General features: G+C 71.3%; 51 protein-coding genes (1 of these 51 cut by a window edge). 32 read left to right on the forward strand and 19 right to left on the reverse strand.

The window, feature by feature from the left end; all coding sequences use genetic code 11:
- Positions 1 to 215: 215 nt before the first annotated feature.
- Positions 216 to 890, reverse strand: a complete 675-nt coding sequence (locus ACIBM5_RS06785) for a maleylpyruvate isomerase family mycothiol-dependent enzyme (RefSeq protein WP_396005744.1) — start codon at positions 888 to 890, stop codon at positions 216 to 218.
- Between the two features lie 71 nt (positions 891 to 961).
- Between ACIBM5_RS06785 and ACIBM5_RS06790 the strand changes: the two genes are divergently transcribed.
- Positions 962 to 1,924 carry a LysR family transcriptional regulator gene (locus tag ACIBM5_RS06790; RefSeq protein ID WP_396005745.1) on the forward strand — a complete coding sequence of 321 codons (963 nt, stop codon included), beginning with the start codon at positions 962 to 964 and terminating at the stop codon, positions 1,922 to 1,924.
- A 177-nt stretch (positions 1,925 to 2,101) separates the two neighbouring features.
- Here ACIBM5_RS06790 and ACIBM5_RS06795 read toward each other — a convergent pair whose 3' ends face one another.
- Together ACIBM5_RS06795 and ACIBM5_RS06800 are read right to left on the reverse strand one after the other, a co-directional pair.
- Positions 2,102 to 2,872, reverse strand: coding sequence for an SDR family NAD(P)-dependent oxidoreductase (locus ACIBM5_RS06795; RefSeq protein WP_396005746.1), 771 nt, complete (start codon positions 2,870 to 2,872; stop codon positions 2,102 to 2,104).
- A gap of 230 nt (positions 2,873 to 3,102) precedes the next feature.
- Entirely contained in the window at positions 3,103 to 6,345 is a 3,243-nt protein-coding gene (locus tag ACIBM5_RS06800) for a hypothetical protein (RefSeq protein WP_396005748.1), read from the reverse strand.
- Positions 6,346 to 6,518: 173 nt separating this feature from the next.
- On the opposite strand from ACIBM5_RS06800, the gene ACIBM5_RS06805 reads away from it, so the two are divergent.
- On the forward strand, positions 6,519 to 6,701 hold the full coding sequence (locus tag ACIBM5_RS06805) for a hypothetical protein (RefSeq protein ID WP_396005749.1): 183 nt from the start codon (positions 6,519 to 6,521) through the stop codon (positions 6,699 to 6,701).
- A gap of 485 nt (positions 6,702 to 7,186) precedes the next feature.
- Here the strand turns inward: ACIBM5_RS06805 and ACIBM5_RS06810 are convergent, their stop codons facing one another.
- Both ACIBM5_RS06810 and ACIBM5_RS06815 read right to left on the reverse strand, forming a co-directional pair.
- Positions 7,187 to 8,059, reverse strand: coding sequence for a hypothetical protein (locus ACIBM5_RS06810; RefSeq protein WP_396005750.1), 873 nt, complete (start codon positions 8,057 to 8,059; stop codon positions 7,187 to 7,189).
- The gene (locus tag ACIBM5_RS06815; protein WP_391585811.1) at positions 8,059 to 8,817 is read right to left on the reverse strand and encodes a ParA family protein; all 759 of its coding nucleotides are present in this window, start codon (positions 8,815 to 8,817) and stop codon (positions 8,059 to 8,061) included. The genes ACIBM5_RS06810 and ACIBM5_RS06815 overlap by 1 nt, the downstream gene beginning before the upstream one ends.
- 379 nt (positions 8,818 to 9,196) lie before the next feature.
- Here ACIBM5_RS06815 and ACIBM5_RS06820 point away from each other — a divergent pair, with 379 nt between their 5' ends.
- Positions 9,197 to 10,834, forward strand: a complete 1,638-nt coding sequence (locus ACIBM5_RS06820) for an MFS transporter (protein ID WP_396005751.1) — start codon at positions 9,197 to 9,199, stop codon at positions 10,832 to 10,834.
- 158 nt (positions 10,835 to 10,992) lie between these two features.
- On the opposite strand, the gene ACIBM5_RS06825 is transcribed toward ACIBM5_RS06820, so the two are convergent.
- Positions 10,993 to 11,541, reverse strand: coding sequence for a DUF1062 domain-containing protein (locus ACIBM5_RS06825; protein ID WP_396005752.1), 549 nt, complete (start codon positions 11,539 to 11,541; stop codon positions 10,993 to 10,995).
- 344 nt (positions 11,542 to 11,885) lie between these two features.
- On the opposite strand from ACIBM5_RS06825, the gene ACIBM5_RS06830 reads away from it, so the two are divergent.
- Entirely contained in the window at positions 11,886 to 12,320 is a 435-nt protein-coding gene (locus ACIBM5_RS06830) for a VOC family protein (RefSeq protein WP_396005753.1), read from the forward strand.
- A 72-nt stretch (positions 12,321 to 12,392) separates the two neighbouring features.
- A complete protein-coding gene (locus ACIBM5_RS06835; RefSeq protein ID WP_396005754.1) occupies positions 12,393 to 13,100 on the forward strand; it encodes a 2-phosphosulfolactate phosphatase in 708 nt (235 codons plus the stop codon).
- 70 nt (positions 13,101 to 13,170) lie between these two features.
- On the opposite strand, the gene ACIBM5_RS06840 is transcribed toward ACIBM5_RS06835, so the two are convergent.
- Both ACIBM5_RS06840 and ACIBM5_RS06845 read right to left on the reverse strand, forming a co-directional pair.
- Complete coding sequence (locus tag ACIBM5_RS06840) at positions 13,171 to 14,130, reverse strand: alpha/beta hydrolase (protein WP_396005755.1); 960 nt, start codon at positions 14,128 to 14,130, stop codon at positions 13,171 to 13,173.
- A gap of 65 nt (positions 14,131 to 14,195) precedes the next feature.
- Entirely contained in the window at positions 14,196 to 14,687 is a 492-nt protein-coding gene (locus tag ACIBM5_RS06845; RefSeq protein ID WP_396005756.1) for a DinB family protein, read from the reverse strand.
- A gap of 276 nt (positions 14,688 to 14,963) precedes the next feature.
- On the opposite strand from ACIBM5_RS06845, the gene ACIBM5_RS06850 reads away from it, so the two are divergent.
- From ACIBM5_RS06850 to ACIBM5_RS06885, 8 genes are all read left to right on the forward strand, one after another.
- A complete protein-coding gene (locus tag ACIBM5_RS06850) occupies positions 14,964 to 15,548 on the forward strand; it encodes a chloramphenicol phosphotransferase CPT family protein (protein ID WP_396005757.1) in 585 nt (194 codons plus the stop codon).
- A 639-nt stretch (positions 15,549 to 16,187) separates the two neighbouring features.
- Positions 16,188 to 17,309 carry a flavodoxin-dependent (E)-4-hydroxy-3-methylbut-2-enyl-diphosphate synthase gene (gene ispG / locus ACIBM5_RS06855; protein ID WP_396005758.1) on the forward strand — a complete coding sequence of 374 codons (1,122 nt, stop codon included), beginning with the start codon at positions 16,188 to 16,190 and terminating at the stop codon, positions 17,307 to 17,309.
- 111 nt (positions 17,310 to 17,420) lie between these two features.
- Positions 17,421 to 17,810 carry a DUF1801 domain-containing protein gene (locus tag ACIBM5_RS06860; RefSeq protein ID WP_391585820.1) on the forward strand — a complete coding sequence of 130 codons (390 nt, stop codon included), beginning with the start codon at positions 17,421 to 17,423 and terminating at the stop codon, positions 17,808 to 17,810.
- A 169-nt stretch (positions 17,811 to 17,979) separates the two neighbouring features.
- The gene (locus ACIBM5_RS06865; protein WP_396005760.1) at positions 17,980 to 19,020 is read left to right on the forward strand and encodes a LacI family DNA-binding transcriptional regulator; all 1,041 of its coding nucleotides are present in this window, start codon (positions 17,980 to 17,982) and stop codon (positions 19,018 to 19,020) included.
- Positions 19,021 to 19,327: 307 nt separating this feature from the next.
- The gene (locus ACIBM5_RS06870) at positions 19,328 to 20,749 is read left to right on the forward strand and encodes an ABC transporter substrate-binding protein (protein ID WP_396005761.1); all 1,422 of its coding nucleotides are present in this window, start codon (positions 19,328 to 19,330) and stop codon (positions 20,747 to 20,749) included.
- A gap of 145 nt (positions 20,750 to 20,894) precedes the next feature.
- A complete protein-coding gene (locus ACIBM5_RS06875) occupies positions 20,895 to 21,887 on the forward strand; it encodes a carbohydrate ABC transporter permease (RefSeq protein WP_396005762.1) in 993 nt (330 codons plus the stop codon).
- A 10-nt stretch (positions 21,888 to 21,897) separates the two neighbouring features.
- Positions 21,898 to 22,857 carry a carbohydrate ABC transporter permease gene (locus tag ACIBM5_RS06880; RefSeq protein ID WP_396005763.1) on the forward strand — a complete coding sequence of 320 codons (960 nt, stop codon included), beginning with the start codon at positions 21,898 to 21,900 and terminating at the stop codon, positions 22,855 to 22,857.
- A 192-nt stretch (positions 22,858 to 23,049) separates the two neighbouring features.
- Complete coding sequence (locus ACIBM5_RS06885; protein WP_396005764.1) at positions 23,050 to 24,699, forward strand: glycoside hydrolase family 13 protein; 1,650 nt, start codon at positions 23,050 to 23,052, stop codon at positions 24,697 to 24,699.
- 79 nt (positions 24,700 to 24,778) lie between these two features.
- Here the strand turns inward: ACIBM5_RS06885 and ACIBM5_RS06890 are convergent, their stop codons facing one another.
- The gene (locus ACIBM5_RS06890; RefSeq protein WP_396005765.1) at positions 24,779 to 25,732 is read right to left on the reverse strand and encodes a sigma-70 family RNA polymerase sigma factor; all 954 of its coding nucleotides are present in this window, start codon (positions 25,730 to 25,732) and stop codon (positions 24,779 to 24,781) included.
- Positions 25,729 to 27,186, reverse strand: a complete 1,458-nt coding sequence (locus tag ACIBM5_RS06895; protein ID WP_396005766.1) for a DHA2 family efflux MFS transporter permease subunit — start codon at positions 27,184 to 27,186, stop codon at positions 25,729 to 25,731. Before ACIBM5_RS06895 ends, ACIBM5_RS06890 begins: the two co-directional genes overlap by 4 nt.
- A 273-nt stretch (positions 27,187 to 27,459) precedes the next feature.
- On the opposite strand from ACIBM5_RS06895, the gene ACIBM5_RS06900 reads away from it, so the two are divergent.
- Positions 27,460 to 27,762: a hypothetical protein gene (locus tag ACIBM5_RS06900; RefSeq protein WP_396005767.1), complete on the forward strand. Its 303-nt coding sequence runs from the start codon at positions 27,460 to 27,462 to the stop codon at positions 27,760 to 27,762.
- Positions 27,763 to 27,909: 147 nt separating this feature from the next.
- Here ACIBM5_RS06900 and ACIBM5_RS06905 read toward each other — a convergent pair whose 3' ends face one another.
- From ACIBM5_RS06905 to ACIBM5_RS06915, 3 genes are all read right to left on the reverse strand, one after another.
- The gene (locus tag ACIBM5_RS06905) at positions 27,910 to 29,055 is read right to left on the reverse strand and encodes an RNA polymerase sigma factor (RefSeq protein ID WP_396006359.1); all 1,146 of its coding nucleotides are present in this window, start codon (positions 29,053 to 29,055) and stop codon (positions 27,910 to 27,912) included.
- A gap of 6 nt (positions 29,056 to 29,061) precedes the next feature.
- Entirely contained in the window at positions 29,062 to 29,469 is a 408-nt protein-coding gene (locus tag ACIBM5_RS06910; protein WP_396006360.1) for a YciI family protein, read from the reverse strand.
- A 182-nt stretch (positions 29,470 to 29,651) separates the two neighbouring features.
- A complete protein-coding gene (locus ACIBM5_RS06915) occupies positions 29,652 to 30,149 on the reverse strand; it encodes a pyridoxamine 5'-phosphate oxidase family protein (RefSeq protein WP_396005768.1) in 498 nt (165 codons plus the stop codon).
- Positions 30,150 to 30,705: 556 nt separating this feature from the next.
- Here ACIBM5_RS06915 and ACIBM5_RS06920 point away from each other — a divergent pair.
- The 5 genes from ACIBM5_RS06920 to ACIBM5_RS06940 all read left to right on the forward strand — a co-directional run bounded on the left by ACIBM5_RS06920 (position 30,706) and on the right by ACIBM5_RS06940 (position 35,307).
- Positions 30,706 to 31,374, forward strand: coding sequence for a methyltransferase domain-containing protein (locus ACIBM5_RS06920; protein WP_396005769.1), 669 nt, complete (start codon positions 30,706 to 30,708; stop codon positions 31,372 to 31,374).
- 576 nt (positions 31,375 to 31,950) lie between these two features.
- Positions 31,951 to 32,481, forward strand: coding sequence for a hypothetical protein (locus tag ACIBM5_RS06925; protein ID WP_396005770.1), 531 nt, complete (start codon positions 31,951 to 31,953; stop codon positions 32,479 to 32,481).
- Positions 32,482 to 32,934: 453 nt separating this feature from the next.
- Complete coding sequence (locus tag ACIBM5_RS06930; protein WP_396005771.1) at positions 32,935 to 34,158, forward strand: helix-turn-helix domain-containing protein; 1,224 nt, start codon at positions 32,935 to 32,937, stop codon at positions 34,156 to 34,158.
- Between the two features lie 248 nt (positions 34,159 to 34,406).
- Positions 34,407 to 34,664 (forward strand): hypothetical protein, encoded by a 258-nt coding sequence (locus ACIBM5_RS06935; RefSeq protein WP_396005772.1) that lies wholly within the window; start codon positions 34,407 to 34,409, stop codon positions 34,662 to 34,664.
- Between the two features lie 79 nt (positions 34,665 to 34,743).
- A complete protein-coding gene (locus tag ACIBM5_RS06940) occupies positions 34,744 to 35,307 on the forward strand; it encodes a hypothetical protein (RefSeq protein ID WP_396005773.1) in 564 nt (187 codons plus the stop codon).
- A gap of 73 nt (positions 35,308 to 35,380) precedes the next feature.
- Here ACIBM5_RS06940 and ACIBM5_RS06945 read toward each other — a convergent pair whose 3' ends face one another.
- On the reverse strand, positions 35,381 to 36,250 hold the full coding sequence (locus ACIBM5_RS06945) for an alpha/beta fold hydrolase (RefSeq protein ID WP_396005775.1): 870 nt from the start codon (positions 36,248 to 36,250) through the stop codon (positions 35,381 to 35,383).
- 77 nt (positions 36,251 to 36,327) lie between these two features.
- Here ACIBM5_RS06945 and ACIBM5_RS06950 point away from each other — a divergent pair, with 77 nt between their 5' ends.
- The gene (locus ACIBM5_RS06950; RefSeq protein WP_396005777.1) at positions 36,328 to 37,218 is read left to right on the forward strand and encodes a helix-turn-helix domain-containing protein; all 891 of its coding nucleotides are present in this window, start codon (positions 36,328 to 36,330) and stop codon (positions 37,216 to 37,218) included.
- 358 nt (positions 37,219 to 37,576) lie between these two features.
- On the opposite strand, the gene ACIBM5_RS06955 is transcribed toward ACIBM5_RS06950, so the two are convergent.
- Positions 37,577 to 38,416 (reverse strand): NAD(P)H-binding protein, encoded by an 840-nt coding sequence (locus tag ACIBM5_RS06955; protein ID WP_396005778.1) that lies wholly within the window; start codon positions 38,414 to 38,416, stop codon positions 37,577 to 37,579.
- Between the two features lie 120 nt (positions 38,417 to 38,536).
- Between ACIBM5_RS06955 and ACIBM5_RS06960 the strand changes: the two genes are divergently transcribed.
- Positions 38,537 to 39,463 carry a LysR family transcriptional regulator gene (locus ACIBM5_RS06960; protein ID WP_396005779.1) on the forward strand — a complete coding sequence of 309 codons (927 nt, stop codon included), beginning with the start codon at positions 38,537 to 38,539 and terminating at the stop codon, positions 39,461 to 39,463.
- Positions 39,464 to 39,489: 26 nt separating this feature from the next.
- Here the strand turns inward: ACIBM5_RS06960 and ACIBM5_RS06965 are convergent, their stop codons facing one another.
- On the reverse strand, positions 39,490 to 40,137 hold the full coding sequence (locus ACIBM5_RS06965; protein ID WP_396005780.1) for a TetR/AcrR family transcriptional regulator: 648 nt from the start codon (positions 40,135 to 40,137) through the stop codon (positions 39,490 to 39,492).
- 196 nt (positions 40,138 to 40,333) lie between these two features.
- Here ACIBM5_RS06965 and ACIBM5_RS06970 point away from each other — a divergent pair, with 196 nt between their 5' ends.
- From ACIBM5_RS06970 to ACIBM5_RS07005, 8 genes are all read left to right on the forward strand, one after another.
- Positions 40,334 to 40,903 (forward strand): 2-oxoacid:acceptor oxidoreductase family protein, encoded by a 570-nt coding sequence (locus tag ACIBM5_RS06970; protein WP_396005781.1) that lies wholly within the window; start codon positions 40,334 to 40,336, stop codon positions 40,901 to 40,903.
- Entirely contained in the window at positions 40,900 to 41,265 is a 366-nt protein-coding gene (locus ACIBM5_RS06975; protein WP_396005782.1) for a ferredoxin family protein, read from the forward strand. The genes ACIBM5_RS06970 and ACIBM5_RS06975 overlap by 4 nt, the downstream gene beginning before the upstream one ends.
- Positions 41,262 to 42,443 (forward strand): hypothetical protein, encoded by a 1,182-nt coding sequence (locus ACIBM5_RS06980; RefSeq protein ID WP_396005783.1) that lies wholly within the window; start codon positions 41,262 to 41,264, stop codon positions 42,441 to 42,443. The genes ACIBM5_RS06975 and ACIBM5_RS06980 overlap by 4 nt, the downstream gene beginning before the upstream one ends.
- Positions 42,440 to 43,366, forward strand: a complete 927-nt coding sequence (locus tag ACIBM5_RS06985) for a thiamine pyrophosphate-dependent enzyme (protein ID WP_396005784.1) — start codon at positions 42,440 to 42,442, stop codon at positions 43,364 to 43,366. Before ACIBM5_RS06980 ends, ACIBM5_RS06985 begins: the two co-directional genes overlap by 4 nt.
- Positions 43,363 to 44,475: a D-2-hydroxyacid dehydrogenase gene (locus ACIBM5_RS06990; protein ID WP_396005785.1), complete on the forward strand. Its 1,113-nt coding sequence runs from the start codon at positions 43,363 to 43,365 to the stop codon at positions 44,473 to 44,475. The genes ACIBM5_RS06985 and ACIBM5_RS06990 overlap by 4 nt, the downstream gene beginning before the upstream one ends.
- 119 nt (positions 44,476 to 44,594) lie before the next feature.
- On the forward strand, positions 44,595 to 44,951 hold the full coding sequence (locus tag ACIBM5_RS06995; protein ID WP_391585848.1) for a hypothetical protein: 357 nt from the start codon (positions 44,595 to 44,597) through the stop codon (positions 44,949 to 44,951).
- A 97-nt stretch (positions 44,952 to 45,048) separates the two neighbouring features.
- The gene (locus tag ACIBM5_RS07000; protein ID WP_396005786.1) at positions 45,049 to 46,752 is read left to right on the forward strand and encodes a class I adenylate-forming enzyme family protein; all 1,704 of its coding nucleotides are present in this window, start codon (positions 45,049 to 45,051) and stop codon (positions 46,750 to 46,752) included.
- Between the two features lie 131 nt (positions 46,753 to 46,883).
- On the forward strand, positions 46,884 to 47,564 hold the full coding sequence (locus ACIBM5_RS07005) for a hypothetical protein (RefSeq protein WP_391585850.1): 681 nt from the start codon (positions 46,884 to 46,886) through the stop codon (positions 47,562 to 47,564).
- Between the two features lie 73 nt (positions 47,565 to 47,637).
- Here ACIBM5_RS07005 and rph read toward each other — a convergent pair whose 3' ends face one another.
- Positions 47,638 to 50,241, reverse strand: coding sequence for a rifamycin-inactivating phosphotransferase (rph, locus tag ACIBM5_RS07010; protein ID WP_396005787.1), 2,604 nt, complete (start codon positions 50,239 to 50,241; stop codon positions 47,638 to 47,640).
- A gap of 465 nt (positions 50,242 to 50,706) precedes the next feature.
- Here rph and ACIBM5_RS07015 point away from each other — a divergent pair, with 465 nt between their 5' ends.
- From ACIBM5_RS07015 to ACIBM5_RS07025, 3 genes are all read left to right on the forward strand, one after another.
- Positions 50,707 to 51,294, forward strand: a complete 588-nt coding sequence (locus tag ACIBM5_RS07015; RefSeq protein WP_396005788.1) for a class IV adenylate cyclase — start codon at positions 50,707 to 50,709, stop codon at positions 51,292 to 51,294.
- Between the two features lie 104 nt (positions 51,295 to 51,398).
- The gene (locus ACIBM5_RS07020; protein ID WP_396005789.1) at positions 51,399 to 52,922 is read left to right on the forward strand and encodes a hypothetical protein; all 1,524 of its coding nucleotides are present in this window, start codon (positions 51,399 to 51,401) and stop codon (positions 52,920 to 52,922) included.
- A gap of 778 nt (positions 52,923 to 53,700) precedes the next feature.
- Complete coding sequence (locus ACIBM5_RS07025) at positions 53,701 to 55,821, forward strand: phosphocholine-specific phospholipase C (protein ID WP_396005790.1); 2,121 nt, start codon at positions 53,701 to 53,703, stop codon at positions 55,819 to 55,821.
- A 248-nt stretch (positions 55,822 to 56,069) separates the two neighbouring features.
- Here ACIBM5_RS07025 and ACIBM5_RS07030 read toward each other — a convergent pair whose 3' ends face one another.
- Entirely contained in the window at positions 56,070 to 56,459 is a 390-nt protein-coding gene (locus ACIBM5_RS07030) for a hypothetical protein (protein WP_396005792.1), read from the reverse strand.
- Positions 56,443 to 56,632 carry the final stretch of an RNA polymerase sigma factor gene (locus ACIBM5_RS07035; protein ID WP_396005793.1) on the reverse strand. It continues 380 nt past the right edge of the window, so the window shows 190 of its 570 coding nt (coding positions 381-570); its start codon lies beyond the right edge, outside the window; its stop codon occupies positions 56,443 to 56,445. The genes ACIBM5_RS07030 and ACIBM5_RS07035 overlap by 17 nt, the downstream gene beginning before the upstream one ends.

Genomic DNA, 56,632 nt, shown 5'->3' on the forward strand with positions numbered 1-56,632 from the left:
TTGGGTTAACCTGTGGGGGGGGGCCTGAAACTTGTTGTTATTGTGCGCCCCCCCCCCCCACCGGGGGGGGGGGGGGGGGGGTGGGTGGGGGGGGGGGTGGGGGGGGGGGGGGGGGCGGGGCCGGGGTTCGGCGCGTGGGCGGCCGTCGGCGGTGCGGGCCCGACGTGGCCGGCCATGCGCCTCACCCGCCGGGTCCGGTCGTTCGATGCGTCCGCTCACCCGGCGACGAAGCGATCCCGGGGCTCGCCGTGCAGCCGGCCCGGGGGCAACCTGCGGCCGAACGCGACCAGGAGGAGGTCCTGGCCCGTGCCGGTCAGCGGGGTGCCGCTGCCGTAGGACCAGTCGAGGTCGTCGGCCCGCAGTTCGACGCCGGTCAGGTCGACCCCGAAGAACCTGACGCCGCGCGGGGTGATCGCGTCCAGCAGGATGCGCAGCCGGTCCTCGGGCACCCGGCGATCGAGGCCGAGCGCGACCGTGATGTCCAGGCCGTGCACCACGTCGTGTCCGAGTCCGGCCGTCCTGCCGCCCGGTGGCTTCCACGGATTCTCCGCGTTGTCGGCGAGCACCGCGACGATCTCGTCCGGTGACAGGGTGGCGGCGTCCGCGCGGTCGAGGTGGTCGGCCATGCGATGGAGGTTGCCGCGGGCCTTGATCAGTTCGAGGGCGATCCGCGGCAGCGAGTAGCGAAAGCCCATCGACATGTGGGCGGCCACCTCGCGCACCCGCCACCCGGCGCACAGCGAGGGCGCATCCCACTGCTCGGCCCGCAGATCGGCGAACAGGGCGGCCAGTTCGCGGCGTTCGGCGGCGATCTCGGACCCGAGCGACGGTGTCGACGGGTGCTGCGGGTGGTGGGGTTCCGGCGCGGGGTGCGGCGTGTTGCCAGTCATGTGATCAAGCGTGGCGACCGGCCTTCGATAAGTCCAAGACGCTTCCTTTCTCGGAACTAGAATCGATGGTTATGGAGCTGAGGCAGTTGCAATACTTCGTCGCCGTGGTGGAGGAGGCCAACTTCACCCGCGCGGCCGCCCGTCTGCACCTGGCGCAGCCGGGGGTGAGTGCCCAGATCCGGCAGTTGGAACGCGAGCTCGGCCAACAACTGCTCGACCGCTCCGGCCGTACGGTGACCCCGACCCCGGTCGGCGCGGCGGTACTTCCCTTCGCGCGGGCCGCGCTCGCGGCGGTCGAGAGAGTCCGGCACACGGTGGACGAGTTCACCGGGCTGCTGCGCGGCCGGGTCACCCTGGGGCTGGTCTCCGGCGCGGCCACGCACGAGTTCGACGTGGCATCGGTGCTCGCCGGCTTCCACGACGACCATCCCGGGGTCGAGATCACCCTCACCGAGGACACCTCGGAACACATGCTCGCCGCCCTGCACCACGGCGAACTCGACGTCGCGATGGTCGGGATCGTGGATCCGGAGCCACCGCCGGGGCTCACCTTCCGGATGATGGTCGACGAACCCGTCGTCGCCGCCATGGCACCGACCGATCCGCTGCTGACGCCGGGCCGGACCACCGTCCCGCTGGCCGCCCTGCGGGACCGCCCGTTGATCGGCCTGCCGCGCGGCACCGGGCTGCGCGGGGTGCTCGATCGCGCGTGCGCCGAGGCGGGATTTCGGCCACGGATCGCCTTCGAGGCCGCCGCACCCCAGTTGCTGGTGCAATTGGCTGCCCGCGGCCTGGGTGTTGCCGTACTCCCCGCGCTGCCGCCCGCCGTGGCCGCGACCGCCGGCCTGCGCACCCTGCACCTCACCGACCCGAGCCCACGTGCCCGGATCGCCCTCGCCTGGCAGAGCACCGGCCCGGCGAGTCCCGCCGCCCGGGAACTCCTGTCCCGCCTTTGCGGGATCCCGGCCACGGGGGCATCGACCACCGACTCGACTGCCGCCGGTTTCGCGGGCGCCGGGGTCCCGGCGGGGTAGGGCGGGACGGGCCCGTCGGGCGCGGTGGAGGAGAAGTCGGCCCGGGCCGGCGCTCGCGGCGACCACCGGCGGAACCGCTCCGCGACACGGCGTACTCGGCGGCGGCGCGGGGTCGTGCTCCGGCCCGCCCTCGGGGATGCGTAAGCGTGGCGGACCGGAGCCGTGTCGTCCTGGCGGTCAGCCGGCGGTCAGGCCGCTGTCGTTGTGCAGGACCGCGCCGTGTACGTTGCGGGCCTCCTCGGAGGCGACGTAGGAGAACATCGCGGCGATGTCCTCCGGCTGGGCCATCGGACGCGGCGTCATCGCCCGGCCGACCAGGTCCCAGTCCACGTCCGCCGGCATCTGGTAGTTGGCGACCAGGTTGGTGTCGATGCCACCCGGCGCGATCGCGTTCACGCGCAGCGGCTGCTTGGCGAACTCCCAGGCCAGCGACCGGGTCAGCTGGATCACGGCGCCCTTGCTCATGGTGTAGACGACGCTGTACGCCAAGCCCATCACACTGGCGTTGGACGCGATGTTGACGATGTTCCCGGAACGCTCCAGCAGGTGCGGGATGGCGGCCTGGCACATGAAGAAGTAGCCGTCGATGTTGACGCCCATCATCCGCCGGTAGTCCGCCTCGGTGACCTCCAGGACGTGCTCGGCCCGCGCGATGCCGGCCACGTTGCCCAGCACGTCCAGCCCGCCGAACTCGGCCACCGCCGCCGCGACCGCCGCGAAGCATTCCTCGCGCACCGACACGTCGGTGATCCGGGTCGCGACCTTGCCCGCGAGTCCGGCGGCCAGCTCCGCGGTTTCGGCCAGCGCCGCCTCCGCGATGTCCAACGCGAACACGTTCGCACCCTCCGCAGCCAGGCGCAGCGTGGTCGCGCGGCCGACCCCGGACCCCGCTCCGGTGACCACCGCGGTCTTGCCGTCGAACCGACCGGACACGTGGGCTATCGACATACGTTCACTCCATCGGACGAGAGCGGTGCGAGACGCAAAAGGGCGCCCCTGACCAGTGCTGACGGATCGTGCCATAGCCACGATGGGGAAACCAGGGTCACGGACCCCTGCGCCGGGCCTCACACCCCACACCCGGCCGCGCGCGGGCCGGGGCGGGCCGAAGAGCATGAGTCGCCACCCGGGCCGGCGGCGGGATGTCGAGCGCGGGCGGAGGTGGCCGTGGTGGTGGGTCAGAGGCCGGCGTCGGTCAGGTCGGGGTTGTCGGCGTGGTTGCGGCGGGCGGCGAGTTCTTCCCGGGCCTGTTGTAGGAGGCGTTCGCCGGAGCTTTCGGCAATGCCGAGACTGTCGGCGATCTCCTTGCCGGTCAGGTCGGTTTCGGCGGCGAGGAGGGAGACGAGAGAGAGGACGCGGGGGTCACGGCGGGCGGCGCTGGTGAGTGCCGAGCCGTCCGGTCTGCGGCTCGGGCGCGGGATGTCGTGGTCGTACTCCCCGATGGGCTCGGCGCTCGGGGGCTCCGCCGGCGGGTGGGGCGTTCGTGCGGATGCGGAAGTGCCGTCGCCCGCCGCCGACTCGGTCGGGGCCGGAGGGGGTGTCGGGGTGACCTTGGGCGCCTCACGGCGAGGGGCGGGCGTGGAGGTGGTGGGGCGGCCGGCCCCGCGGCGGGTGGTGGTTGCGGGAACGGATGCCGGGTCGGTGGTGGCTGCCGGGTCCGGGTTGCCGGCGCGGCGGGCGCGTGGCTGGCGGTGGGCGTTCGGGGGGCGAGGCGACGTCGGGCGAGGGGTGGTCGCGGCCGGGGCCGTCGCGTCGCGACGTGGGGCGGGGATGTCGGGCGACGCGGCGACGGGGATGGAGGTGGGGGCGGCGGTGGTGGGATCCGGGTCTGACGCTGGGGCTGCGTCCGGGTGCGACGCCGGGTTCGGGGCCGCGTCCGGGTTGGGGTGCGGATACGAATTGGGGTGCGGGTGCGGATTCGTCGGGGTCGGGGACAGGTTGGTCTCGTCGGCGTACGTGGGTGGCGCGTCGGTCGGCGTGTGAGGTTTCGCCGTGGCGTGCGGGGATGCTTCGGGCGCGGCGTGGTGCGCGGCCTCCTGCCATCGCACGTCCGCGGTCGGGTGGTGGTGCAGGTCTCCGCCATCCCACGGGTGGGTGTCCTCCTGCCCGTGTGCACCGACGAGGCCCGTCGGGTCCTCGTCGGGCAGGCCGGTGGTCGCCGGGTGGGGTTGTGACGGGCCCTCGGCATTCGACGAGGCGTCGGGAGCACCGTGGGCACGGTGGGCGTCAGGACGCGTGGCGAGGGGATCCGACGCCGTGATACCCGCCGCTCGATCCGGGTCCGGGTCGTCCGGCCGCGCACCCGCCGCCTGGCGATTCGCGCCCTCTCGGCCGGAGGACTCGGACCGCACGTCGCGAGGCGGGTTCGTCGCGCCCACCACAGCCATGTCCGCCACATGCCGACGCGCACCGGGTGCACGCGATCCGTCGTGGCGCGTACCCGCACCGCCCGGAGGTACGACGCCCACCTCACGAGGCGGAATTATCGCGCCCGACACCGCACCGCCCGTCGCCGTCCGGCGCTCGGCCGCGGACCCCGGCGGGCCACCGCGCACGCCGACCCGAAGGTCGGCGCGACCCGATGCGGCCTGCGCCGCGTCCCGGGCCCGGCGCTCGGCGTCCGGCGACGCAGTCGGCGCATCCGCGGCCACCGGCGCGCCCGAACCCCGGCCGTCACGACCCGCCGAACCGGCCATCGTGCCGCGACCCCCGTCCCCACCCTCCGGGGATGCCGCCACCTCGGCGGTCCGGAAGCCTTGCCCGTCCGACGGAGTCGCCGCCATGCCGCGCGTCCACTCGGGGGCATCCGACGTTCCGGCTGCTCCGGGCCCACTCGGATACCCCGAACCCGTCGACGCGTCCGGATAGGGGCCGTCGACTCCCGATCGCGCCGCCTCCGGGCTCGGGCGCAGGCCGTCCGGACTCCACCGGTCCGGGTCCCCGTCCCCCGCCGAAGCGGCCACGAACTCCCGCGTCTGCTCCCCCGCATCCGCTGCTCCGGCCACCACCGCTGCTGCCTCCGGATCGCCGTACCCCGTCGACGCGTCCGGGGCGTTGGACGGCGCAGGTCGGGGCGCTTCCTCGGTCATCCGGGGCGCAGCTCCCGTGCCCGTCGTGCGTCGGGTCGGGGACGCGGACTCCGGTGGGCCGAGGGGCGCGTCCTCGGCGTGCGGTCCGGCGTACCGCGCGGCCGGCGCGGACGATGACGCCATCGCGTCTCGGCCCGGCTCCCCCACCCCGGCACGCGAAGTCGCGGTCGCGCCACCGAGGTTCGGTGCGCCGAGGGCTGGGTGTCGGTCGAGGTGCTCGTGGCCCTGTCCCGGGACGGTCGCGGCGTACGCGGTGACCGGGGGCTCGGCGGGGGCCGAGACCGCGACGCCTGCCACCCGGCGGACCAGGGTCGGGTGTGCGGCGCCGCCCTCGGGGTGTGTGGGGCCGGAATGCGGGTGGCCCTCTCGCCGACGAGCCGAGTCGGCGACGTCCGGGGTGGGCCAGGTCATGTTGGCGAGCCGGCCGACGTCGACGAGGACGCGCAGTTGTGGGAGTACGGCCGCCTCCACCGCGGCGTCGGCCAGTCGCACTCGCGCCGCCGTACGTTGGGCGAACGCCTCGGCGCGACGGTATCGGCGGTCGGTGCCGCGCTTGGGGCGTGCGGCCGAACGGCCGTCCCCGGCGACCTGTGCGGCGCGGGCCTCGGTGGCCTGGCGCAGCCGGTACAGCGCGCGGGCCGCGCGGCGCTCGCGGACTCGTTCGGTCGCCTCGGCCGCGCCCAGGTGTTCGTCACTGGCGAGTTCGGCCAGGACCAGGACCCGCTCGATCGGATGCAGCCAGCGGATCCACCCGACCCGACGGTCCGCACGTTCGGTCCGGGCGTGCCGCTCCTCGGCCAGACCCAGTTCCCACAACACGGCGGCGATCGGCGCCCAGATCCCGAGCGCGAACGCCTCGCCGAGGTTGGCTCCCTCGCTGGCCGACATCGAAGCGGACAGCAGCGCGAGCACCCACACGAGGGCCCCCGACAGGCCCGCCGCGGCTCCCCGTGCGGCCCGCCGGCGAGCCCGAAGCGCGCAGACCACCGCGGCGAAGTCCAATGCGACGAACGGCAGATACGCCCACGGCCCGTGCAGGCCCATGACGTCCCGACCGAACTTGCCGAGCTGAGCCGCCGACAGACCCGCCGCCGCAGCCGCGACCGCGGCCGTCAGCAGGTCCTCGACCCGCCGCCCCCGCCGGTCCCTGGTCGCGGATCGGTCGCTCTCCAGCGCCTTGCGGGCCTCCTCCGGCAGGGCCGCGACGCGGGCTCGTTCGGCAACCGCGCGGCGGCGGGCACGTTCGATGAGGACGGCCGAGGCCAGCACGACGAGGGCTCCGGCCAGATAGGGCCAGTGCCGGGACCAGTCCCAGCGCGCGAGGTCCAGCATGTGTGCGACAACTCCTTCGTCCCGCGCGGGAGGCGCGGGTCCGAGTCGGGAAGTGCTCGTGTCGATGGGTGATTCGGGCCGCGGAAGAGGGGTCGAGCGCCGGCGGGGAACCTCCGACGTTCGGGGGACCATCCTTCGTACGGGACCGTTCGTTCTGTCGGGACGGTCCTTCGGTGGGCGAACCTACCTTCGCGGCGCGGGAGTCTGCTTTCGGCATCCGCTCCGCCCGCTGGACCCGCCTCGTCTGCCTCGTCTGCCTCGGACGCCGATCGGTGATCGAGTCGGCAACGTTCGATGCGACCGAGACAACCAAAGCGACCGAGGCAACCGAAGAAACCGAAGCAACCGGAGATTGAGCGGACGACGGACGACGGGCAGCAAGCGGGCGGACCACCCGGGGTATCCGATCAGGCGCCGCGGACATCCCTCCACCGCATGGACAGCGGGCGCCGCGCACCAGCACCGGCAGGTACGTGCGCGCGTACGCACATGCCTGCGGCCACCGATCGGCCGGCACCTCCGGGAGGGCACCAAGTGCACGCGATCCGCGACGTCGGCCGAGCGCCCCAACGCGCCACACGAAGCCGTCAGGACGCGAAAGCACGGAACCGCCCGGGCGACGCCGGATCACCGCGACCCGACGACACACCCGCTCGCGCTCGCGCTCGCGCTCGAACGCACCCGCGTCCAGCCCACAACGGCACCCCGGCCGAGTCCAATTGGACTCACCCGGAGCCCTGTACCGATCGCACCGATCGCACCGATCGCCCCGATCCCGCCCACAGCGCCCATCGCGCCCACCGCGCCCACTCGCCGTACGGCGCCGAGCGCCCCGCGGCGGCTACGCCGAGACGACGCCCCGGCCCGCATCCGAGCGCGCGCCCGGGACGGCACCCGAACCCGCCCCGGGATCGGCCCCGGGTTCCGTCCCGGAACCGTCCGTCGCGTCCGTCGTGTCGGTCGTGTCGGTCGTGTCCGTCTCGGCAAGTTCTCGTCGCGCCCGCGCCACCTGGCGTTCGAGTTCGTCCAGGTAGGCCACCGCCGCCGCCCGGTCCTGCCGGGCCAGCGAGGTCAACCATCGGCGCGGGATGGTGTCCGCGGCCTTGGCCGTGTAGTCGACCACCCGATCGCCCTCGACCTCCGGCTCGATGCCGAGCGAGTCGAGGTAGTTCCGCACCTGTTCGACCGCCGCCGCGGGTGAGAACGCCTCGCCGACCGCCGCCACCGCACCGCGCAGCACGGCCGCCGTCAGCGGTACGGACTCCGCCTCGGCGACCGTGCGGTACACGGTCACCGCCGCCTCGTTCCCGTACCGGCCCGCGAGTGGCACGAGTTCGCGGACCTGGGCCTCGTTCACGGCCTTGAGTCCAATTGGACTCAACGCCTCCGCGATCGGCCAGGCCTGGATCAGTCGGTCCGCGTACCGGCGCTGCATGTCCCAGCGGTCGAGGCAGTAGTCCTCGAAACTCTCGTAGCGAGTGCGGTACAGCCGGGCGTCACGAACGATCTGCAATGCCTTGCCGGCCGCCCAGAACGCGACCCGCAACGTCTCGATCGCCGCCTCGCACGCGGCCAGTTGCCGCTGCTCGTCGTCGATCAGTACCGGGCTGTCGGACAGCGGTCGAAACGGCGCCGGCAGTTCCTTGGCCATGTCGGCGGCGGTCCGCAGCCGACGCGGCTCGGCGGCCGTCCTGGGGGCACGTTGCCGGCCCATCAGATGGCCTGCTCGATCGCGAGGGCGAGCTTGTAGAAGTCCTCGCGGGCACGCAACGCCGTACCGCTCTCCTTGTATTGGGTGACCACGAGCCCGCCCTCCGCCGCATGAGCGTGAATCTTGTACTTGCGAATCGGCTCCCGCGCCCGGGGGTAGCCTCGTTCGTCTATCCACGCCTCGACCCGGGCCCGGTCGGTCTCCCCGTCGCGCGGATCCCACAGGTTCACCACCGCGATGTACGGAATCCCGCGCGGCTTGAGCACCCGCTCGATCGTGTACTCGCTGGGCGACCAGCTCATGAACTCCGGCGTGATCGGGACCACGGCCAAATCCGCCACTTCGAGCATGTCGCGCAGGGCGTCCGCGGCCGCGCCGTGCCCGAGCGGGTCGGTGGCGAGTTCGGCCTCGGGGTCGGTGTCCATGAAGCCGGGGCTGTCCACGACGATGCGCGCGACCCCCGGATCGGCCTTCAACTCGGCGAGCATGCCGGGCTTGCCCTTGGTGGACATGTAGTCGAACGGCAGGAGTTCCTCGGGAACCCGGTCCGCCCAGTCCTCCATCGACCCCTGCGGGTCGATTCCGCACGCGACCACGGGTGCGTCGGCGTCCGGATCGATCGGCCCGGTGGGGGTGAAGTTCTGCCCCTGCACGGCGGCCAGGTTCACCGCGATGGTGCTCTTGCCGACGCCACCCTTGCGGTTGATCACGACCACGACCTTGGCCTTGGGCGGTGACGCCGATCTGCGGGCAGGGCTCATCTGGGACCTCCGTTGGCTTCCCCATCACGGGTACTCGGACGTCGCTCAGCATGCCAGAGCCCCGAACGGCAACCCCCTTTCGGGACGCGCGACACTCCGCGAAGTCGACCACATCGGGGAAACCGGGCAATCACGAACGTCAGCGGGTGATCCGACCGTTTCCGGCGCACCAGACTCTTGCGTTATAGGCAAGGTTGTATGCGTTCACAGCAAGATGCGGTTAGCGTCGTTCGTGTTCGGCCCCGGCCCGCCGCACGCCGACCCGAGCAGGCGAAGGGTGTGCTCGCCCCCACCTGCCGCGCGGCGCCCGCGCTTCGGCTCTGCTCCGGCGGTAGGCGGCGATCGGCGGCCATACCCACATGCCGTTCGGGAGGAATCCATGAATACGAACCAGCCCGATCAGGCGACCGCCGACCCGAGCGGCTCCCCCGGCGAGAGCGTGCCGGACGCGCGCCGGCGTCGCATGATCCTGATCACCGTCTGTATCGCCTTGATGGCCGTCATCGCCTCGGTGTCCGGGCTCAACGTCGCCCAGCCCGACCTCGCCGTCGCGTTCGGTGCCTCACAGCGCACCATCCTGTGGATCATCAACATCTACACGCTCGGCCTGGCCGCGCTCCTGTTGCCGCTCGGCGCGATCGGCGACCGCCTCGGCCGCAAGCCCATGCTGCTGGCCGGTCTGACCGTCTTCGGCGTCGCCAGCGCGGCGGCGGGTCTCGCCCCGTCGGCCGAGGTCATGCTCGCCGCCCGCCTGTTCAGCGGTGTGGGTGCGGCGATGATCATGCCGATCACCCTCGCCGTCATCACCTCGACCTTTCCCGCGGAGGAACGGGGACGGGCGATCGGTGTGTGGACGGGCGTGGCCGGCGGTGGCGGCGTCCTGGGCATGTTCCTGTCGGCCGCCCTGGTCGACGTGGCGAGTTGGCGGTGGCTGTTCGTACTGCCCGTCGCCCTCGTCGTCGTCGCCCTCGTGCTGGCGCTGCGGTCCGTCCCCGACTCCCGCGCGGCGTCCGGACATTCGTTCGACACCGTCGGCGCGCTGACCTCCGTCGTCGCGGTCGTCGGGCTCATCTTCGTCCTCCAGGAAGGGCCCGAACGAGGCTGGACCACTCCCGTGACCCTGCTCGGCCTCGTCGTCGGGGTCGTCGCCGCGATCGGCTTCGTGGTCTGGGAACTGCGCCGCGGGGAAACGGCGCTCCTCGACGTGCGCCTGTTCGGCAGGCGGACCCTGGCCGGCGGCTCGATCACGCTCCTGGTGGTCTTCGGGGTCCAGGCAGGCATCTTCGTGGTCCTCTTCCCGTTCCTCCAGGCCGTCCTGGGCCTGTCCGGGTTGGTCTCCACACTGGCGCTCATGCCCATGGCCGTACTGATGATGGCGGCCTCCGGCCTCGCCCCACGGTTGGCCGCGCGGGTCGGCCCCCGGGCGACCATGGCCACGGGCATCTTCCTGGCCGGTGCCGGTTCGGCGCTCATGGCCGTCCTCGTCTCCGTCGACGGCGGCTACCTGTCCGTCCTTCCCGGCATGCTCCTGATGGGCATCGGCATGGGCCTGTCGATGACGCCCTCCACCGAGGCCATCACCAGCGCCCTCCCACAGGAGCACCAGGGCGTCGCGTCCGCGCTCAACGACGTCACCCGTGAGTTCGGTACCGCGCTCGGCGTCGCCCTGCTCGGAGCGCTCCTGTCCTCCGGCTACCGCGACGCCATCGACTCCCGCCTCGCCGGTGTTCCCCAAGGCCCCGCCGACACCGCACGCGAAGGCGTCGCCAATGCTCTCGACGTCGCGAACCGGACGGGGCCACACGCGCAGACGCTGATCCACGCGGCCCGGGAATCGTTCGTCGACGGCTGGCAGCAGGCCATGTGGGCGGGAGTCGCGGTCATGGCCGCCCTCTTCCTCTACGTCCTCGCCCGAGGACCCCAATCCCCCACCCACACACCGGCGAACGAACCGAAGCCGGAGCCGGAGCCGGAACCGAGACCGGAACCGGAACCGGCCGACACGACCACCCGATGACCCCGAACGACCGCGAGCCGTCTCGACCCGGCGGCTGAACGAACGGCCGGCACCCGACCCGAACCACCCGTGTGCCCCTGTGCCCGTGTGCCCGAGGCGAGCAGGGTCGGGGCCGGTCCGGCGGATCCCGCCGGACCGGGCCCCGGTCCCGAAAAGGGTCAGCGCTTGAGCGTGAAGGTGAAGTCACCGGAGAGCTTGCCGCTCAGCCGGACTGCCGACACGACTTTCCCCTCCGTGATCAGTCTCTCCACCTCGGCCCGCGAAAGACCGCACCCTTCGGCGATCAGTCGCGCCGGCCGGACCGGGATCCGCGCCGCGAAGCGAACCGAGACGTCGATCACCTCGCCGTCCGGGGATTGCGATTCGCCGGTGTCGAGGCGCCAGGCGTCGTCCCAGTCGAGGGCGATGCGATTACGGCGCCGCACGAACGGATCCTGGAGCAACTCGGCTGTCAGGCCGGGGTCGTTGGCATGCAGCCGGTCCAGCAGCTCGGGCCGTACGGAGCGCACGTTCATCCGCTCCAGGACCGTGAGCTTTGCGGTTTCCCCGCAACCGGTACAGCGCGCGAGGAGCCAGGCGTCGATCAGCTTGTGGTTTGCGTTGACGCGAAATTTGTTGCTTGCCCGGAAGCGCTCGGATGCGCACGTATGGCAACGGCGGAGAACGAGCGGTAGGCAGGCGGGCGCGACCACCCAGATTTCGAGCACAGAAGTACACCGGTTTCAGTGAGAAATCCGCAGCAAAAAGGAGCGCGGCGCACAGGCGCGACGCGCGACGATTCAGCGCTCGGGAGGTCTCACAGGGTGTACAACGGCACGTCCTTCACCAGACGACTGGGTTCGACGGCACGGTAATGGCGTACGGCGGCGCTGTTCCACCGGTTTTCGAGCGCCTCACCGCAGGTTCGGTCCGGCGAATCACGGACGAAGCCGGAGCCGAAAGGCGAGCCGTACCCGCAGCCAAAGGCGGAGCCGAAGCCGAACCGGAGGCCCGAAACCCGGCCGGGACAGGGGCCGTAGACGACGAAAGACGCCGCCTTTAGGGTGGACCGATGGCATCGATCAAGAAGTTCCAGGTCACCTTCGACTGCGCGGAACCCGAGCGGGTCGCTCGCTTCTGGTGCGATGTGCTGGGGTACGTCGTACCGCCGCCGCCGGAGGGGTTTGCCACCTGGGACGATTACGATCGCTCGCTGCCGGCCGAGCGTCGGGGTGCGGGGTTCGTATGCATGGATCCCACGGGTGTGGGCCCGCGAATGTACTTTCAGCGTGTTCCCGAAGGCAAGGTCGTCAAGAATCGGGTGCATCTCGACGTGCGGGTCGGCACCGGGCTCGTGGGCGAAGAGCGCGTGGCCGCACTCGAGGCCGAATGCGCACGACTGGTCCCGCTCGGCGCGGTACGCGTGCGACTGCTGCGTGCCGATGAGTACAACGAGTCGTGCCTCCTGATGCAGGACATCGAGGGCAACGAGTTCTGCCTCGACTGAGCATTGCGGGACGGTTGATATGACGCCCATGACTCGGGTGCTTCGGGTCGGGCACGCCCGATGACGGCCGGAATGCACGCTCGTTTCCTCGGCATCGGCGATCTGGTCGAAACCCCATCCGTGGCGGTCGTGGTCGACGTCATGCGGGCTTTTACCGTGGCTGCCTGGGCCTTTGCCCGAGGGGCGGAAAAGATCGTGCTCGCCGAGTCCTTGGACGAAGCCCTCGCGCTGAAAGCTCGCCACCCGGATTGGATGGCGATCAAGGACGGTCCGCCCGCGCCCGGATTCGACACCGTCAACTCCCCGGGCCTGCTGCGGTCCATCGACTTCGGCGGACGGACCGTTGTGCAGAAGACCACGGCCGGGACGGTCGGCGCCCTTGCGGTCAAGGACGCGCCGCTGGTGCTGTGCGCCGGCTTCGTGGTGGCGGAGGCGACGGCTCGGCTCTTGCGGACCCGCGAGGGTGACAGTGTCACGTTCGTGGTCACCGGCGAGGATGGGCGGGCCGACGAAGATCTGGCGTGTGCCCAGTACATCGCTCGCAGGATCGGCGATGCCCGGACGGATGCCGCCGAGTTCCTCCACCGGGCTGCCGCATCGCGCGCCGCCGCCGAACTGGCGGAGGGGGTGCGTCAAGGAGTCCATCCCGACGACGTTGCGCTCTGTCTCGAGGTCGACCGGTTCCCCTTCGCCATGGTGGCGGCCTCGGAAGGCTCGCTCATGATCCTGCGTCCACGCGCGGTGCCTGCGCTGACCGACGAGGGCCCGGTCCCGGTCTGACGGCCGGCGAGGTTCACACGCAGCACGCGAGAGCGGGCCCGCCGTCGGGTAGGCGGCGTTCCGGCCGGGCTCAGCCGTGGAGGATGGCGGCGGCGTCGGCGAAGAAGCGGTCGCCGGCTGTGGCTGCGGACGGGGCGAGTCGGTCCATGGTCAGGAAGCCGTGGATCATTCCGGGCTCGCGGCGGTGCCGGACGCGGACTCCGGCAGCGGCGAGACAGGCGGCGTACTCGTCGCCCTCGTCGCGAAGCGGGTCGTGTTCGGCGGTGACCACCACGGCCGGCGGCAGGCCCGAAAGGTCGGCGGCGAACAGCGGGCTGACCCTCGGATCGGCGCGACGGGCCGCGTCCGCAACGAAGTTGGCCACGCCCCACGCGACGGCGTCGGTGGTCAGACCCCAGCCGGTGGCCTTGTCCCGCGTACTCGGGCGGGACAACGTCAGGTCGGTGTTGGGGAACGCGAGGATCTGCGCCGCCGGCAACGGGGCGTCCTCGGCGCGCATCCGCAGACAGGTCAGCGCCGCCAGGTGGCCACCCGAACTGTCCCCCGCGACCGCCGGCGGCCCCGCCGCACCCGACAGTTCGCGGGAGTGCTCGGCGGCCCAGCGAAAAGCCGCGGCGGCATCGTCGGGCCCGGCCGGCCAGGGGTGTTCGGGGGCCAGGCGGTAGTCGACGGCCAGTACCGCGACCCGCGCGGCCAGGGCGAGTCGGCGGCACAACCGATCGTGCGAGTCCAGGCCGCCGATGGTCCACATGCCACCGTGCAGGTAGACCACCAGCGGGAGCGGATCGAGGGTGGGTCGGTACAACCGGGCCGGAATCGGCGGCACCGTCACCGCCGGGCCGTCCACGAGGAGATCCCGAACCTCGGCAACCTCGGGCCCGGCCGGCCCGCCCGCAAGGCGCTGCCGCTGCCGCCGCCGCATCTCGACGGCACCGAGTTCCCGCGCAGCGGGCCCACCGGCACGCCGCTCCGTCTCCAGGTAATCGGCAAGCTCCCGATCCGCAAGAGCCCTCACTTCGTCATTCCCCATACCGCCCAGCCTGCCGGCCACCCCTCACCACGACCCACTCGCTGTAGGGGCACTCCAGCGAAGACTCAGCGTCCGGTGGTGCCGTCGATGAGTTCACGGAGGATGTCGGCGTGGCCCGCGTGCCGACCGGTTTCCTCGATCATGTGGGTGAGCGCCCAGCGAACGCTCGGCGACGGGCCCGAGCGCCCGGGCCGGGGAAGCGGTGCGCCGAGATCGGTGCATTCGTCGAGAACCTTGTTCGCGCGGTCGACGGTCGCCCGGTAGCGGGCGACGACGTCGGCGACGGTGTCCTGGGAGTCGGGGCGGAACGTCGCCTGCCAGTCGCCGACCTTTTCGCCGAGGAACGTCGCATTCTCGACGGCGACCAGGTGGTTGAGCAGGCCGAGCAGGGTGGTACCCGAGGGCACGTCCGATGTCCGGACCCGAGGCTCTGCGGCTCCGTCGACCTTCGCGGCGATCGAGGACCGCAGGTAGTCGAGGAATCCGCGCAGCACCTCGACCTCGCTGTCGGCGGTGCGGGGCGGAGGGGTGTCACGGCGGCGGGAGGCGGGGGACACGGCGTACTCCTTCGTGGCGCGAGTGCGGTGCTTGCCGGGGCGGAAACACTCGGTCCGGCGGACCGGCGAGACGTGGTCGACAACCTCGGTGGTGTGCCCCTCGGCGCCGACCGCAATCCGGCGCGGCGTCTCCTCCCGGCTTCGGTGTGGCCAGTCTCGACCGACACGTCACGAGGTGGCGACAATCCTTGCCGTTTCGGCAAGCCGATGGACCGTGAGCCGTCAGCGTCGGATCGCGGACATAATAGATCCGCAATTCGGGGATAGACTTCGGAGATGACGCCGTCGCAAGAGTCATCGCCGCGCCCCGCGACGGGGCGCATCATCTTCCTGAACGGCACCTCCAGTTCCGGCAAGTCCAGCATCGCCGCCGAACTGCTGCGCATCCTCGAACCGTCGCACTACCACCTCGCGGTGGACGCCTTTCACGCCATGCGGTCGAAACGGCACATTCCGCCGGACCTCGTGGACGCCGAGGTCGACCGTACGGTCAAGGGCTTCCATCGCGCGGTTGCCGGCATGGCCGCCGCCGGCAACCCGGTCGTGATGGACCACCTTCTCAGCAAACGTTGGCGCCTGCTCGACTGCCTGGACGTGTTGCCCGCCCGCGACGTGGTCCTGGTCGGATTACGGTGCCCACGCGCCGAGTTGCTCCGTCGCGAACAGGCGCGCGGGGATCGCACACCGGGCACGGCGGCCGTTCAGTTCGACCGGGTGCACGCGCACGGGGTGTACGACCTCGAATGCGACACGCACACCGACAGCCCCGCCGAATGCGCCCGCCGGATCCGCGACTTCCTGCCGAGCCGCCCGACCCCCACCGCCTTCGAACGCCTGCGCCGGATGCTGCGCAGCGAGTGAATCCGCACGGCACGCACCGGCCTCCCGCACGAGCCGGCTGATCCGAGTGCTGCGATGCCGCCCGGCCACCGCCCGGATGCGGGCCGGCGCTCGGACCATCCGCCCGGCGCATGCGAATCACGCCCGACCCCAAGTCCCGCACCCCCGCGCGCCGTCGTGATCATCGGTGCGTCACCGGGCCGGGTTTCACGCCTTCTCGGTCATCTGATCGTCGGCAAAACTGCCATACGTACGCCGGCCGGCCGACCCGGGCGCCCCACCACAGGCGCCCCACCACGGACGCCCCACCACGGACGCCCCAGCGCGGATGCCCCACCCGGGCCCCCGCGCCGTTCGGCCCGGCGGCCGTGTGTCCACGTCGATCGAACCCTGGAGGGACATGTACGCATGCCCGAGACCCCGCCGGCTCCGCACCGCGGCCGACTCGCGATTACCTCGGCGGACCGCGGTGCTCGCCGACGTCGGGCCGGGCGGGTACCGGCGTGTGTCGTCCGCCGACGCCGAACTCCCGTCGCCGGAAAGACCTTTGTCACCGGTGAGGCCCGCGTCGCCGGTACGGCGGATGCCGAGCCGGTCCGCCCCGCCACGTCGAAGCCGCGCGAGCGCGGGGACGCACCCATCCGGACAGGAGGCACCCGCATGACCGCCACCGACCTCGACCTGCCCGGGGTTCCCACCCACGTGCCGGTCCGACGCCCCTCACGTCGGATCGACGTCGGCGCCGTCCCCGTCGGCGACGGGGCACCGATCAGCGTGCAGACCATGACCACCACCTCCACCGCCGACGTGGACGCGACCCTGCAACAGATCGCCGAGGTCACCGCCGCCGGATGCGACATCGTCCGGGTCGCGGTGCCGTCCCGGGACGACGCCGACGCGTTGGCCGCGATCACCGCACGGTCGCCGATCCCGGTGGTCGCGGACATCCACTTCCAGCCGCGCTACGTCTTCCAAGCCATCGACGCGGGCTGCGCGGCGGTACGGGTGAACCCGGGCAACATTCGCCGGTTCGACGACAAGGTCCGGGAGATCGCGGCGGCGGCCGGCGCGGCGGGTGTGCCGATCCGGATCGGGGTGAACGCCGGCTCGCTGGACCCGAGGGTACTGGCCCGACACGGCGGCCGGGCGAATCCCGAGGCGCTGGTCGAATCGGCGCTGTGGGAGTGCTCGTTGTTCGAGGAACACGGCTTCCGGGACCTCAAGATCGCGGTCAAGCACCACGATCCGCGCACGGTGATCGAGGCCTATCGGCTGCTCGCCGCGCGCTGCGACTATCCCCTGCATCTGGGTGTGACCGAGGCCGGGCCCAGTCTCCAGGGTTCGATCAAGTCCGCGGTGGCCTTCGGCATCCTGCTCGCGGAGGGCATCGGCGACACGATCCGGGTGTCGTTGTCCGCGCCCCCGGCCGAACAGGTCAAGGCCGGTTGCCACATCCTGCAATCCCTCGGACTGCGCCCGCGTCGGCTGGAGATCGTCTCCTGTCCGGGCTGCGGCCGACTCCAGGTGGACATCCACCGCCTGGCCCGCCGCGTCGAGGCCGCCTTCGACGGTTTCCCCGTCCCGCTGCGCGTCGCGGTCATGGGTTGTGTCGTGAACGGCCCGGGCGAGTCCCGCGAAGCGGACATCGGCGTCTCCTCCGGCAACGGCAAGGGCCAGATCTTCGTCCGCGGCGAGGTGGTCAAGACCGTCCCCGAATCCCACATCGTCGAAGCCCTCCTCGAAGCGGCCCTGAACCTCACCGACCCGCCGACCACACCCTGACCGCCGCAACACCCCGCCGCCTACGCCCGCCCCCACGGCCGCCCCCGGCACGCCGGGCGGGCCCGAAGCGCCGGATGCCGGAAGCCGGGCGCGGCACTAGGGTGCAGAGCCATGACGTACGCCACCGATTCACGCGTCGACGACTACATCGAGGGCCTGCCCGACTGGCAGCAGGCCATCTGCCGTGAGGTGCGCGACCTGGTCCACGGCGCGGACCCGGAGGTGGTCGAGACCATCAAGCGCACCAACCGACCGTACTTCGTCCTCCAGGGCAACATCTGCGCCCTGCTCGCGGCGAAGGACCACGTCAACGTCTTCCTCTACGACGGCGCCATCGTCCCGGATCCCGAGGGAATCATCACCGGCGGCCACGACAACAAGACCGCCCGCACCGTGGCCGTACGCCAGGGCGAAACCATCAACGCACCGGCCCTCACCGCGATGTTCAAGCAGATCATCGCCAACAATCGGGCCGGCGGTTGGCGCAAACTCAAGCGCTGACCCCGAACCTGCCGACATCCCACTCCGTCCCTCGGCGGCCGGGTACGCCCGGCGACCGTGCATCGCCGGCCACAAGGAGCAGGCCGCAGGTCGCCGGGCCGCAGGCCCCATGCACAGCGCTTGCGCGTTTGCGCAAAAAGATGACTTCCTTCGTACTACTCTTGCGCTCATGGTGCGTCGACTTGCTGAGGTTGCGAAGAAGGTCGGAGTGAGCGAGGCGACGGTCAGTCGCGTGCTCAACGGGAAGCCGGGGGTGTCGGAGGGGACGCGGGCCGCGGTGTTGACCGCGTTGGATGTGATGGGCTACGAGCGGCCCACCCAATTGCGGGGCGAGCGGGCGCGGTTGGTCGGGCTGGTGTTGCCGGAGTTGCAGAATCCGATCTTTCCGGCGTTCGCCGAGATCGTGGTCGGGGCGCTCGCGCAACGCGGGTTCACCCCCGTGTTGTGCACCCGGACCGCCGGCGGCGTGACCGAGGCCGACTACGTCGAGATGTTGCTCGACCAGGCCGTATCCGGGGTGATCTTCTTCGGCGGGTTGTACGCGCAGGCCGATTCGCCGCACGGCCACTACGCCCGCCTGGCCGAGCGCAACCTGCCCACCGTGTTGCTGAACGCGGCCGTGGACAACCTCGACTTCCCCCGGGTGAGCTGCGACGACGCGGCCGCCGCCGAGCAGGCCGTCGCGCATCTGACGGCGCTGGGCCACGATCGGATCGGGATGATCCTCGGCCCGCCGGACCACGTGCCCTCCAACCGCAAACTCGCCGCCGCCCGGCGCGCCGTGCACCTTCCGGAGGACCGGGTCGAACACGCCCTGTTCTCCCTCGAAGGCGGCCAGGCCGCCGCCACGCGGTTGATCAATCGCGGCATCACCGCGCTGGTGTGCGCCAGCGATCCGCTCGCGCTCGGCGCGGTAAGGGCCGTACGCCGCCTGGGACTTCACGTCCCGGGCGATGTGTCGATCGTGGGCTACGACGACTCCGCGCTGATGTCGGCCACCGACCCGCCGCTGAGCACCGTGCGCCAGCCGATCGAGCTGATGGGCCGGGCCGCGGTCGAGTTGCTGATGGCGGAGATCGCCGGCACCCCGGTCACCCACGACGAGCTGCTGTTCGAGCCGGAGTTGGTGCTGCGCAAGTCGTCCGGCCCGGTGCCCACAGCCGACCGGGAGACGCCCGGAACCCGCCCGACCGGCCCCACCACCCACTGAAGGGCGGAATTCTGCAAGTCGGGATCGAGGGAACCACCGACCTCTGTCGCTAATTTGCGAAATCTCGTCGACATCTTGTAGAGCCATGGCCCCTCGTGGTTGAGTGTGCAGCGCCACGCAGCGCCCGGAACGCGCCGTCCCGGAAGCCTGCGCCTGCTCGTTCCATTCGTCGGGTTCCACCGAGTTTCCGACCGAGATCGGCACGACCGACCCCGGGCCATGTCGTGCTGCCCGCGTTCCCCCGCGGGCGGCCGACGACCCGGCCGACGGCCGACGCGGGTCCGCACGGTCAGAAGGGCTCCCTCAGATGCGTCAGACGCGCAACACCGCGACCAGGTACCGCAGATCCTCCGCCGCACTCGTCGTCACCGCCGGGCTGCTGTTCGCCGGCGTCGCCTGCTCGGACGACTCCGGCGACAAGGCGGACAGCGCCGACAATGCCAAGGCCGACCCCTCCGGCGCCGCGAACGCCCCCGGGACCGGCGGCGGCAAGAAGGTCTCGATCACCGTCAACTGCAAGCCGCCGCGCACCGCCGAGGTCGACCGCAGGCAGTGGGAACAGGACGTGGCGACCTTCGAGAAGGCCAACCCGAACATCAAGATCGAGTCCAAGGACGCGTTCCCGTGTTCGGACCCGACCACGTTCGAGGCCAAGCTGTCCGGCGGCCGGATGGAAGACCTGTTCTACGTCAACTACACCAACGTGCAGACCGTGCTCGCCCGCGGCGGCGCGGCCGACATCAGCGCCTACATGGAAAAGACCGTGTCGGGCAAGGAGCTTCGCCCCGACCTGGTGAAGTACTTCCAGGACACCGGCGGCAGGACGTTCGGCGTACCGCGCACGAACTACTCGATGGGCCTGGTCTACAACCGCGCTCTGTTCACCAAGGCGGGCCTGGACCCGAACAAGCCGCCGGCCACGTGGGACGAGGTCCGCGCCGCGGCCAAGAAGATCGCCGACAGCGGGGGCGGCACCGTCGGCTACGCCGACTACAGCGCGAGCAACCAGGGCGGCTGGCACTTCGTCGCCGAGCTGTACTCGCGCGGCGGCGCCGCGGTGTCCCCCGACGGCAAGTCCGGCACGGTGAACACGCCCGAGGGCCGGGCCGTCCTACAGACCCTGCACGACATGCGCTGGACGGACAACAGCATGGGCAGCAAGCAATTGCTGACCATCGCGGACGTGCAACAGATGATGGGCAGCGGTCGGCTCGGCATGTTCCTGGCCGCGCCCGACAACATCCCCACCATCGTCAACGAGTTCGGCGGCAAGCTCGCCGACCTGGGCATCGCACCGATGCCGGAGGGCAAGGGCACGCTCGCCGGCGGCGACGGCTACATGTTCAACAAGAAGTGCACGCCCGAGCAGATCGAGGCGGGCCTGAAGTGGCTCGACTTCCTCGCCCTGACCCCGGGCAAGGGCCTCAACGACTGGGCCCGCGGCAAGACCGACAAGGAACCGGTCGGCCTGCCGGAGCCGGCCATCTGGACCGGCGCCGCCGCCAAGTCCAACATCGACCTCAAGGCCGCCAACGCGAACCTGCCGGTGGAGAACTACGCAAGCTTCGCCGCCGCCGCCGTCCCGGCCATCGCCGAACCCCCGAACGGCCAGCAGATCTACTCGATCCTGGACGGCGTGGTCTCCAGCGTGCTGACCAAGAAGGACGCCGACCTGGACAAGCTGCTCGGCGACGCGAACGCCAAGATCACCCAGCAACTCGCCAATTAGGCACACCGCGCACTCGACGGGCCGGCCGGGACCCCACCCGGCCCGCCCGGACCCGCGGACCCGCCCGGCCCACCCGACGAGCCCCGTCCCGCCGGCCGCCCACCCGCCCGGCGACAGCGACAGCGACAGCGAGGGAGCGCACGCAATGACGACCACGGTCGCGGTCTCCAAGCCCGATCCCCCGGGCCGCACCCGATGGCGCCCCGGCAGCTCCCGAGGCGGCACCCGAAACGGCTCCGCGCAGCACCCGCACGGCCCGAGTCGCCTGCGTCGCCGGATCCACGCCAATCTCACCGCCTACGGCTTCCTCGCGGGCGGCCTGCTCTGCTTCGCGCTCTTCTCCTGGTACCCGGCCATCCGAGCCATCCAGCTGTCCTTCCAGCGCACCGGCGGCCGGGCCGGCGCGGACACCGAGTGGGTGGGGTTCGCCAACTTCACCACCGTCTTCGACGACCCCGAATTCGCCGCCGCGTGGCGAAACACCTTCTACTTCACCGGACTTGCGCTGGTGATCGGGTTCGTGGTGCCGTTCGTGCTGGCCCTGCTGATCAACGAGATGCGGCACGCCCGGGCGTTCTTCCGGCTCGCGGTCTACCTGCCGGTGATGATCCCGCCCGTGGTCACCGCGCTGATGTGGAAGTGGTTCTTCGACCCGGGCCCGGGCCTGTTCAACGAGGTGCTCCGGGCCGCGCACCTGCCCACCTCGACCTGGACCAACGGCGAGGACACCGCGATGATCTCGCTGGTCCTGGTCGCCACCTGGGCCAACATGGGCGGCACCGTGCTGATCTACCTGGCCGCGCTCCAGGGCATCCCGGGCGAGCTGTACGAGGCGGCCGAGTTGGACGGGGCGAACCTGTGGCAGCGGATCCGGCACGTGACCGTGCCGCAGACCCGGTTCATCATCCTGATGCTGATGCTCCTGCAGATCATCGCCACGATGCAGGTGTTCGTCGAACCGTTCATCATCACCGGCGGCGGGCCGGGCGACTCCACGATCACCGTGTTGTACCTGATCTACAAATACGCATTCGTCTACAACAACTACGGGAGCGCGTGCGCGCTCAGCGTGCTGCTGCTGATGCTGCTCGCCGCGTTCTCCGCGCTGTACCTGCGGTTGACCCGGACGAAGGACTAGGGGGCCGGCGATGGCGATCACGATCGGATCCCGCGACCGACGGGCCGGCGCGCGGGCGGACCGCGCCGCGGAGCGCGCCCGGCGCCGCGCGGGCACGCAGGTGCGCACGCTCGTCTCACCGATGCGACTGCGCAGCACCCGCGGCAGGATCACGTACTGGGTGGTCTTCGCACTCACCCTCGCCGGCTTCACCGCGGCGTTCCTGTTTCCCATCTACTGGATGGTCACCGGCGCGTTCAAGTCCCCGGACGAGATGTTGCAGAGCCCGCCGACGTACGTGCCGAAGGAGTGGCACGCGGACAACTACGCCGAGGCGTGGCGCCGGATGGACCTGGCCCGCTACCTGAGGAACACCGCGCTCCAGGCGGGCGGCGCCTGGCTGTTCCAGATCGTGCTGTGCACCGCGGCGGCCTACGCGCTGTCCAAACTCAAACCGGTGTTCGGGCAGATCGTGCTCGGCGCGATCCTGGCCACCCTGATGGTGCCCGCATCCGCGCTGCTCGTGCCCAGGTATCTGACCGCGGTCGACGTACCGTTCGTCGGCACCAACCTGTTGAACACGCCGTGGGCGATCTGGCTGCCGTCGGTGGCCAACGCCTTCAACCTGTACCTGCTCAAGCGCTTCTTCGACCAGTTGCCCGACGACGTCCTGGAGGCCGCGTCGATCGACGGCGCGGGCCCGCTGCGCACGCTGTGGTCCATCGTGCTGCCGATGTCGCGGCCCGTGCTCGGGGTGGTGTCGATCTTCGCGGTGGTCGCGGTCTGGCAGGACTTCCTGTGGCCGCTGCTGGTCTTCCCGGACACCGACAAGCAGCCGATCAGCGTCGCGCTGGTGCAACTGTCCGCGAGCCTGCCGCTGACCTATCTGATCGGCGCGATGGTCATCGCGAGCATCCCGATGGTGGCCGTCTTCCTGGTCTTCCAGCGGCACATCATCGCGGGGATCAGCGCGGGTGGCGTCAAGGAGTAGGAGGAGGAGCAGAAGCAGGAGTAGCTCTCCTGCGTGCAGGGGAGCAGGCCCCCCGCCCCGATCCCCCGTCTCCCCCGTCCCTCGTCTCCCCCGATCCCTCGTCTCGCTCCGAGACGCATCCCCGTTTCGAGACGGCGACGGCCGCGCCCGGCGCGGTACGTCCCCGTCGTCCTACCCGAAAGGAACGACGACGTGGCAGAACACGGCCGACAGGGAGCACAGGCGGCACCGTGGTGGCGTGGCGCGGTGATCTACCAGGTGTACCCGCGCAGCTTCGCCGACGGCGACGGCGACGGAACCGGGGACCTGGCCGGCGTGCGCGAGCGGCTACCGTACCTGGCCGAGTTGGGCGTGGACGCGCTGTGGTTCAACCCCTGGTATCCCTCGCCGATGGCGGACGGCGGCTACGACGTGGCCGACTACCGGGGCGTGGCACCGGAGTTCGGCACCCTGGCCGGCGCGGAGAAGCTGATCGCCGATGCGCTGGAGCTGGGCATCCGCACGATCGTGGACATCGTGCCCAACCACGTCTCCAGCGAGCACCCGTGGTTCCGGGCCGCGATCGCCGACCCGGCGGCGCCCGAACGCGAACTGTTCTGGTTTCGGCCCGGGCGCGGCGAGCACGGCGAACTGCCGCCCAACAACTGGGTCTCCGAGTTCCACGGCCCGGCCTGGACCCGCTCCACCGACCCGGACGGCACCCCGGGCGACTGGTATCTCAACCTGTTCGACTCCCGGCAGCCGGACCTCAACTGGGGCCACCCGCGCGTGCGCGAGGAACACGAGGACGTCCTGCGGTTCTGGTTCGACCGCGGCGCGTCGGGAGTGCGGATCGACTCGGCGGCGCTGCTGGAGAAGGACCCGGCGCTGCCCGACCTGGACCCGGATTCGCCCGCCCCGCACCCGTACGTCGACCGGGACGGGCTGCACGCCGTCTACCGCTCGTGGCGCACGATCGCCGACTCGTATCCGGATCCGCGTGCGCTGATCGGCGAGATCTGGCTGCCGGACACCGAGCGCTTCGCTCGCTACCTGCGGCCGGACGAGTTGCACACCGCGTTCAACTTCGACTTCCTGTCCTGCCCGTGGGAGCCCATGCGGCTGCGCGCGTCGATCGAGGGCACGCTGGCCGCACACGCGCCGGTGTCCGCGCCGGCGACGTGGGTGCTCGCCAATCACGACGTGACCCGCACGGTGACCCGGTACGGCCGCGCGGACACCTCGTTCGGCTTCGCCGCCAAGGCGCGCGGCGTACCGACCGACCCGGTGCTGGGGATGCGCAGGGCGCGGGCCGCGGCGTTGCTCACGTTGGCGCTGCCGGGCGCCGTGTACGTCTACCAGGGCGAGGAGTTGGGGCTGCCGGAGGTGGAGGACATCCCGCCGGCCGCGTTGCAGGATCCGATGGCGCTGCGCTCGGGCGGCACCTCGCCCGGGCGGGACGGTTGCCGGGTACCGCTGCCCTGGTCGGGGGACGCGCCGCCGTACGGCTTCAGCCCGGCGCGCGCTTCGGCGCCGCCGTGGTTGCCGCAGCCGGCCGACTGGGCCGACCGGACCGCGGCGGCGCAGAGCCGCGACCCGGAGTCGATGTTGTCGCTGTATCGGACCGCGATCCGGCTGCGCCGCGCGGAGTCGGCGCTCGGCGACGGCGACGACCTGAGGTGGCTGCCGGGGGTGCCGGCGAATGTGCTCGCGTTCGGGCGCGGTGATCGGTTCGCGTGTGTGGTCAACCTGGGCGGGGAGTCCGCCGAGCTGCCGGCGCATCGCGAACTCCTCTTGTCGAGCGGGCCGTTGACCGAAGACGGCGGACTTCCCTCGGATACGGCGGCCTGGCTGCGATTGTGAGCGGATACCCGGCCGCGGGCCCGCCGGCGGGCCCGCGGCCGGTGGCGCGGTTGCGGCCCGGAGGTCGCCGGGCGGGCGTTCAGCCCGGTGGGTACCGGTCGATCGGCAGGCCGAAGAAGGGGAACAGGTCGGCTCGGTGGAACGTCAACACCGCGGAGACGCCCGCCTTGGTCAGGGTCGGCACCTGGATCGTGTGCGCGTGGAAGGCGCCGTCTCGTCCGCGGGTGTACATCGCGAACGCGGGCCGGCCGTTCGCGGACGTCTCCACCAGGATCCGCTGCCCCTCCCCCGGCCGCAGTTTCGCCGCGAGCAGCCGCAGCACGTCCCGGCGACCGTCGAACCAGGTCGGAATCGGCGGCATCTCCCAACGGGTGTCCTCGGTCAGCAGACCTTCGAGGGCGACCATGTCGGCCCGCTCGAAGGCCCGGGCGTAGCGGTCCAGCAGTGCCCGGCGCACCGGTTCGTCCGGTTCGGCGAACTCGTCCTCCTCCGGGGCGAGCCGGGCGAGTTCCGCCCGCGCCCGCTGGAGCGTACTGTTCACCGCCGCCGTGGTCGTGCCGAGCAGATCCGCCACCTCGGATGCCTGCCAGGACACGACGTCCCGGAGGATCAGCACCGCACGCCGGCGCGGGGGCAGGTACTGCAATGCGGCGACCATCGCCAGCCGCAGGCTCTGCCGGGTCCCCACGACCAGCGCCGGGTCGGCGTTCGACAACGGCTCCGGAAAGGGTTCCAGCCAGGTCGCCTCCCGGACCGGCGCCTCCAGGTCGTCGGGATCGGTGCCGGGAGCGCCCAGCGCGGACGGCACCATTCGACGGCTGCTGTGCTTGAGCATGTTCAGGCACACCCGGGTGGCGATCCGGTAGAGCCAGGTCTTGACCGACGAGCGCTGCTCGAACTCCGCGAATCCTCGCCACGCCCGCAGGTACGTCTCCTGTACCGCGTCCTCCGCGTCGTGCAGCGAGGCGAGCATCCGGTAGCAGTGGGCGACCAGTTCACTCCGGTACCGGGCGAATTCGTCCTCCAGGCTCATGCCGCCTCCTCGATCGGCTTCTGCCGGGTGGCCGGACCCGCCGGAGCCGGCGGACTCGTCGGACCCGCCGAACCTGTCGGTCGAGGCGCACGGCGTACCGTGATGGCGAGTCCGGCGAGTGCTCCGAGCAGTGACAGTACGCCGCAGCCGGCCAGGGTTCGGGCGAATGCCGTGGTGGGGGACGCATACCCCCCGCCGCCGGCGAACACGGTTGCCAGGACGGCGACTCCGACGACACCGCCGAGTTGGCGCATCATGGCGTAGATGCCGGAGGCGATGCCGACGGCTTCGCGGGGCAGTGCTCCGACACTGGCGCTCTGCGTCGCCGGCATCGCCATCGAGACGCCGCAGCCGGCCACGACCAGCGGTGGCAACAGTTCGACGTAGTCGACCGAGGCGTCGGTGACCAGGGCGATCCAGAACATGCCGACGGCTTGCAGGACGAGGCCGCCCACGACGAGCGGGCGTTCGCCGATGCGGTCCACCAGGCGGCCGGACATCGGCGCCACCAGGAAGAGCGTGGCGGTCCAGGGCAGCAGTTGCAGCCCGGCCTTCATCGGTCCGGAGCCGAAGACGGTCTGCATGTACTGGGCGAGGAAGAACACCGCGCCGAAGAGTGCGGCGGTGAGGAGGAAGCCGGCCGCGTTGCCGGCCGAGAACGCCCGCGACCGGAAATGGGACAGCGGCACCATCGGCTGCGGAGCGCGCTGCTCCCAGGCCAGGAACGCCGCCGTCAGCAGGACGCCGAGGGCGAACGAGCCGAGCACCTCGATGCTTGCCCAGCCCGCGTCCCGGCCGCGGACCACGCCCCAGACGATGCCCAGGACGGCCGCGGAGATCAGGGCGGCACCGCGGACGTCCACCCGGCGGGCCGGTCCCCGGCTCTCCGGGATCCTGCGGAGCACGAGCGGGATGGCGAGCGCTCCGACCGGCACGTTGATCCAGAAGATCCACTGCCAGGCCAGCCCCTCGGTCACGGCGCCGCCGACCATCGGGCCGCTGAGCACGGCCAGGCCGGTCAGGCCGCTGAAGATGCCGATCGCCCAGCCGCGGCGCTCGGGCGGGAAGGCGGCGCCGAGCAGGCCCATCGCCAGGGGCATCACGACGGCGGCACCGACGCCCTGGAGCATGCGGGCGGCAATCAGCCACGCCACCGAGGCCGCCAGCGCGCAGGCGACCGAGGCCACGGAGAAGAGGGCGAGGCCGGTCGCGAACATCCGCCGCCGCCCCCACCGGTCGCCGATCGCCGCCGCGGTCGGCATCGACATCGCGAAGGTGAGGCTGTAGGCGTTCACCGTCCATTCCAACTCTTCGATCGAGGCGCCGAGATCCTGCCTGATGGTGGTCAGCGCCGCCGCGACCACCAGGGCGTCGAGTGCCACCATCACCGAGCCGATCGCGGTCAGGCCCAGCACCCACCGCTGCTCGACGGTCGTGCGTTTCGTGCTGCTCACGAAGGTCCCTCCAGAGGTTCGCTCTCATGGGTACTGACAACCGCGGAGGGCCGAAGTAATCGTGATGTGCGCGCCGGTGGCGATGAGTTCGCCGAGTTCGCGTTGTCCAAGTCGGTGAGACGACTCGGCGGGACAACCGGCGGGGCGGCTCGGTGAGACGGCTCGGTGAGACGACTCGATGAGACGGCTCCGTGAGATGACTCGATGGAACAGCTCGGTGAGACGACTCGGTGAGACAGCTCGGTGAGACAGCGAAACCAGCGAGGAGAGCCCGTGAGTACAGCAGTGATCCGCTATCGGACCAGGCCCGAGGCGGCCGAGGAGAACCAGCGCCTGATCGAGAACGTGTTCGCCGAACTGGAGAGCACGGCACCGCCCGGCCTGCGGTACAGCAGCTTCCGCCTGACCGACGGTGTCACCTTCGTCCATGTCGTCGACGGTGACGGCCTCGTCGAACTCCCTGCCTTCCGGGAGTTCCAGCGCAATCTCGGCGACCGCCTGGCCGTCGACGTCAGCCGCGACGACGCCGTCGTGGTGGGCTCGTACGCCTCGGCGATGCGGCCCGCGCAGGGCTGACGCGGCGGGCGGTGCATCGTCGGTGCGCGCCGGGGAACGACAGGTCTCCCGGCGCGCACCGAAGGTTGCGGGATGGCGGAACGCCGGCCGGGATCGGAGAGGCCCGGAGCGCTTTCCCCGCACCGGGGCCGGTCTGCGGTCTGCGGCTCACCCGCCCGATCGGGTGTTGAGTCGCGCCGCCTGTCGGGTGAGGTGGTTGCGTTCGGGGAGACTGGGCGCCGATCGGGCGGCTTCGGCGTACAGGCGGGCCGCGGTCACCAAGTCGCCGTCGCGCTCGCGCAGGTACGCCTCGACGGCGGTGCGGCGGGGCAGGGCGGGGTCGAGCCCGGACAGGGCGGCCAGGCCGGCCCGCGGGCCGTCGGCCTCACCGACCGCGACGGCCCGGTTGAGGCGGGCCACCGGGCTGTCGGTGAGGCGTACCAGTTCGTCGTACCACTCGACGATCTGCACCCAGTCGGTCTCCTCCGCCGTTCGGGCGTCGGCGTGGAGTGCGGCGATGGCGGCCTGGGCCTGGAACTCGCCCAGGCGGTCGCGGGCGAGGGCGGCCTGGAGCACGTCGACGCCCTCGGCGATCAGGCGGGTATTCCACAGGCTGCGGTCCTGCTCGGCGAGCGGCACGAGCCGGCCGTCGGGACCGGTCCGTGCCGGGCGCCGTGCGTGGTGGAGCAGCATGAGCGCGAGCAGGCCCGCGACCTCCTCGTGGTGGGTCTCGGCGGCCAGCCGGCGGGTCAGCCGGATCGCCTCGCCGGCAAGGTCGACGTCGCCGGAGTACCCCTCGTTGAACACCAGGTAGAGCACGCGCAGCACGGTGGCGACGTCGCCGGGTTGGTTGAACCGGACGTCCGAGACGGTCCGCTTGGCCCTGCTGATCCGCTGGGCCATGGTCGCCTCGGGCACGAGGTAGGCCTGCGCGATCTGCCGCGTGGTCAGGCCGCCGACCGCGCGCAGCGTGAGGGCCACCGCCGAGGCCGGGGTCAGGGACGGGTGCGCGCACAGGAAGTACAGCTGAAGCGTGTCGTCCACCGCCTCGACCGGGCCGGGCGCGGGCTCGACCTCGACGCGTACCTCGCGGTGCCGTCGGGAGGCATCGGCGCGGGCGGCGTCGAGGAACTTGCGCCAGGCCACGGTGACCAGCCAGCCCTTGGCCTCACGCGGAGGATTCTCCGGCCACACGCGCACGGCCTCGACCAGGGCTTCCTGTACGGCATCCTCGGCCGCCGCGAAATCCGCTCCGCGGCGGACGAGGACGCCGATCACAGTGGGGGTGAGGGTCCGCAGCAGGACCTCGTCCACCATGCGTCACTCCGTGATGGTCGTGGGTTCGGAGAAGAACGGGCGCACTTCGAGCCACTCGCCGATCGGCTTTCCGCCCGCCCCCGGAGCCGCGGACAACTCGGCGGCCAGCTCCAGCGCCCGCTGGTGGCTCTCGACGTCGATCACCATCCAGCCGGCGATCAGGTCCTTGGTCTCCGCGAAGGGACCGTCGGTGACCGGCGGTCGCCCTTCGCCGTCGTAGCGGACGAACGTGCCCTCCGGGGAGAGCGCCTGGCTGTCGACGTACTCGCCGGTGCCTTCGAGCCGGGCGGCGAAGTCCTGCATGTACTGCACGTGGGCGGAGAGTTCCTCCGGCGTCCACTGGTCCATCGGCACGTCGTTGGTCGGTGCCGGGGCGCCGCGATAGTGCTTGAGCAACAGGTACTTGGCCATCGTGTTCTCCTCGGTGCGGTCCGGCCCATTGTGGCCGTGTTCACTGCGGGGACGCAGCTGCGGGCGGGTTCTCGACATCCTGCCGCGAACTTTTTCGGCGGGGGGTGATTCGCCGGGTGTGGGCGCGCACGGCCCGGCTGGCCGGGCGGGCGGCTGGGCCAGTGGGCGGGGGCGGGCGGCGGTCAGCCGCGCCGGCGCTCTTCCCGCTGCCGGATCAGTTCCTCGACGGGGCTCGGCAGGGTCGTCTCGAAGTCGATCAGCTTCGCCCACGTCGGGGTAACCACGATCCGGACCATGCCGTCGTAGAGCGAACGCACCTCCGCTTCCCATTCGATCCGTTGCTCGGGCGTCATCTCGTAGGAGCCGTTCATTCGGAGATACTCCTCCGGGATGCCGTCGACGACATCCAACTCGGCCCGACCGCGGATGAGCAGGATCTTGGGCGGGTGCACCTCGGTGTCGATGGTCAGGGCCACCGTCGGGTTCGTGCGCAGGGCCGGGAGCTTCGGGGCGTTCTTCGTGGTGCACATGACGACCTCCGAGCCGTTCCAGGTGAACGCGATCGGGATGGTGCGTGGTGTGCCGTCCTTGGCGACGTAGGCCAGGCGGGTCACGTCGCGGGCCAACAGTTCGCGGCTGATCGGTCGGTTCAGAACCTCGGTGATCTCGTTCGGGTGCACGGCGATTCCTCCTGGTGTCGGGCCGGTTTCGGTGGTCGGGCCTCCGGCGGCCCGTCGTGGCCGCCGACATCCCTGGGACGGAGCCGGCGCCGCGTTCTCGACATCGCGGGCGCACCGATATCGAAGGCGCGCCGATTCGGATCGCCGGCGACCGGCGCCCGGAAGGTTTTTCGAAGAAATCCGGGAGGAGGTGTGCGATCGGGGCGGTGGCGTTCGTAGCAGGGGTGAGGCCGCCCGCAACGGGGCGGCGCCGAAGCGAAGGAACCGCGATCATGAAGCTGACGACCGTCACTCGGGTCACCGTCGATGGCGTGATGCAGAGAAACGGCGGCGCTGTCACCCGGCGCCGGCGATGGAGAGCCGCGTGGCGCTGACCCTGCGCATGGTCGGCGGTCTGACCGTGCCCGAGATCGCCCGCGCCCGACCTCGATGCGTCCACACCCACAGCGGGGCCGACGCCGGTGCGCCGTGGCGGTGCATTCGGCGCGATCTCGGCCACCGGTATCGACACCGGGGAAGTCCACCGGTATCAGGACCGCGGTCCTACTGTTGGCTGATGCGCGCACACCACATCGACCGCCCGGCAGATCTCGACGTGGTCCGGGATTCCTATGACCGGGTGGCTGACAACTACGCCCACATGGTGGTGACGACGGGGGTCGGTGACATCCGTAGCCATCCCTGGCTCAAGGCATCGATCGACGCCTTCGCCGACACGGTGCGCGGGCTCGGGCCCGTCCTCGACGTCGGCTGCGGGCCCGGAACGGTGACGGCCTACCTCGCCGAACGCGGACTGGACGTGTCCGGAGTCGATCTCTCATCCCGCATGATCGAGAACGCGCGCCGTCTTCATCCGCGATGCCGCTTCAGTGTCGCCTCCGCCACCGACCTCGACCTGGAAGAGGCGTCCCTCGGCGGCGTGCTCGGGTGGTGGTCACTGTTCAATCTCCCCCGCGACGTCCTTCCTCAGGTTCTGGCCCTGTTCGCGCGCGCCCTGAAGCCGGGCGGCCACTTCATCACCGCAACACACGTCGGCGACGAAGACGCGCTGCGCACCGAGGCATATGGAGGAGTGCCCGTTCGCTGGACCACGCACAAATGGCGGCCGGAACAACTCGTGGACCTGATCGAGCAGGCCGGACTGCGCCCGGTCGCCGAACTCCGGCTCCCCGCGGATGAGCAGAGCGGGCCGGGCCTGGTCGTCATGGCCGAGCGCCCCGCCTGAGGGCCGGGCGGGGGTGGATCCGCCCAGTCGGATGGTGGACGGATCTCCGACCGCAACCACACGCAACCACAACGGAGTTGCGCATGGGAACGTGGACGGCCAGCCCTTCGGCTCGCATTCGAAGACGCGGTGGCCGGCGCTCGATCGCCAGGCGGACAGGACGGTGAAGTGCGCCCGTTCGAGCAGTGCGCGCAGATCGTGCTCGCCGAGACCGCCGGTGTCCTTCCCGCACATCACCATCTGGAAGAGCACGTGGGCGGCGTCGGACTCCTGGTCCGGCAGGGGTTCGAGCACGAGCAGCCGAGGCGGGGCGAGGCCGGGTTCACGTGCTTCGGCGGTGCGGCACATGGCCCGGCCCACCGCGGTCAGCAGGCGTACGCACGTCTCCGGCGGCCAATCGTGCCCCGGAAGCAACGCGGCCGCCACCCGGATGGTCCGGGGTTCATCGAGGCCCTCGCCCCTTCCCGTGACCGGACCGCGAAGCCGGACCGTTTCCTGCGAGGGGCGCGGGCGAAACCCGGGCCGTACCCCGCTCCACGGAAGGCTGTGTGCAGGCGCGACTCGTACTGTTCGGCCATGACGTTTCCCACCGCGCGGTTCGAAGGATGCTTTCCCGAGCTCTTCGGCTTCGTGCTGCTCGATGCCACCGGGCTCGACGATGTCGGTGGAGGCAGCCCTGTCGGCAGGAATCTGCTGCACCTGTTCAGCACGAGTGAGCAGGGCGATCGGGTCGTACGGGACGGCATCGCGATTCCCGCGCAGCACATCGATCCCGGCTTCTACACCGTCCTCGTACGCCACGCCCGGAGCCCTTCACCGTGGCAGGACCCCAAGGTGACATCCGCCGGGTGGGTTCTGCACGTCCGCTCGGGAGAGCTGCTGCTGTGCGGCCTGGGCTACCTCACGAAGTGGACGCCCGACCATCCCCGGCATCGTCGCGTTTGCGTACCACCCGGCTGGTACGAAGTGGAGGTCCACGGACACCTCCTGGACCCCGACGACCCTGACGACGCCGCCTACGAGTTCGTCCTGAGCGGCCCGACCGGCGCCCGCCCCACGTTCCACGCCGACCTCGACCACGGCCTCAACCTCAGTGACGACGACTGACCACATCGGGCCCATTCGTCCAGAGGTCGTCCCGTATGTCGGGGGTAAGGTCGCGGAGCCTGGTGCTCGTTGTCGACCTTGTTCGGGCGTGGGTTGTTGATCGTTGAGCTGCGTCCCTGGTCGTCCGGCTCTCCGTGCTCCCGGCTGCCTGTGCGGATGACCCGCCCGGTCTCGACCCGGCGCCGGCGGCCGGCTACCCGCCGTCGATTCGTCGATCGAGGTCGGCGAGGACGAGGTGGCACGGCACTCCCTATCGCATGGCCGGCGAACGCGGTTCAGGCAGACGACCGTGGAAGTCGACCGGCGCTCGCCACGGCACGTGTTCGCCGGTGGGGTTGTGCGCCACCATGCGAAAGCGAACGTCATTTGGGTCTTGTTCGCTCGAAGCCGGCTGATTCGAGGTTGTGCGGCGTACCGTGGCGGGAGTGACACACCACACCCCCGGGGGTCGCCGTGAACGTGCCATCCGACCTGTCCATGGGCGAGCGCATTCGTTGGCTGCGTGAGCGTCGCGGGATGAGCCGACCGGTGCTCGCCGGACTCTGCGGACGCGGACCCGATTGGCTCAAGAAGATCGAGAGCGGCGAGCGTCCGTTGCGCGACTATCGCCTGCTGCTTCGGGTCGCGGCGAACCTCGGTCTGACCGATCTCGGTGTCCTTACCGGGACGGGCGACGTCATGCAGCCCATTTCGCCCGCGTTGCACCACGAGTCGATCCCGCAGATCTGGACCGCCGTCAAACGCCGCAATCACACACCCGCCGCGAGCGTGACCCCGGATGTACCGTCGCTTCGAGGCCGGGTGGACGCGGCATGGGCCCTGTGGCACAGCGCCCGGTTCAACCGGACGCGGATCGGCATGCTTCTCCCCGACCTGATCACCGACGGCGAGACGGCAGTTCGCGTTCTGGACGGCCCCGCCCGTCGCGAGGCGTACGCCGTACTTGCCACCATCTACCACCTCGCCCAGCAGCACATCGCGTACATCGCACCCGCGGAGCTCGTGTGGGTGGTGGCCGATCGCGGGATGTCCGCCGCGCAGTACGCAGACACGCCGGAGGCCCTCGCGGGTGCAGCATGGTGCTACGGCAATGCCCTGCGCGAGGCGGCCGACCCGAGTGAGGCGTTGACTGTGGTGACCGAGGCCGCCGAGGACATGCGTCCACATCTCGACGACATCCCGGATGACGCCCGAGGTCTTTACGGCGCCTTGCGTCTGCATGCGGCGGTCACGCATGCCAGGCAGGGCAACGAGGGTGAAGCCTGGGCGAGTTGGCAACGAGCCGACGCGGTGGCGAAGAGCCTGCCTGCGGGTTATGTGCACCGCTGGACGGTGTTCGGCCGAGCCAACGTGGACTTCCACGCCGTGAGTGTGTCGGCCGATCTGCGGGCTGCGGGTACCGCGCTGGACTACGCGGATCGCGCCGACCCGTCCGCGATGCCCAGCATGGAACGCCAGTCCCGTCTGTGGACCGAAGCGGCCCGCAGCCACCTCCAACGCGACGACCACACCGCGGCGTTGCATCTGATGCGCCGCTCGGTGGAGGTGGGCCCCGAGGCGGTTCGCTACACGCCCGCCTCGCGCGCGGTGATCGCCGAACTCTGGCGAACCACACGCGGTCCATTGCACCGCGAGGTGGTAACCCTCGCCGAGGACGTCGGCGTCCTGGCCGGCTGACGGGCCTACTGGCGGACCCCGACGCATCCGACAGGGACGATTCGTCCCCCTTCACAGTAGGGGACAAATCGTCCCTGTCGTCGCGTGATCGTCCCACTACGTTCGGATGACTTCCGATCGGCGAGAGGGACGCAATGACTCGGCGCTTGTGTACACATGCCGCGCTCACACTCGACAGTGCACCGACCCTGGATCAGGGCACCGGCGAGCTTCGGCTTCCAATCACCCTCTACGACGTCGATCGAGTCGTGGGTCGCGTTGATCTGGTGGTCTCCGGAACCGAGTCGGCGCCCCCACGATGTCTGAAACCCGACACCGCGACCGTGGGCCCATCCGGCTACGGGGACCGGCCCATCGAGATGCGCCTGAAGGACGACGGCGGGATGACCACGGTCCACTGGACGCGCGAGCAGTTCCGTCACATGGTCCAGGCGGGTCAGGCCGAATTGGCACGCACTCTGCCGGGGCCGATCATCCAACGCTCCGGCACTCAGGACGACTGGTGACCCCATGCCCGGTTGAGGGCGCCGATTTCCGCCCGCACCGAACTTGCACCCATGACCACCTCACCACCCGGAGATTCCCGTGACCGACACCGAAACGGCCCCCATGACCGTGACCCTGCCCGCGTGGAGCGTGCGGCTTGCGCCGAGTGGGCGTGTGGAGCGGCCGTGGCGGGTCGAGTTCTTCTCGCTCGGGAATCACCCGACGAGCGAGGAACCCGACCGGGCCACCGCCCACCTCACGGACACCGAAGCCGCCCAGCTCGCCGGCACGTTGATGCGGCCCGGCCACCCCGGTGAGTCGACGTCCGGGCGGGCCCGACTCGTGCGCGACGGATTCGGGTTGCGGCTACGGGTGGTCGTGGCACCGGCAGACGACGAGCCCGGTGTCGTCGCCCACGTCCAGGAACACCACCGACTCGTCCTCCTGCACCACTTGGCCCGACACCGACCCGACCTGATCCCCACGGTCACCCCACCCGACCCCCGCATGTGCCTGGGTCCCGTCCCGATCACCGGCCTGACCGTCGACCAGGCCGGTGAACTCCACACCCGCCTCGGCCGATGGCTCGACAGCGAAGGCATCCGCGCCGCCATCACCGACCGCGACATCATCCACCGCATGACACCCGCCGGCACTTCCTGACCACCGGCCACGCCGGTACCGCACCTCAACGGAAGGCGGCGCGGACGGGGACGCCGTCCTGTTCGCGCCGGTGTCAGGTGCCGTTTCGGGGACGTGGGGCGTGGGTTGTGGTGAAGGGGAGGAGTAGGGCGGCGGTTTGTGGGGGGTCCTCCACGATGGGGGTGTGGCCGGAGCCGGGGAGGAGTTCGACGAGTGCGCCCGGGACGACGCGGTAGTCGGCGGCCGACGACGGGCGCCATCGGCGGTCCTGGTCGCCGAAGATCACCTGGAGCGGCTTGCCGAGGGTCTTCAGGCGATCGGGAAGCGTCTGTTGGTCCAGATAGGCGCGGGACGCCTGCATGGACGTGGTGAACGCGTGGTGGGTCATGCCGCGCATATCGTCGACGAGCTCCTGCGGGATTCGAAAGCCCGCGCGAAAGGCCGTTGTTGCCAAGTGCCGGACCTGTTCATCGGTCGGCGGCCAGTGCTCGGGGCCGATGGCGGCGGATTCCGTCGCGACGAAGGCGTCCAGGCGGGGACCGGTGTTGACGAGCGAAAGCGCGGTCACCAGGTCGGGGCGCTGCTCGGCGAGGGCGGTGGCGGCGTAGCCACCGCTGGAATGGCCGACGACGACGGCGTGCTCGACGCCGAGCCGGTCCAGGGCCGCGCCGACCGTGCGACCCTGCTCGGTGATCTCGTAGCCGTGGTCGGCCGGTTCGGACGACCGGCCGTGGCCGAGCAGGTCGATCCGGACGACGCAATGTGCCGCGGTCAGCAGCGGAACGAGTCGGTCCCACGAGCGGGTCGAGGAGGCCGACCCGTGGATGAGCACGAGCGCGGGGGCGTTGCGGGGGCCGTCCCGGCGGACGTACACGTCGCCGTGCTCCAGAGGCAGGAGCGAGCCTTCGGTGGTTGCCGCGGCAGCGCCGTCGTTCACCTGCGGTCGATCGTCGGGAAGAGTCATGGGCTCAGCGTCGTCGCCGGGGTGTGCCGGTGGATTGTATGAATGTTCCGTCCCCGGGCCCCGGGTAACCTGTGACGATGCGGTCCACCGCGAATGCGCGTGAGGATCCGGTTGCGTGGGACGTGGCGCGTCCACGCCGGGCCGGCCGGATGGCAGGCGTCGACATGGCCGGGTTCAGTGTTCCCGGCCCGCTCACGGGTGGCTTGCGGGTGGTCCCGCACCCGGCCGTGATGCTGATCCTGGAGTTCGGGGCGAGCCGGCCCGTCGTGGACGACGGCACCGGGCGGCGGCGTCGGGGAAGTGTCGTCGCCGGGCCCGGCTTCGGGTGCGGAGGCGCGGTCCGGGCGTGGGGCGAACACGTCGCGTGCGTGCAGGTCCGCCTGTCGCCGGTGGTGGCCCGCACGATTCTTGGCGTCGGCCCGGCCGACCTGGACGGCGCCCTGGTGGACCTGGAGGACCTGTGGGGCCGGGAGGCGTCACGAATTGGCGAGCAACTGGCGGAAGCCCACTCGTGGCAGGACCGCTTCGCGTTGACGGAGGCGCTGCTCGCCCGCCGATACGAGACACGGTCGCCGGTGGATCCGGAGGTGGCCCGGGCCTGGCACCGGATCGGGGTCGGACGTGGCCTGGTCCGGATCGACCGACTGGCGGCCGAACTCGGCTGGAGCCGCAAGCGCCTGTGGACCCGATTCCAGGCGCAGATCGGCATACCGCCCAAGCGCGCCGCGAAACTGGTCCGCTTCGACCACGCCGTGCACCGCCTGGTCGCGGGTGACGCCGCGGCCCGAGTCGCGGCCGACGGCGGCTACACCGATCAGTCCCACCTGCATCGGGACGTCACCGCGTTCACCGGACTGACCCCGGCAACCGTGGCCGGCGAACCGTTCCTGACGATCGACGACGTCGCCTGGCCGACCAGGCAACTCCCGGCCGCAGCCCACCCGTCGGCCGCCCCCTCGGGCCGATGATCGATCATTTGGCGTTCGGCGCGCGGGAACTCGGCTGGACCCCGAAACGGTCGGTGTCGGAAGGGGTCGTTCGCGCACCGGGTCGTGCCGATGCCGATCCAGGGGCCGCCCACCCGCCGTCACCGCGGCGTCCGCGGCGTCCGCGGTGTTCCCAGTGTCCCCAGTGTCCGCGGTGCTCCCGGGTCCGGGTCGGACCCGCGTATCTCGACAGACGTGACGACGGGTGGCCGGGCGACATGCCGGAACCTGAACGCCCCCGTACGCGCACCGATCAGTGCGACCCGTCGAGCCTTGCGTCGTCTCGACGAACGCGTGATCGTCGCCGCGCTCAGGGTCCGGCATCGCCCGGGAGGGGAACTTACGAGGCGTCCGCGTTCCACGTTCCGGCGGCGGCAGTGGCGCGGGCGTAGTCGGCGAAGTCCCTCGGCGCACGTCCGAGAACTTGGCGGACGCCGTCCTCCAAGTGCGCGTTGCGGCCGTCGAGCACGGTGGTGAAGAGGTAGATGAGGAAGTCGATGTCGTCTTGGGGCAGGCCCGCCTCCTTGAGCACCACCGCGTAGTCGTCCGCGCCGACGGGCACGAAGTCGATGTGGCGTCCGGCCGCGGCCCCGATCTCCGCGACGGCGTCGGCGAAGGTGAGCAGGCGGGGACCGGTCAGTTCGTAGATCCGCCCGTTGTGCCCGTCCTCGGTGAGTACGGCGACGGCGACGTCGGCGATATCGTCCGTGTCGACGAAGGGCTCGGGAATATCGCCGACGGGCAGGACGACCTCGCCTTCGAGAACCGGCCCCACGAGGAAGTTCTCGCTGAAGTTCTGGCTGAACCAGCTTGCGCGCAACACGGTCCAGGCGATCCCCGAGTCCGCCACGATGCGCTCGCAGACCTGGGCCTCCTCCTCGCCCCGCCCGGACAGCAGCACGAGGTACTGCACGCCCGCACTCGTCGCCGCCTCGGTGAAGGCCTCGATCGCGGCAGAGGCTCCGGGCACTGCCAGGTCCGGGTAGAACGACACGTAGACAGCGCTCACGTCCCGCAACGCCGGAGCCCACGTCGCCGGATCCTCCCAGTCGAACGCCGGGTCGGCACTGCGTGAGCCCACCCGTACGTCGACCTCGCGCTCCCGGAGTCGATCCACGATCCTGCGACCGGTCTTGCCCGTTCCACCCAATACCAGGATTCGGCTCGAATGCTGCGTCATGTCACGTCCGTTCGGCGTCGCGAATGTGTGCCTCAACGATCGATCAGCCGCAGGCCCGGAACAATAACGTCTTGATCAACTATCGTTGAGCAGCACGCAACGATCAAGAAGGGGGCGGTCGTGGAGCGCTACGAGATCGAGGCATTCCTCGCGCTCACCGAGACGCTGCACTTCGGTCGTGTGGCGGAGCAGCTGGGGGTGTCCACCGGCCGCGTCAGCCAGATCATCAGCAAACTCGAACGCCGCATCGGCGCCCCCCTGTTCGACCGGACCAGCCGTCGCGTCTCGCTGACGACGATCGGCGCCCGTTTCCACGACGATCTGCGTCCGGGCTACGAGCAGGTACAAAAGGCACTGGCGCACGCGATCATGGCCGCCCGCGGCTTCGACGGTCCCCTGCGGGTCGGCTTCCTCGGCGCCGCTGCGGGCGGGTTCGTCATGCAGGTGGCTCGCGCCTACCGCGCCGAACACCCCGCCTCCGACGTGCTCATCCACGAACTCCAGATGAACACCAGCATTTCGGACCTGCGCGATCACCGCACCGACATGGTCCTCAACACCCGCCCCATAGTCGAACCGGACATGGTCACCGGCCCCACCCTGTGGGGCGAGCCCCGCTACCTTGCCGTCTCCTCCCGGCACCCCCTGGCCGCCCGGTCGCAGGTCAGCCAGGAGGACCTGACCCGCGTCACGCTGTTGCGCATGCCCGACAACGCGCCCGCCTCCATCTCCGAGGACCGGGTCCCCCGCGTGACCCCGCAGGGGCGGCCCATCGCGCACGGGGCACGCGTGTCCTCCTTCCAGGAGGCGCTGGCCATGGTCGGGGCCGGCGAAGGCGCCTTCACCGTCGGAGGCCAGGTGATCCGCTTCTACACCCGCCCCGACGTGGCCTACATACCCTTCACCGACGCCGCCCCCATCGAATGGGGCTTCCTGTGGCGCGCCTCGCACGAGACCGCCCGTATCCGGGCCTTCCACGACAAGGCCGTTGCCCTGCGGCCGTCACCCCCACACGACAACACCCAAACGGCGATGCGAACTCGCTAGCGCGGCACTAGGTCGTCGCCGACCGGTCAGCCGCCCGCCAGACCCACGCCCGCCAAGGCGAACCGCACCGTGTGGTCGGTGGTGTCGGGCGTGACCGCCGTGCCGGCGCGCAGGTGGTCGTGCAGGGTGGCCAGGGTCAGGCGGTAGACCGCGAGCGCGTCGGCGGCCGGATCCCGGGTCGGCGCCGCGGCCAGCGCCTCGCGAAGCGGGCGGACCATCGCCTCGACCGAGTCGCGTTGTTCGGCGGGGAACAGGTCGGCCAACCGGTCCTGGTGGGCGACGAACGGGCGGGTACGCGCGGCGGCGACCGGGTCACCGGCCTGGGCGAGGACGCCCTCGATCCAGGCCGCGATCTTGCCCGCGGCGTCGGGCGCGGCCGATATCCGGCGGTCCAGGTACGCGGCCATCCGCCGCCGGCCGTCGTCGAGCAGCGCGACGAGCAACTCGTCCTTGGACCGGAAGTGCCGGTAGAACGCCTGATTCGACAGCCCGGACTCGCGCATGATGTCGCGCATCGTCGGATCCAGGCTGCCCGTGCGCTCGACCACCCGGTAGGTCGCGTCGACCAACCGCCGCACCTCCTCCTCGTACGCCGCCCAGCGCGCCTCCAGCGGCCGGCGGACCGCGCTGCCCATCAGGCCGGCGGAGTTCGCCGCCGCTTCGATCCCGTCCACCGGCGATCCCCGCTTTCCATCCCACGACGCTCTTGTTTGTCGGAACGCCTCATCCTACTATCCGGAACAACGTTCTGACACATACCTCCACCGTTCCGAACGGCAAGACACACGAGGCCCCAGAACACGAGGCACGAGAACACGAGGCACGAGACACGTCCCGCAGGTCCTCCCAGGCATCCGCGAAGGGGTTCCCATGCAGCGCGAGGTTCTACTGACCGGGATCGGCGGCCAGGGCATCCAGCTCGCCACCGCGCTGTTGGCCGCCGCCGCGGTGGCCGAGGGTCGGCATGCGATGTACTTCGGTTCGTACGGCGGCATGATGCGCGGCGGCAACTCGGACACCACGCTGGTCCTGGGCGACGACCCCATCGACAGCCCGCCGACGATCGGCTCGGCCTGGTCCGCGCTGGTCCTGCATCCCGCCCACGCCGGCGGCGTCTACGCACGGCTGCACGACGACGGCCTGCTCGTGCTCAACACGAGCCTGTGCGATCCGGCCGACACACCCACCATCGGCCGGCTCGTGCCCATCCCCGCCTCGGAGTTGGCCGCGAGCAGCGGCAACGCCTCGGCGGTGACGATGATCGCGCTCGGCGCGTACGCCGCGGCCACCGCGGTCGTCGGCCTGGACACCCTCCTGGCCACGGCGGCCGAGGTGCTGCCGCCGTACCGGACGCAGCACGCAGAGGGCATCCGCAGCGCGCTGCGGGTGGGACATGCGCACGCCGGACCGGCGCTGCGGGCCTGGCCGGTGTGCGCATGACCGCCCGCGAACCGGCCGGCCGCGAGTTCGAGGCCGCCCGTAAACCCGCCGCCCACGCACCCTGCACCCACGCACCCGCCACCCGCGAACCCGCCACCCACCCCGACGGCCCCGTGCTCAGCAAAGGCACCCTCGTCATCGACGTCGACGCCTGCAAGGGCTGCGACCTGTGCATCGACGCATGCCCCGTGGACGTGTTGCGCATGACCGTCGACGACGTCAACGACCGCGGCTACCGCTATCCGCAACTGCTGCCGGGTTGCATCGCCTGCAAGGCGTGTTCGGCGATCTGCCCGGACTTCGTCTTCCAGGTCTACCGGTACGACGAACCCCGCGACGAAACCGGAGGCACCAGCGGATGAACACGATCGGCCCTCGGCCACCCGTACTGCCCGGTTCGGCCGCCATCGGCGAGGCGATGATCGCGGCCGGTTGCCGGTTCTTCGCCGGCTACCCGATGACGCCGTTCACCGAGGTGCTCGAACACATGGCCGCCCGACTGCCCGAGGTCGGCGGCGTCTGCGTCAACGCGGAGAGCGAGTTGGAGGCGGTCGGGATGGCGTGGGGCGCCGCCGCCACCGGTACGCCGGCCGCGACCGGATCAACCGGGCAGGGGCTCTCCCTGATGCAGGAGTCGCTGGCCGAGATCGTCTATGCGCGGCTTCCGCTCGTGGTGCTGAACATGGCCCGCGCGCAGGGCGACTACTTCCAGGCCACGCGCGGCGGCGGGCACGGCGACTACCGGCATCTCGTGCTCGCGCCGTGCGATGTGCGCGAGGCGGTCGAGTTGACCCAATACGCTTTCCACCTGGCCGAGTTCTGGCGCAGCCCGGTGCTGGTGATGGGCGACTACTACCTGGCCCACACGCACGTCTCGGTCGACGTCCGGCGCCGCGACTTCGGCCCGCTGCCCGCGCGGGACTGGGCCCTGGACGGCTCGACGGGCGGTACCGGCGCGGCCAGGCTCGTCTCGCCGCTGTCCGACCGCAAGCAACGGCACGCCGGCGATCGCACGGACGCCGGCTACGACCTGGCCGAGTTCTACACCCGGCACGGCGGCGCGATGGAGCGCATGGTCGCCGAGACCGAGCCCCGCGCGGAGACCGGTTTCCTGGCCGATGCCGAGGTCGTGGTGGTCGCGTACGGGACGCCTGCGCTGTACGTGCGTCAGGCCGTTCGCGAGCTGCGGGCGCTGGGCCTGCGGGTCGGCTACGTGCGGCCGATCACGCTGGTGCCGTTCCCGAGCGAGATCGTGCGCGCCGCGGCGGCGGGCGCGCGGCTGGTGGCCGTGTACGAGAACAGCGGAGGACAGATGGTGGACGACGTACGCCTGGCCGTGCTGGGCGCGGCGCCGGTGCGGTTCATCGGCCGGCTCAGCCTGGATTCGTCCGGCTTCGGCATCGCGCCCGACCTCGAAGTCGGCGCGATGCGGCGCCGGATCGAGGCCGCGTTCGGGTCGGACGGCGACGGACCGGCCAGGGTTCCGGATCCGCACGCCCACCCGGCCGGCGATTCCCGACGAGCGGCGGATCCACGATGAGCGCCGCAACGCCGACGGGCGGTGGGTCGGTGACGAACCCCGGAACGCCGACCGGCGACGAGTCGGTGACGAACCCCGGGACTGCGGCAACGGCGCCCCGAACCGGCCCACAGCCCGCCGGGCGTCGCGAACTGCCGGTCCTGACCACCACGACCGCCGCGCCCACGTGCGGCGCCCGGCTCGTGCACGACTTCACCCCCGACCTGATCGACGTCGGGGCGCACCACCTGTGTCCGGGGTGCGGCGAGCCGATCGCGATGCGCTCGATAGTCGAGCAGGTCCAGGAACTCGACCAGGTCGCCAAGGCGATCGCGGTGTTCGGGATCGGCTGTTACACGGCCTACTCCAACAACCTCGACATCGAGGTCCTGCAAGCACTGCACGGCCGGGCGCCGTCGCTGGCGACCGGCGTCAAGCGCTGTCGGCCGGACACTCTCGTGTTCACCGTGCAGGGCGACGGCGACATGGTCAACGAGGGCCTCCAGGAAGTGCTGCACACGGCGGCGCGCGGCGAGAACGTCACGTGCTTCATGCTCAACAACGGTGTCTTCGGCGAGACCGGCGGGCACATGACCGCCACGACCGTGCTCGGCCAGCGTACGAAGAACACCCTCGGCGGGCGCGACGCGGCCGAACACGGCTACCCGATCCGACTCGCCGATCTGATCGCCGAACTCGACGGCGCCGCGTACGTCGCGCGCGGCGCGGTCAACGACATCGTCAACATCACCCGCACCACCCGGATGATCAAGAACGCGTTCCGTGCCCAACTGCGCGGCGACGGCTTCTCGTTCGTGGAAATCCTGACCATGTGCCCGACCGGCTGGTTCGTGGACACCGCCGCCGCGCCGGACTACCTCGCGAACACCCACGCCGCCACGCACACCCTCGGCGTACTGAAGGACCGGAGGACCTCCGCGTGATCCACCCGCCCGGGCCCGAGCACGGGCCCGTCCCCGATGCCCCCGAGCAGCCGCCGATCGTCGTCGGCATCATGTACCCGTCCGCCTGGGACATCCGTCCGGCATCCGAGCTCGCGGCCGATCTGGACGCGGTGCGCGCGCTCGATCCCAGGCTGGAGATCGTGGACTGCCGCTACGTCGAGCCCGAGGAACTGCGCACCGCGCGCGGCCGGCCGGACGCCGCGACCCGCCCGGCGCTGCGCGAACTGGCTCCCGTGTTGACCGCCGAGCAGCGCGACCTGCTGGCCCGGGCCGAGATCGTGCTGGTGGCCGACCTGCCGTTCGACGTGGCGGACCTGGCGCCGAGGCTGCGCTGGGTGCAGAGTTGCGCGGCGGGCAACGGGCAACTGCTCTCGGCGGGGCTGCCCACCGAGCGCATCCGGCTGACCACGGCGGCGGGCGTGAACGGCGCGCCGATCGCCGAGTTCGTCTTCGCCCGGCTGCTCGCCTTCTTCAAGCGGCATCGCGACCTGGATGCGCTCCAGGACGTGCGGCGCTGGAAACCCGCCTTCGGCGGACTGGTCCGGGGCAAGACCCTCGGGCTGATCGGCGTCGGCGGGATCGGATCGCAACTGGCGCGCCGGGCACAGGCGTTCGGGATGACCGTGCATGCGACCCGGCGGCGTGTGGAGGTGCCCGCCGAGTACGTGGACCGGCTCTTCCCCCCGGACGACCTGCACGAGATGCTGGCCGGCTGCGACGCGGTGGTGTCGGCGGCGCCGGAGACGGCGGACACGGTCGGCACGATGAACGCCGCCGCATTCGCCGCGATGCGCGAGGGCGCGTTCTACTGCAACGTCGGTCGTGGCTCGTTCGTCGTCGAGCCCGACCTGATCGCCGCACTGCGCGGCGGCCGGTTGGGCGGCGCGGCGCTGGACGTGGTCGCGGCCGAACCGCTGCCCGCCGACGACCCGCTGTGGGACGCGCCGAACCTGTACCTGTCCGCGCACTGCTCCAGCGCGGCTCTCGAACACTTCACCGAGGTGTTCCGGCTCTTCCGCGACAACCTGGCCCGGTATCTCGCGGGCGAGGAGCTGCGCAACCGGGTCGATCCGGATGCGGGCTGCTGACGGCCGGCCCGCCCGGCCCCGGAAGGGGCGATGCCCGAAGGCACCGCCCACGTGATCGACCGACCGATCGACCCATTGACCGACCCATTGATCCACCCACTCACCCAAGGACGGATCGGATGAGCGACGAAACCACACCCGCGGCAGCGGAGCCGGCCGCCGAGCGCACTCTCGGCGGGATCGGTACCCGAGTCCTGTTCGAGGACGACAAGGTCCGCATCTGGGAGTTGGAGCTGGCCCCGGGCGCGCGCAGCGACGCGCATCGGCACGATTTGGACTACTACCTGATCCAGATCGCGGGCGACCGGATCGCGGTCGAGCCGGAACCGGACAGCCGGGGCGAATACCGCGAGTACTTCGCCGCCGACGTGGTGCCCGGCGTGGTGGTGCCGATGCGGCGCGGCGGCGTGGAGACCGCGGTCAACGTCGGTGAGCAGCGTTACCACGAGATCATCGTCGAGCTGAAGGACCGCTGAACCGGCACGACGCGACACGGCACGGCACGGCACGGCAACGGCTGCGCGCAGTACGGCGTGGCCCGGCACGGAACGGCTCGACCGCCGACGAAAGGGCATGACGATGGGGCACGACGGTCTGGTGATCGGCGCCGTGTTCACGGGTGCGGCCAGGGCCGTCCCGGACCGGCCGGCGGCGGTCCTGGGGGACGACGCGCTCACCTTCGGCGAACTGGACGCGGCGGCTCATCGGACCGTACGCGCGCTGCGCGCCATCGGCGTCCGGCGCGGCGACCGGGTCGTGTGTTGGAACCGGACCACGCTCGACGTGCTGCCCGTGTTCGTGGCGCTGGCCCGGATCGGCGCGGTCTACGTCCCGCTCGGCCCGGCCCTGTCCGCCGCCGAGGCGACCGCGACGGCCCGGGTGGCCCGGCCCGCGCTGCTGATCGCCGACGACACCGTGCCGGGCGCGGCGGTGGGGGCCGCGATCGGGGTACCGGTGATCGGGCTGGGCACCCCTGCGGATCCGGCGGGCGCGGCGCCGACGCCGGACGTCGCCGAGGGCCCGAACGAGACCGACCCGCACGTACTCTTCTTCACCTCCGGCAGCACCGGTCGGCCCAAGGGCGTGATCCTGTCCCACCGCACGAACGTGCTGCGCACCCATCCCGGTTCGCAGCTCGAACCGCGCGGCGCGATGGTGTGCCCGTATCCGCTGTTCCACATGGGTGCGTGGACGATCGCACTGCAACAGTGGCAGGCCCGCGACACGGTGGTCCTGGTCGCCAGGGCCGACGGCGCGGAGATCGTCTCGGCCGTGCGCCGACACCGCGCGACCCGGCTCAACTGCGTGCCGGCGGTGTGGCAACGGGTACTGGACACGCTTGCGGCGGAGGAGCGGTCCGGGCCCGGCGGGTGCGGCCGGCTGGAATCGTTGCGCTTCGCCGACACCGGTACGTCCCGGACCCCGCCGGAGTTGCTCGCGGCCATCGCCGAGGCCGCTCCGAACGCGGTGCTCCGGGTCTTCTACGGCTCGACCGAGGCGGGCAACGTGGCCGCACTGGAGGGCGTGGACGTACCGCGCAAGCCCGGCAGTTGCGGCGTGCCCAGCCCGTACCAGGACGTCGAACTCGGTCCGGACGGCGAGGTGTGCGTGCGCGGACCGCTGCTGTTCGACGGCTACTTCGACGACGAGACGGCCACCCGCGCGGTGTTGCGGGACGGCCGCTACCACACCGGCGACCTCGCGACGGTGGACGCCGACGGCTACCTGAGCATCGTGGGCCGGGTCGGCGAGCTGATCCGCACCGGCGGCGAAGCGGTCGCGCCGGGCGAGGTCGAGGCGGTGCTGGCGCGGGCCGAGGGGGTCCGCGAGGCGGCCGTGGTCGGCCTGCCGGACCCGACCTGGGGCGAGCTGATCTGCGCGGTCGTGGTGCCCGGCAATCCCGCGAACCCGCCCGACCTCGCCGCGTTGCGCGCCGCCTGCGCCGGTCGCGTGGCCGCACACAAACATCCGCGCCGGGTGGTGCACGCCACCGAACTGCCCCGCACGCTCGCGACCGGACAGGTGCTGCGCCGGCGCCTGGTCGAACGGATCGTGGCGGAGGACGCATCGGGGCCGAACCCCACCCGGTGGCTTACGGCCGAGAAGGAATCGGGCCCGGTCGACCGAATCGCCGCAGTACAACCAACGAGCGCGGCGAGCGTGGCGGACGCGGCGCGCACGTCGGACCGGGCGCGCACGTCAGCCGGTGTGGACGCGCCGAACGGCGTGGACTCCGCAGACGGTACGGACCCGCCCGACGCGCCCGGACCGGAATAGGTAGCACCGATCACCGACAATCCCTCGGGCTCGCACCGAGCGTCCCGCTATGCTCGCGGGGAACGGTCGATCGACGGGAATCTCCGCCGCACATCGGGTGGTTCGGGGGCGCGATGATGAACGGAAACGAGATGCGGGGGCCCCGCGCGCAGGTGCCGCCGTGGACTCCGCTGGACGACTTCCTGCTCTACACCTGCGACGTGGTCGCCGACGTGATCGAGGACCGCGTGGCGAAACGGCCGCTGGTCCCCAGCCCGATCCGATTGGATGCGGGCGATCGGGCGCTGGCCACGGGGCAGGCCGAGCGGTTCACCATGCGGGCGGCGGGTGACGGCAGCTACCGACACAGCAACATGTTCGTGTTCGGCGGCCCGGCGTTCGTGGTCGGCTCGCTGGCGGCCAATGCGATCGGCAACAACGTCCGGCGCAACAACGCCGCCCGAGCCGCGCAGCCGCGCTGGATGCCGGACGGCTTCGGCGAGGTCACGGTGACCCTGCGACACGTGCGCCTGGTACATCCGATCGCGCCGCTGTCGCTGTACTGGAACGGCCTGGACGCGGTGGACCTGCCCGGCCCCGGCGTCTTCCAGGCCTCGTTCCAGGACACCTACGCGAACCGATACATGAGCGTCCGGCTGCACACCGGCTGGGCTTCGCTGATGTTCGCCCTGGCCGCGCTCGATTCCTTCCCGGCACACCCTCGGCTGCTCGCCGGCACCTGGCTCCCGCCGCACTTCGAACAGCACGCCGCCGCGCACGGCCACTACTGCCGCCCGGCGGCGAGACTGGCGATGCACCGGGCAAGCGGCTGACGCACCGGCGACGGCCCCGGTGCCGGCACCGGGGCCGTCGGAAGCCACGAACGAGGCTTCCCGGTGTGCTCGGTCAGGACAGGAACTCGACGTACCCTTCGGTTCCGTGCACGCGGATCCGCTGTCCGTCGCGGATCAGCCGGGTGGCCTGTTCCACGCCCACGACGGCGGGCAAGCCGTACTCCCGGGCGATCACCGCGCCGTGGGTCATCAGGCCGCCAACCTCCGTCACCAGGCCCGCGATTCCGACGAACAGCGGCGACCAGCTGGGGTCCGTGAAGGGGGTGACCAGGATGTCGCCCGCTTCGAGATCGGCCTCCGCCATGTCGAGGATGACGCGGGCCCGCCCCTCGATGGTCCCGGCGGAAACCGCCAGTCCGACCAGGGCGCCGGCCGGCACGTCGTCACGCCGGTACGCCCCGGTGACGGCCTCGCCATCCGAGGTGAGCACCCGGGGCGGTGTGAGCGCGTGGTACGACCGGAACGCGTCCTTGCGCCGCCGGATGAGCCGGTCGTCCACCCGGTTCGAGCGCACGACGTCGTGGAGTTCCTGAAACGTGAGGTAGAAGACGTCCTCCTTCTCGGCAAGCACGCCGGCCTGCACGAGGCGCTCGGCCTCCCCCAGCAGGGCCTGCTTGTAGACGAAGTAGCGGCTGATGATGCCGTACTTGGGGTACTCCCGATATCCGATGAAGCTTCTGACCCGGTCGATCATCCGCTTGGTCTCGCCGGCTTTGCGGTCGCCGTCCGGCAGGGCCCGCAAGCGGGACAGCACTTCCTGTTCCTTCTGCCGCGCCTTCCGTCGTCCCTGCTCGAAGCGCCGCTCGGCCGCGCCCGGCTCGAAGTTCCGGACGTTGTCCAGGATCACGGGCACGAGTGTGTCGGGACGCTCGCGCCAACGCGGCCTGGTGATGTCGATCTCGCCGACACAGCGCATGCCGTACCGATCGAGGTAGCCCTCGATGGCGTCGCGCGCCTCGGTTCCGCCCTCGATCTTGGCCAGCTCGTCCAGGAAGTTCTCGTCCCGGACGCCCCGCAGGAAGGCCACCACCTCCGGCCGCGGGCGGATCACGTCCGCGACGTCGAGCAGCGCCAGTCCCATTTGGGACGTGATGTTGTCGGGAGCGGACAGCGTCAGCGTGTCGGCCGCGTTCTTCTCGCCCAGCCACTCCCACAGCTTGTCGTTGAGCCACCAGGTGGCCTCCATCGCCGCCATGATCGCCCGAAGGTTCAGCGGATCACCGAGGACACGCTTGTGCTCCTCGAAGGCCTCCAGCAGGAAGTCGAACAGCGCCGGTCCGGTCTTCGTCCGGATGTCCCGCTCCAGGGCGGCGATGGACGCCCGACTGCGCTCGATCAGCTCGGTGACGATGGCCGGATCGGCCTCGGTCGGGGCGGAAGCGCCGCCGGCGGGCGGCCCGCCGGGACCCGCGTCCGGGAGCGACGGGACGAAATCGTCGCGGTCGAGGACGGTCTCCAGAGCGTCCCTGATCAGCGGATCACTTCTCCCGATGACGTCCAGGAGGCCGGCGCGGCTCACGGGCGAGGCCAGGCGCCGGGTGACGTCGACGAACAGCCTTCCGCCGGCCTCGTGCATCGGCACCATGGCCGTCAGCCGCCACATCGAGAGCCCCAGGGGCTTCATCGGGTCGGTCATCATCTGCCCATGACCGACGGAGACGTAGACGTGATTCTCCCGGTCGCCGGTCTCGGTGACCGGAACGGGGAACAGCGTCGTGATCGGCCGGCTCTGCACGATCCGGAAGGCGTCGTCGACCAGGCACCATTCGATGTCCTGCGGGCGACCGAAGTGTGCTTCGATCCGTCGTCCGAGCTCCACGAGCCGCACGACCTGAGCGTCCGTCAGCGCCGGCTGCTCCTGCCGCTGCGCGTCGATCGCCACCTCCTGCGTGCCCCCGGCCGGCAGGGCGTGCACGGCACGCTGTTTGGCGGCGATCGCCTTGGCGACGATTTCGCCGTCCCGCACCTTGAAGACATCCGGGTTCACCAGGCCGGAGACCAGGGCCTCGCCGAGGCCGAAGCCGGCGTCCACGGTGGCGACCTTCCGGTTGCCCGTGACGGGGTCGGCCGTGAACAGGATGCCGGCCGCATGCGGGAAGACCATCCGTTGCACGACCACGGCCATCCGGACCGTACGGTGGTCGATGCCGTTCCGCAGGCGGTAGATCACGGCCCGCTCGGTGAACAGCGAGGCCCAGCACCGGCTGACGTGTCGGAGGATCGCAGTCGGCCCCACGACGTTCAGGTAGGTGTCCTGCTGGCCGGCGAAGGAGGCCGTCGGCAGGTCCTCCGCCGTCGCGCTGGATCGAACGGCGCAGCCGGCCTGCTCGCCGAGCCCGGCGAGCGCGCGGGTGATCGCCGCCGCGACATCGCCCGGGATGGCGATCCCTTCGATGGTTCGACGGATCTGCGCGCTGAGCGCGCCGATCGCCTCCCGCTCGTCCGGGTTCAACCGCGACAGGCGGTCGAGTCGATCGTCGATCGACGGCGCCTCCGCCATGATCCGCCGGAAGGCGTCCGTCGTCACACAGAACCCATCCGGCACGCCGACGCCTTCGATCCGGGACAGCTCGCCCAGATGCGCGCCCTTGCCACCGACGACCGCGACCTGCGTCTCGTCGATCTCTCGCAGATCCAACACGTACTGCTCGGTCATCGCGACACCTCCGGGCCGGCCGTGCTCGACTCCACCGCGGTGGCCGATCGCCTCACCGGCGCCGGCGCCCAAAACCGCACCGCCGGTCCCACCGCCGGTTCGACGTCACCGCGTCCCTCGTCCGTCGACAACAACACAGGCACGACGTGGCCCCATTTCCGCAGGTTGTGGCTTCGGCCGACGATTCTGCGCGGTGACCGGGGTCTTGCCGCAAGTCCCCCGGTGCGCTATAGCTTGGTAGTGGCGGGGAGAGTGATCTCCCTGCCTTTCCTTTTGCGCCGAGGTGCGGTCACCCGGCCGCCGGGATCGGTGACCGCGTTCCGGCCCGTCCGCGCACCCATGCTCGTCGCCGCGCGCTCGGCGACCTCCGCACCCGAACGCGATGCACCATGGGACCCACTCGATGTCTCGAATCGGTGGACGGATCGATCGGTGTGAGCGGAGGCGGGCCGGGCGGTGATCGAGGTGGAGTTGAAGGCTCGGGTGGGTGATGTGCCGGCTCTGGCCGGTGCCCTGGAGCGGCTCGGGGCCGGCGGGCGGGAGGAGGTGTATGTGGACACCTACTACGACGACACCGATCGGGCATTGGCGGGCGGGGACCGGGAGTTGCGGATCAGGACGGTGCGGGGCGCGGGTGCGACGGTGTCCGTGCTGACGTACAAGGGTGCGCGGGTCGAGGCGGTGTCGGGGTCGAAGCCCGAGCACGAGACGCGCGTCGAGGATGCCGCCGGTGCGGATGCGGTGTTGCGCGGGCTCGGGTACGTCCCGACGATCCGGTTCGAGAAGCGGTGTCGGAACCACGCCTTCGAGCGGGACGGTCGACGCCTGCTCGCGTCCCTGGTGGAAGTACCGGAGTTGGGTGAGACGTTCGTCGAGGTCGAGACCCTGGTGGCGGACGACGACGGGGTGGCCGCGGCGCTGGAGGTGGTGCGGACGGTGCTTGCCGACCTCGGGGTGCCGCGCGAGGCGGTGACGACCGAGACATACACGGAGGCGGTGGCGGCGGCGCGCAGGCTCCGGGGAGAAGCACAACAGGCCCCGGGATCGGGGTGATCGGATCGATTTCCGGACCGTTTGCGGCCTGTTCGGTTAGTCCTTTCGGGTGTTGGGGTCGAATGCGGCTTCGGGGCCGGGCCCGGTGCGGTAGACAGGGGGGCATGTCTCTGAAGACGCGTGCCGCCAGGGTCGGCTCGATGGATGTGAACCGCATGGCCCCGGTGGAGTTGCGGGTGTTCGCGCTGTTGGCCGCAGCGGCCGCGGCGGGGCAGAGCATCACCATCCGCGAGGTCGCCGGACTCGCCGGGCCCAACGGGCGCACGATCGGCTCGCGCAGCGCGATGAGCATCGCCGGCGACCTGGTCGACAGCGGCCTGTTGGCGCTGACCCCGGCACCGACCGCGGTCGGCCTGGACGGGCCCATCCAGGTGTCCGTGGCCGGCCGGGATACGGCGGAGCCCGCACCCGCGCCTGCCTCCGCACCGGTGCTGCCGCGGCCCTCGTCGCCGCTGCTGCCCGAGTTGCGCGAGCCGATCGCACCCGTGGCCGCCGTGCCGCCGACCCGGAACACCCGCACGGCGCCGGAGCCGCGGTCGTCCAAGGAGGCCCGCCGCCCGCGCGAGCCCAAGGGCTCCAAGGACGGCGAGCAGACCGGCCTCAAGCGTTTCGGCGTGCTCACCGTGCCGCCCGGTCTGCCGGAGCCGCTGCTGGCCGAACTCACCGCGATCGTCGAGGGGTTCCGCGCGCACCAGGCCGGCGGCGCCGCCGATCTGACGGTCGTCGCGGAGTTGACCAAGCGCAAGGCCGCCGCGCTCACCGTGTGGGCCGACGCACCGTATCCGCTCGGCACGGGCCTGGTCCGGGCCGAGGCCGAACGGGCCCACCGGGCGTACGAGACCACCCTCCAGCAGTTGGCCCAGCAGCGCGGCATCCCGTGGGAGAGCGCCCGCCCCGGCGCGGAGCCGGGTGGGCACTGGGCGGTGAGCGGCCTCGGCGAGCCGGTGCGCGGCGCGCTGACCTACATCGGCCGGACCGCGCCCGGCACCGCCCCCGTCGCGCGACTGCTCGCGCTGGTCTGCCTGTTGCGCGGAGTCGGCACGGGCGTGGCCAACCTGACCGGGCCGGACCTGCGCGGCGTGTGCGGCAAGGAGGCCGAACTCGCGGTCGGCGAACTGACCGCGTCCGGGTGGCTCACCGTGGACGTCGAGGACCTGCTGGCAACGGAGGAGGACCCGGTCGGGTGCGGTGTCCCCGGCGCCGAGGGCTTCTCCTTGGGCAAGTTGCCCAGGACCCGATCCTCGGGTTGGGTCGCCCGGCTGATCTCGCACAAGAAGCTGCGCAAGCAGCCCGCACACGTACGGCTGGCCGCACTGGGCATCACCGCCCACTCGGACGCGAAGGGCGACACCCGCGTGGAGGTCGCGTTCCTCACCGGCCTCAGCGCGACCGCGGCCGAACAGGTCGCGGCCGCCGCCGACACCCTGGTGACGGAGGGCTGGCTGGCCGAGGCCCACATCGAGGACGGCGAGCTGCGCGGCCGGATCGCCCCGGACAACCTGATCTTCGTGGAGGCGTTGCGCACGAACACGCCGGTGCAAACCCTCCAGGCGGCAGCCAAGGCCGCGGCAGCCGAAGCCGCGGCAGCGGCGGAGGCCGGCACGACTTCGGATGCGGCGCAGGTCTAGGTAGCAGGTCCCCGGCCTGGCGGCGAAGCCGGACGGTCGGGCTCGCAGTCGGGATCCGCTCGGTCTGCGGCGCCCCCGTCCCGCATGTGGGTGACCCGGGTGGTCGGGGGTCGCGTGGACGACCACCCGGCCGGCCAGCCGGACCCCGGCTCCGTCGATCGGGACCGGGCCGTCCGTCCGGGTTCGGCATCGCCGGGATGCCGGGAGTCCGACCCCACCCGCGCGTCCGGCGCGCGCGACCACCTCGGCCGACGCGTACCCGGTGAGCCGGACGGCCACGTCCGAGGGCCGCCTGCCCGGGCGGCTCCGACCGCACGTCCGGCGCAACGTGTGGCCGCCGGCCGTCGGTCGTCACCCACGGCGGCGCGGTGCCGTCGGCTTGGACGAGGTCGCCTCGGCCGACGCGTACCCGGTGAGCCGGACGGCCTCGCCCCAGGGCCGGCTGCCCCGGCGGCCCCGACCGCCGCATGCGCCGACCCGGGGTTCGGAGGCACCGCGTGCCGCCGCCGGGCGCTTCGGGGTCGGCGCCGGGACACCCCCGCGCGCTGCGCCGATCGACGCGTGTGCCGCGGATCGCAGCCCCGTACGCCGGCGGAAGTTTGCCTGGCCGTCACCCGCGATCCGCTCCCCGGTCGACGGCGGACCGATGAACTGCGTTCGTCCGAACACCTGCGCACGCCCGAACCATCCCCGTACGTGCGAACAGCTCGGCACACCCGAACCACCCCATCCGTGCGACCCCTCGCACGGGCGCTCCCCGCATCCGAAAGGGCTCTTCGTGTCGGCCTCCCCCCAGCCTCCCTCCGGCGTATCCCGCCGCCGCCTGTTCCAGCTCGGCGCGGGCGGCGCGGGACTTGCCGTCGCCGGCTCGCTCCTGCCGCCGTCCGTACAGCAGGCCCTCGCCTCCCCGCCCCGGCGCGGCGGGTTGAAGGCGATCAAGCACGTGGTCGTGCTCGTCCAGGAGAACCGGTCCTTCGACCACTACTACGGCATGCTGCGCGGCGTCCGGGGCTTCGGCGACCGCAATGCGATCCGGCTCCGGGACGGGCGCGCCGTGTTCGAGCAGCCGGGCGGCCCCGCCGGTCGCGTACTGCCGTTCTCGATACGCAAGGCGGCCCAGGAGGCGTCCAAGGACCTGCAGTACATCGGCGACCTCGACCACGGTTGGGACGGCGGGCACAAGGCCTGGAACGACGGCTGGAACGACGGCTGGATCGGCGCCAAGACGCCCGCCACGATGGCCTACTACGACCGTACCGACCTGCCGTTCCACTACGAGCTGGCGGACACGTTCACGATCTGCGACGCGTACCACTGTGCGCTGCCGTCGTCGACCTCGCCCAACCGCAACTACCTGGTCAGCGGCTACACCGGCTACGAGCCCGGCAGCAGCACCCGGCGCGCGATCGACAACGCCGCCTACTCCGAGGACACCCACGCGGGCTACTCGTGGACCACCTACGCCGAGCAGCTCCAGCGCGCGGGCCGGTCCTGGAAGGTCTACCAGGAGTGGGACAACTACCAGGACAACAACCTGGAGTTCTACGCCTCCTTCAAGCAGGTCGCGCGGAAGGCACTGGCCGCTGCCGGCGACTTCAAGAGCCTGGACTCGTTCTACGGCAAGCTCGGCGGGCTGCCGGCCGCCGAGCAGGAAGCGCTGCTGGCCAAGCTGGAGCAGGGCGTCGCCGCGCTCCCGGCCGCCGACCGGGCGCTGTACGAGCGTGGTCTGCGGCGCGGCCGACCGCACTCGCTGGCGGACGCGCTGCGCGCCGACATCGCGGCGGGCACCCTGCCCGAGGTGTCCTACCTGGTGCCCTCGGCGGCCGACTCCGAGCACCCGGGCGCGTCCTCGCCGGCCGCCAGCGCGACGATCACCTACCAGGTGCTGGATGCGATCGCGTCCAACCGGGAGGTCTGGGACTCGACCGTCGTGCTGCTGACGTTCGACGAGAACGACGGCTTCTTCGACCACGTGCCCGCGCCGTGCCCGCCGGAGGAGGTCACGGACGAGTACTACAAGGGGCTGCCGATCGGGTTCGGCGCCCGCGTGCCGATGATGATCGTGTCGCCGTGGACCGTCGGCGGGTACGTCTCCTCGGAGATCTTCGACCACACCTCGGTGACCCGATTCCTGGAAACCTGGACGGGAGTTCGCGCGCCCGACATCAGCGCGTGGCGGCGCACGGTGTCCGGTGACCTGACCGGCGTCTTCGACTTCGACCGGGCCCGCCGCTCGAACGTGCCGCCGCGCCCGGCCCCGGCCCCGGCGTTCACCTCGCGCTGGCGGCCCACGCCGCCGGCCGACCAGAAGCTGCCCGAGCCCGAGCGCGGTCGCCGCCCGGCCCGCCCGCTGCCGTACCAGCCGGACGCCTCCGCTCGGCTGGACGCCGCCAAGCGCACGCTGACGCTCGACCTCGCCAACGGCGGGCAGTCCAGCGTGCACCTCCAGCTGTTCCCGTACTCGGGCGAACTGCCCAAGCCCAAGCACTACGACGTGCGCGGGCGGCGCTCGGACACGTTCACGCTCAAGGGCGACCGCTACGACCTGACGCTGGTGGGCCCGAACGGCTTCCGCCGCGAGTTCGCCGGGACCACCGCGACCGCCGGCGCCGAGGTCACCTCGCGGATCCGCAGCACGGGTCGGATGCTGGATCTGGAACTGACCAACCACGGCAAGCAGTCGGTGACGTTCACGCTCACCCCGAACGCCTACGGCGTCGGCTGCTCCGACCGCGAGCGTACGATCACCCTCAAGCCGGGCCGGGACCGTACGGTGCACTGGTCGACGGGTTCGGCCGACGGCTGGTACGACGTCACGGTGACGATCGAGGGCAGCGACGGCTTCACCCGACGCCTGGCCGGCCACATCGAGAACGGCCGGGAGAGCGTCAGCGGCTGACCGGCGGATCGACCGGCAGGTCGCGGCTGCGACCCGCACCATCGCGCACGTCCCGGCGACTTCCCCACGCCGGGACGTGCGTTCTCGGAGCGGCGCCCTTCGGCCGGGGCCGGGCGGCGCCTTCGGCTGTCGGAGTTCGGCGCCTTCGGACTTCGACGGGCGGCGGGTGGATGGCGGCGGCCGACCGGCGGGGAACGGCCGGCGGCGGGTGGGAAACGGGAGGTGGCCGGCGGCCGGCGGGCGGCAATTCAGGCGGCGGTTCGCACCTTGCCCTTCGGCGAGGGTGTGGTCGCGTCGTCGCCGGTGGCCGGTGCGCTCGGCGCGCCTGATGCGCCCGGAATCGCCCGAGTGCTCGGGACCTGGTCGGTGCTCGGCTTGGTGGGCTGCAAGGTGCAGCGGCCGTCCTCACATTGACGCTCCAAGCGGCCCGCCGAGATTGCCCCGATCAACCCGATCACCCAACAGGTCGGGCAACCGCGCAGCGCGATCAGCCCCACGGGAGCGAGCAGCAGGGCTGCCGGGCCGATCACGGGGAGCAGCGCGAACGCCCCGACGAGCGCTCCGAACCCCAGCGCGCCTCGAACCAGGTGCCGCGCCACCGAGACATCGGCGGCGCGTCGGTCAGTGCCGGCTTTCATCGAGAACCCCCTCATCTCCGTCGAGCGGTTGCCGAAGTCCCTCCCGGACCGCCGCCCGGGCCCGGTGCAGACGCGACTTCATGGCGGCCGTACTCAGCCCCAGCGTCTCGGCGACCGACCGACCCGGCAGACCCTGCACATCGCGCATGATCAACACCCGGCGCAGATCGTCG

Origin of the sequence: Embleya sp. NPDC050493 (genome assembly GCF_044458105.1) — a bacterium.
In the GTDB taxonomy this organism is placed as follows: Bacteria; Actinomycetota; Actinomycetes; order Streptomycetales; family Streptomycetaceae; genus Embleya.

Bases quoted from the DNA above. Each gene is read 5' to 3' on its own strand.
- ACIBM5_RS06840 (WP_396005755.1), bottom strand. From the start codon at position 14,130: ATGGGGAATGACGAAGTGAGGGCTCTTGCGGATCGGGAGCTTGCCGAT.
- ACIBM5_RS06975 (WP_396005782.1), top strand. From the start codon at position 40,900: ATGACCGCCCGCGAACCGGCCGGCCGCGAGTTCGAGGCCGCCCGTAAA.
- rph (WP_396005787.1), bottom strand. From the start codon at position 50,241: ATGACCGAGCAGTACGTGTTGGATCTGCGAGAGATCGACGAGACGCAG.
- ACIBM5_RS06795 (WP_396005746.1), bottom strand. From the start codon at position 2,872: ATGTCGATAGCCCACGTGTCCGGTCGGTTCGACGGCAAGACCGCGGTG.
- ACIBM5_RS06800 (WP_396005748.1), bottom strand. From the start codon at position 6,345: ATGCTGGACCTCGCGCGCTGGGACTGGTCCCGGCACTGGCCCTATCTG.
- ACIBM5_RS06945 (WP_396005775.1), bottom strand. From the start codon at position 36,250: ATGACTCTTCCCGACGATCGACCGCAGGTGAACGACGGCGCTGCCGCG.
- ACIBM5_RS07020 (WP_396005789.1), top strand. From the start codon at position 51,399: ATGTCTCTGAAGACGCGTGCCGCCAGGGTCGGCTCGATGGATGTGAAC.
- ACIBM5_RS06830 (WP_396005753.1), top strand. From the start codon at position 11,886: ATGGCATCGATCAAGAAGTTCCAGGTCACCTTCGACTGCGCGGAACCC.
- ACIBM5_RS06980 (WP_396005783.1), top strand. From the start codon at position 41,262: ATGAACACGATCGGCCCTCGGCCACCCGTACTGCCCGGTTCGGCCGCC.
- ACIBM5_RS06860 (WP_391585820.1), top strand. From the start codon at position 17,421: ATGACGTACGCCACCGATTCACGCGTCGACGACTACATCGAGGGCCTG.
- ACIBM5_RS06785 (WP_396005744.1), bottom strand. From the start codon at position 890: ATGACTGGCAACACGCCGCACCCCGCGCCGGAACCCCACCACCCGCAG.
- ACIBM5_RS06850 (WP_396005757.1), top strand. From the start codon at position 14,964: ATGACGCCGTCGCAAGAGTCATCGCCGCGCCCCGCGACGGGGCGCATC.
- ACIBM5_RS06835 (WP_396005754.1), top strand. From the start codon at position 12,393: ATGCACGCTCGTTTCCTCGGCATCGGCGATCTGGTCGAAACCCCATCC.
- ACIBM5_RS06925 (WP_396005770.1), top strand. From the start codon at position 31,951: ATGACGTTTCCCACCGCGCGGTTCGAAGGATGCTTTCCCGAGCTCTTC.
- ACIBM5_RS06880 (WP_396005763.1), top strand. From the start codon at position 21,898: ATGGCGATCACGATCGGATCCCGCGACCGACGGGCCGGCGCGCGGGCG.
- ACIBM5_RS06870 (WP_396005761.1), top strand. From the start codon at position 19,328: ATGCGTCAGACGCGCAACACCGCGACCAGGTACCGCAGATCCTCCGCC.
- ACIBM5_RS06865 (WP_396005760.1), top strand. From the start codon at position 17,980: ATGGTGCGTCGACTTGCTGAGGTTGCGAAGAAGGTCGGAGTGAGCGAG.
- ACIBM5_RS07000 (WP_396005786.1), top strand. From the start codon at position 45,049: ATGACGATGGGGCACGACGGTCTGGTGATCGGCGCCGTGTTCACGGGT.
- ispG (WP_396005758.1), top strand. From the start codon at position 16,188: ATGACCGCCACCGACCTCGACCTGCCCGGGGTTCCCACCCACGTGCCG.
- ACIBM5_RS06810 (WP_396005750.1), bottom strand. From the start codon at position 8,059: ATGGGCCGGCAACGTGCCCCCAGGACGGCCGCCGAGCCGCGTCGGCTG.
- ACIBM5_RS06950 (WP_396005777.1), top strand. From the start codon at position 36,328: ATGCGGTCCACCGCGAATGCGCGTGAGGATCCGGTTGCGTGGGACGTG.
- ACIBM5_RS06875 (WP_396005762.1), top strand. From the start codon at position 20,895: ATGACGACCACGGTCGCGGTCTCCAAGCCCGATCCCCCGGGCCGCACC.
- ACIBM5_RS06890 (WP_396005765.1), bottom strand. From the start codon at position 25,732: ATGAGCCTGGAGGACGAATTCGCCCGGTACCGGAGTGAACTGGTCGCC.
- ACIBM5_RS06920 (WP_396005769.1), top strand. From the start codon at position 30,706: ATGCGCGCACACCACATCGACCGCCCGGCAGATCTCGACGTGGTCCGG.
- ACIBM5_RS06985 (WP_396005784.1), top strand. From the start codon at position 42,440: ATGAGCGCCGCAACGCCGACGGGCGGTGGGTCGGTGACGAACCCCGGA.
- ACIBM5_RS06955 (WP_396005778.1), bottom strand. From the start codon at position 38,416: ATGACGCAGCATTCGAGCCGAATCCTGGTATTGGGTGGAACGGGCAAG.
- ACIBM5_RS06995 (WP_391585848.1), top strand. From the start codon at position 44,595: ATGAGCGACGAAACCACACCCGCGGCAGCGGAGCCGGCCGCCGAGCGC.
- ACIBM5_RS06970 (WP_396005781.1), top strand. From the start codon at position 40,334: ATGCAGCGCGAGGTTCTACTGACCGGGATCGGCGGCCAGGGCATCCAG.
- ACIBM5_RS06910 (WP_396006360.1), bottom strand. From the start codon at position 29,469: ATGGCCAAGTACCTGTTGCTCAAGCACTATCGCGGCGCCCCGGCACCG.
- ACIBM5_RS07005 (WP_391585850.1), top strand. From the start codon at position 46,884: ATGCGGGGGCCCCGCGCGCAGGTGCCGCCGTGGACTCCGCTGGACGAC.
- ACIBM5_RS07030 (WP_396005792.1), bottom strand. From the start codon at position 56,459: ATGAAAGCCGGCACTGACCGACGCGCCGCCGATGTCTCGGTGGCGCGG.
- ACIBM5_RS06790 (WP_396005745.1), top strand. From the start codon at position 962: ATGGAGCTGAGGCAGTTGCAATACTTCGTCGCCGTGGTGGAGGAGGCC.
- ACIBM5_RS06815 (WP_391585811.1), bottom strand. From the start codon at position 8,817: ATGAGCCCTGCCCGCAGATCGGCGTCACCGCCCAAGGCCAAGGTCGTG.
- ACIBM5_RS06820 (WP_396005751.1), top strand. From the start codon at position 9,197: ATGAATACGAACCAGCCCGATCAGGCGACCGCCGACCCGAGCGGCTCC.